Genomic DNA, 40,923 nt, shown 5'->3' with positions numbered 1-40,923 from the left:
CGGCTACGGGCCCGTCGCTCCGGCCACGGCCACCACTCGTGCGACGGCCTCGCAGGCGGCTCAGCCGCACCGCGTCATCCGCTGATCAGACGCTGCCTGCGGGCGCCTACGGGACCGTCAGCAGGCGCGGCACGAACAGCAGTATCTGGGCGGCGGCGATGCCGAGGACGAAGATGCCGAGCAGGCTGAGCGCCTGGACCTCCGCGGAGGCGGTGATGGTGTGCAGCAGGGAGAGGCCGAAGCCGGGGTGGCAAGGCGACACCATCGGCGACGCCCGCGACTCCGCGCACGGTACGCCGAGCACGGCCGGACCCTCGGAGGCCGCCACGGCTGGCTCATGTCACTTCGGTGGGGCTGCTGTGGAAATCGCCGTACGGAGAACGCGATAACCGTCGCGAGGGCCTGGGCACCCGGCCGCCGTGGACACGCACGTGCCGGGGCTGCTGGAGCGTTTGGGCGGATCCGGCGACGTGGCGAACCAGGAACACCCTGTTCGGTCACCTGGGCGACCATTCGATCTGACCGCCAACCCCCGAAGTCCGCAGCCGGCAGGAACAGGACGGGAAGGGGGTACCCGTGTGCCGGGCCGTGGCGACACCGCGGCCCGGTCAGGGTGGCGGCGGACGAGTCGCCGGGCACCGGAGGCCGGTGCCCGTGCGGACGGCGGTCGGAGGCGGCGTCGAACACCGGCCCGAGCAGCATCGCCGTGGGAAGGGTTGCACACGTGGTGCACGATCACGCCCCAGCCGCCGGGTGCTGTGTCGTTGCCGTAGGCGAGTGGCGGCCGCTGGTGCGGATCGGCGAGCCCGCCGCCGACCGGGCCTTCCGGGACCTGCTGCCCGCCGTCGCCGGCCGTCTGGGGCCGGGGCGGCGGGCCGGTCCGCGGGTCAGTCGCGCGAGTTGCCGAACAGGATCCGGTAGGCGATGAGCAGGACCAGCGAGCCGCCGATGGCCGCGCCCCAGGTGTAGAGGTCGAAGAAGTTCTTCTCCACCGGGCGGTCGAGGAAGCGCGCGGAGAGCCAGCCGCCCACGAAGGCACCGGCGACGCCGATGAGGGTGGTGCCGATCAGGCCGCCCGGGTCGCGGCCGGGCAGCAGGATCTTCGCGATCGCTCCGGCGAGCAGGCCGAGGATGATCCAGCTGATGATGCCCACGGTGTTGTCCTCCAGTCGGGTCGGGCCGGGCGGAGTCCGCCGGGTGCCCAATGTTGCGTACTGCCTGGTTGCGCAAGCCTAGGAACAGTCGCGGCGCGTTGACGAGAGCCTGCTGGTCACTGCCGATGAGCCGTTGAGGTTCTGTCACCTGATCAAGACATTTGCGCAAGCCGGCAAGTGGAAGGATTAGAGTCGAGTTGACCAAGAGGACCGCGGAAAGCGGAACGGTAACTGCGGAGGACGTGCATGAGTGTGTCCCTGACCAAGGGCGGCAACGTGTCGCTGAGCAAGCAGGCTCCGGGCCTGACTGCGGTCACGGTCGGGCTGGGCTGGCAGGCGAACACCGGCTACGACCTGGACGCCGGCGCGCTGCTGTGCGACCAGTCCGGGAAGGTGCTCTCCGACCAGCACTTCGTCTTCTACAACAACCCGGCCAGTCCCGACGGTTCGGTCCGCCACTCCGGTGGCGGCAGTCCGGTCGGTGGGGACGACCAGCAGATCCACGTCGACATCGCCCTGGTCCCGGACCACGTCACGAAGATCGTCTTTCTCGTCTCCCTCTACGAGCCCGCCTCCCGAGGCCAGAGCTTCGGGCAGGTGCATCGCGCCCACATCCGCGTCCTCGACCGGGGAGCGGGCACCGAACTGGCCCGCTACGACCTCGCCTCCGGCAGTCTGTCGAAGGAAACCGCCCTGGTTTTCGGCGAGTTGTACAGGCACGGGGCGGAGTGGAAGTTCCGAGCGGTGGGCCAGGGTTACGCCTCCGGGCTGGCCGGCATCGCCACCGACTATGGCGTGAATGTCCTGCGCGACACGCCCCCGAACCCGGCTCCCAGCGCCTCGGCGCCGGTGAGTGCTCCTGCCTACGTGCCGCCTGTGCCCCCCACTCCGACCGTCCCGCCGCCTCCGGCGTTCGCCCCCACCCCGCAACCCACCGGGAGTTCCCCCATGACGTGCTTCTTCGACCCCAACCACGGCCCCGGCACGACGACCGTGACCTGGTCCCCGCAGTGGGGCGTGCCCCGGCCGGTCCAGGCGTGCGGCGGCTGCGCGCAGCGCGTGCAGAGCACGCCGCCGCCGTTCTACACGCCGCCCCAGCAGGGCTATCCGCAGCCCGCGCCGCAGGGCTATCCCCAGCAGGGATACGGGCAGCCGTACGGGGACCAGTACGACCACCACCACCAACAACAGCAGCAGGGCGGCGGTCGCCGCTTCGGCGCGGGAGCGCTCATCGGCGCCGGTGCGGCCGGTCTGGTCGGGGGCGCGCTGCTGAACGAGGCGTTCGACGACGACGAACCGGACGTGATCGTCAACAACTACTACGAGGAATGACCGGCGGACTGCGGCCTGCCAGGCCTCCGACGAGCACGGCCGGGTCCCCGGTACCACCTGCACGGCGAGGCGTACGCCTACACTGGGTGCGCGCGCGTGCGGGCGCTGTGACGAGGTTGGGGCGGGAGACGACTGTGGCACAGAACGTCGGTGGCTATGAGGATCCGTCCGCCGAACTCCTGGCGGAGGCGGCCGCGGCGTTCGGACTGCTCGCCTCGTCGGCCCGGCTGCACATCATGTGGGCGCTGTCCCAGGGCGAGAGCGACGTCACGCATCTTGCCGACCGGGTCGGCGGCGCGCTGCCCGCGGTGAGCCAGCACCTGGCGAAGCTGAAGCTCGCCGGGCTCGTCCGCGCCCGACGCGATGGCCGCCGGCAGGTCTACTACGTCGACGACCCCGACGTCGTGACCGTGGTCCGCGTGATGGTCGGGCAGCTGACCGCCCGGACGCGAAAGTCCGCCGCACCGGTGCGCCGACTGAACGCGGCAGGTGTGTGAGACTGCCGCGGCCGTTACGGCAGGGCTGAGCCGGACCGTGCTGCGGCGCGGACACAGCGGCGCCTCACGCAGGTCTTAGTGCGCCTGTTGTAGAAGGGTGCCGACCAACGGGGCGGGGTGCGAGAGAGGGCGAGGCATGGCGAAGTCACAGGCGCCGAAGCGCTGGCGGTGGCTCCCCGTGGTGGTCTTCGCCCTGGCGCTGTACGTCATTGTGCGTGCGGCCGGTACCCCGCAGGGCGACACGCGGCCCCGGGCACGAGCGTCCGTCTCCACTCCGGCGGCTACGGCGGCTCCTCCGACCTCGGCGACGACGGCCTCGTCGTACGACCCGGCCGACTACGCCTCCCAGGTCCGCACCCGGGCTCGCCAGACGGGCGTCAGCGCCCAGTTGCTGATGGCGATCCTCTACAACGAGTCGTACAAGCCCCACGACCCGTCCCTCGAGCGGGCCTGGCAGAAGTACAAGCCGGACGCCGCCTTCGGTATCGCGAACATGCACCGCGCCACCTTCGACGAGGTCAAGAAGGGGCGGGACTTCGCCGACCGGCGGTGGGAGGAGCTGCCCGACGACCGTGACCTCGCGATCGAGGCCGAAGCCTGGTACCTGCACGACCTGACGGCCCAGCTGCCCGCTGCCTGGCGCGGCGCGTACACCAAGAACGAGCTGCTGGCCCTCGGCTACAACACGGGCGCGGGCAACATGCTCGCCTTCGCGCGCGGCGCGGCCCGGGGCAGCCAGGCGCAGTCCTACCTGGACAAGCTGAACGCCAACTGGGCCAAGGCGGGAAGTGCAGTCGCAGCCGGCTGAAGCCGCGAGTGGCACCGGCGCAGACGGCGGCAGTCGCCCGATCTTCCCGATACCGGCCGGGTTAATTGCAACATTGCGCAATAATCGAAGTGAGCGGGGGGTGAGCCCGGTGTCGGGGGAGGGGGCGTGCATGCCGCGCGGGGAGATTCAGCGAGTGCGGGCTGCGAATCTGCGGCTGGCCGCCGCCCTGGCCGAGGTCGAAGGGCTCTATTCTGCGTTGTTGAGGGCGAGTTCTTCCAGGCGGCGCCGACGGCTGCGGGCAGAACTGGCGCGTGCCGCCGGACGTCTCGCAGCACTGGCCGCCGAGCCGCCGACGCCCCGCTCCTCCGCCGTCGCCGTGCGGCGCTCGCGTCGGGGTCGGCGCCGGGCTCTGGCCGAGCGCGGCGCCGCCTGGATCATCGCCAGGTGTCAGGGGGGCGCGCCTCCCCAGGCATGAGATCCCTCGCCTGTGAATACGGCAGGATCTGGGCTGTACAGGCCATAGATTTGCTAGATTGCGCAACTATGCAATCGAGGTGGGACGTCTCTCACCTGCCCGTACCCCGACGGCTCCGTCTGCCGGGCCCGACCGTTCATGGGAGTTGGAGATGAGTGACCCGTGGGACGGGCCGGGCGGTCGGGCCACGCGTAGCCGCACCGGCCGGGTGCCCGGTCAGCGCGGGTCCGGGCCGGGCGGGATGCGCCCATCGGGCGTACCGGCGGCTGCCGGCTCGCGCGGCCGTACGGACCCGCGGCGCCGGCCCCGGCTGACGGGCCGCGGAAGGCGGGTGCTGAAGATCGCCACGTTCTGTCTGTCCGTCCTGATCCTGGCAACCGCAGGCGCCGGCTGGTGGTTCTACCAGCACCTGAACGGCAACATCAACAGCGTCTCGCTCGACGGCAAGGGTGGCACGGAGAAGGCGGATGCCTTCGGCCGTACCCCGATCGACATCCTGGTGATGGGCTCCGACGGCAGGACCAGCGCGGTGGACTGCAAGCTCGGCGGCGGCTGTTCGAAGACCGGCGTGCAGACCGGCCACGGGAACGCGGACGTGGAGATGGTGGTGCATGTCTCCGCGGACCGTTCCAACGCCACCGTGATGAGCATCCCGCGGGACACCATGACCCATGTCCCGGCCTGCAAGGACAGCGTGACCGGCCAGTCCACGTCCGGCTACTACGGCCAGATCAACAGCGCGCTCCAGTACGGCCCCGCGTGTCAGGTGGCCACCGTGCACCAGCTCACCGGCATTCCCATCGGCCACTTCGTCGAGCTCGACTTCTCCGGCGTGGTCAAGATGTCCGACGCGGTCGGCGGTGTCGACGTCTGCGTCAGCGACAATGTCTACGACACGTACTCGCATCTGAAGCTGTCCAAGGGCACCCACACCCTCAAGGGCGTCGCGGCCCTGGAGTTCGTCCGCTCCCGGCACGGCTTCGGGGACGGCAGCGACCTCGGTCGTACCGTCTCCCAGCACATCTTCCTGAGTGCGCTGATCCGCAACTTCAAGAGCGCGGGCACACTCACCGACCCCACCAAGGTGTACGACCTCGCGGACGCCGCCACCAAGGCGCTGACCGTCGACGACGGCCTCGGTAGCGTCAGGAAACTGATCGCGCTCGCGGCCGACGTGGACAAGGTCCCCACCAAGCGGATGACGTTCACCACCATGCAGACCGCTCCCGACCCGGCCAACCGCGACCATGTGCTGGTGGGCGCGGGCGCCAGGAGCCTGTTCTCTGCCATCGCGGGCGACCAGTCCCTGACCACCGGCTCCGGCGGCAAGTCCGCGGCGGCCTCCGTGACAGCGAAGGCCTCCGCGACCGCCTCGGCCGTGCCCGCCTCGCAGATCGCCGTGACGGTGGAGAACGGGACCACGATCACCGGCCGCGCCTCGACGATCGCGACGGCCCTGACCGACCACGGCTTCAGCTCCGGCACGACCACGGCCAACGCCCCGAGCGCTGCGACCACCACCACCCTGACCTACGGCACGGGCCAGAAGGCCGAGGCCCAGACGGCCGCCAAGGCATTGGGGCTGCCCTCCTCCCAACTGAAGCAGGGCACCGGAACGGGGCTGACGCTGGTCATCGGCAGCGACTGGCCGAGCGGTGACAGCTACCCGGGCGGCACCTCCTCGGCCCCGCCCGCCGACACGCAGGCCGCGGTCTCCAACGCCCACGCCTCCACCGCCGACCAGGCCAGGACCTGCGCCAAGGTCAGCCCCTACAGGACGGTGCAGATCAACGGCGTGCCGATGACCCCGGCGCAGGCGTACGCGGCTGCCGTCGCCGAGCCCGATTCCGACGCGTGAAGCGCGCGGCCGCGGTTGTGTCCGCCGCCGCGCGCGAGCGTCGACATCGGCCGCCGGCTACTGGCGTGTGCCGCAGCCCGGGCAGAAGGCCGCACCGTTCGGAACGACGCCGGAGCAGGAGGCGCACTGGTTGGACTGGGCGAGGTGGTAGCCGCACCCGGAGCAGTAGGCGGCTCCATGGGTCTCGGTACGGCACTGAGGACAGACCAACTGCCGGGGCGTGGACGGGTCGTAGGTCTGCCCCGCCTGCTGCCCCGCGGCGTAGGACCGCTGCGAGGCCATGTCGTTGAGGCCACGCTGCTGGGCCGCCATGGCCTCGGCCGCGGTGTCGGGGGCGCAGTGCAGGCACAGTCCCTGCGCGGCGTTCCAGCAGCGTCCGCAGACGTAATTGGTGCAGCGAGCGCAGCGGTTGAAGTGCCCCTGCGCATTGCTGATCGCCCGCTGGAAGGCGTGGTCGCGGGCCTGTCCCCAGCCGGCCCCCGCAAGCCCGTCGGCCGCCGACGTCACGCCCCTGCCCGTGTTGCCGAGCAGGCTCCAGGCGACGTCGGCTCCTTTCTGGAGCCAGCTGGCGGCCCGCTCGCCGACGTACGCCTCGAAGGGCGACCGCCAGGTGTCGTAGCACCGGGAGCAGGAGAACTCGAATTGGAAACCGGCCCCGGTGCCGTTGCGTTCGCACAGGTCACGATAGTTGTTGCTGAAGTAGATCTCGCTGCTCATGTGGTCCCCCCACAGGTCGAGCCGTCGGCACACTGCCGTACGACGCAGGCGGAAGAGTACTGGTTCTCGACGGCCGAAAAGTCACCTCGTCGGCCCTGCGCCCGGCCTGCCTGCATCGGACGGCGTCCGGTGAGACCGTGACGGCCCGTCCCGCCGCCGAGAGTCACCCGCCGCTGATCTCCGCGAGCCCGTCCTTCAAGGGCTGGCTATGTCGAAGCCGTACCGTAGCGGTTCGCTCGTGACGCCGTAGTCGCGGCGGTAGAGGTACACCCCTTCCGCGCGCAGGCCCTGCGGTCCGGCTTCCACCTGGCACGGATACGTCACTTGGATCACCCGCGGCCGGTCGGAGACCTTCATCCGCAGTCCGTCCGCGGGCCCTCCGGTGAGCACCGCGGTCTCCCATCCCGTCATGCCGATCGTTTCCACGGCCATCAGTTTAGGGCTTGCGCAAGTCGACATGTGTCGCTGCGGCGCTCCCCGGTGTCGCATCGTCCTGCGGCACCTCGTCGGCCGCTTCGCGCACGGCTTCGGCGACCTGCGCCAGTTCCGCCCTCGGGTCGAGGGCGCTGCGGACCTCGTCGAGCCCGAAGCCGTCGCCGAGGCCGTTGCCGCCGCCGTCGAGGACGTGCTTGCGCACGAACGTCTTCGGATGCAGGTCCTCGAACTCGAAGTCCTTGAACCCCGGCCCCAGTTCGGAGCGGATCTCCTCCTTGGCGCTCTCGGAGAGCTCCCGCACCTTGCGCAGGAACCCGGCCACGTTCTGGATGATCTCCGGGAGTCTGTCCGGTCCGAACAGCAGGACGGCGAGGACCGCCAGCGTGACCAGTTCCATGGGGCCCACATCGGAGAACATCTGGCACCCTTCGCCTTCGCCAGGTCGACCCGCCCGGCGCGGGAACCCTGTGGGGTCGATACTTTAGTGGTTGCGCAAGCATGGGAACCGTCGCGGTGGTGTCGGCGTTGAAGCCCAGTGACCGTGAAAACAGTCCGCAGTCGAGAGGAAGAACCGTGGGAGTAAGCCTGGGCAAGGGCGGCAACGTGTCGCTGAGCAAGGAGGCGCCGGGCCTGAGCGCAGTGCTGGTCGGTCTGGGCTGGGACGTACGGACGACGACGGGCGCGGACTACGACCTGGACGCCTCCGCGCTGCTGCTCGACGCGTCGGGCAAGGTCGCCTCCGACCAGCACTTCGTCTTCTACAACAACCTCACCAGCCCCGACCGTTCGGTCGAGCACACCGGCGACAACCTCACCGGTGAGGGCGAGGGCGACGACGAGTCCATCAAGGTCGACCTCGCCGCCGTACCGGCCGAGATCGAGCGGATCGTCTTCCCGGTCTCCATCCACGAAGCGGAGTCGCGCGGCCAGAGTTTCGGGCAGGTGCGCAACGCCTTCATCCGCGTGGTGAACCAGGCCGGCGGCCAGGAGATCGCCCGCTACGACCTCTCCGAGGACGCCTCGTCGGAGACGGCAATGGTCTTCGGGGAGCTGTACCGGTACGGCGGAGAGTGGAAGTTCCGCGCGGTCGGCCAGGGTTACGCGTCCGGCCTGCGAGGCATCGCGGCCGACTTCGGGGTCAACGTCTGACCGCAGCCTCCGGTCCCTTTCGCAGGTCAGGGCGTCCCACGACTCCTGGACGGTTCGGGCTGCCGTTGGCGCCCTTCAGCGAGGGGGTCGATGTCCCTGCCATCACTGTCCGAGACCGCGTAGCTGTCAGTGGATGGAGGGCCGGCGGGCGGATGGTCAGAGCCGGGGCATCCGGTCCCCGCCGACCTCGCGGCCTTCAGGCCGCGTCGTGCTCGGCCTCGGTGACGGTGGCCGCCGGTGACGGGGTGGGTGCCGTCGTGTCGGTGCTCGCCACCGGCGCCGCCATGGTCCAGCCGAAGGCCGGGCGGGCGCTGGACGACGGCCGTCTCACCACGCGGGGCGGCATCACGGTGGGCTCGCTGCTCATCGCGAACGGTCTGGGATGTGCGAACTGCCGGGCCTGACCGGTGTGCTGTCCGCGTGCGGGGAACGCCTCGGCCGGACCATGGGCTCGGCCGTGAACTCGGGGATGCGGGCGGCGCTCGTCGCACCCGCCACCCGCACCTACGGCAAAGAGGCCGCAGAGTTCGAGCCCGCGGGGTTGTCGCCGGGTGAACTCGCGGGTCGCCTGCTTGGTGGTGTCGCGTGCCGACGGATGCTGCCAACCGGTGCCACGTGACAGCCCACCCGGTAGTTTCGGCTTCAGAGGTGATCCGCAATGACCGCACCTCCCTTGCCCGGTGTCCTTGCCGACCTGGCCCCGCTCCTCGACCACTGGGGTTACGGGGCGGTCGGTGGTCTGCTCTTCCTGGAGGACTTCGGTGTGCCCGTCCCCGGGGAGTCGATGCTCTGTACCCGGCCATCCGGCGTTATGAGCTGTACGTGCTCGCCGCAGTCGGCGTGGCTCTCGCCGTGGTGGTCGTTCGCCACCTGCGCCGTCGTCGGGCCACGGACGCGAGCCGGCCGTCTCCGGACCCGGACGATCGGCAGACTCCGGCTCGCTGACCGCCGGGTGCGACTGATCGGTCGCCAGTCGTACGGCGGATGGCCGAGCTTCGGGCGGTGCCGGTCCGGCGTTGACGCCGCGGGGTACAGGCGGGTCCAGCAGCGCACGTACGCACGGTGGCGCCGGGCCGGCGGCGGTGCGCGCGGATCAGCAGGGCAGGACGAGCGTGACGGTGGCGCCCTGCCCGGTGTTCTCGGCGTGTGCGGTACCGCCGTGCGCCGTGGCCACCGCCTGTACGAAGGCGAGTCCCAGGCCGGAGCCCTCGCTGGCGCGGCTCGCGTCGGCACGTGCGAAGCGGTGGAACGCCCGGGGCAGGAAATCGGGTGCGAAGCCGGGGCCGTCGTCCGTGACACGCAGTCGAAGCCTGCCGTCTTCGACGGCAGCTGTGACGTGGACGGCCCCGCGGCCGTGGCGCAGGGCGTTGTCCACGAGGTTGCCGACGGCCGGCCGCAGCCAGCGGGCGTCGACGTCGACGGTCACGCGGGCGGCGTCGACGATCAGGACGCGCCCCGCCCGCTCGGCGGTGCGTCGGTGCGCGGCGACAGCCGTGTCGAGCAGGTCGGCGAGGCGCACGGGCAGCGCGGTGGTGTGTCCGGCGCTGCCGAGTTCTTCCAGGTCGAGGAGGGCGTTGGAGAGGTCGATCAGGCGCTGGACCTCGGTGTCCACGGAGCGCAGGGTGTCGGTGAGTTCCCCGGCCGAGCGGGGGCGGTGCAGGGCGACGTCGAGTTCGGCTCTGATCAGGGTGAGCGGGGTGCGCAGTTCGTGACTGGCGTCCGCGACGAACCGGCGTTGGCGTTCCGCGGAGGCATCGAGGCGGTCGAGCATGTGGTTGAGGGTGTGGCCGAGACGGGTGATCTCGTCGTCGTGGTCCGCGGGCACGTCCAGGCGCGTGTTCTGGGCGCCGTCGGCGAGGGTGGCTGCCGCGGTGCGGTAGCGCTCGACGGGGCGCAGAGCGGCGCGGGCGGTGCGGTAGCCGACGTACGAGGCCGCGATCAGGGTCAGGCCGGATGCGATCGCCAGTTGGGCGAGGAGTTCACGCAGCGCCTCGTCGCGGTGACCGCGCCGCACGGCGGCGACCACGATCCGGGTCTGTCTGGCCGCCGTGACGCGCCTGGCCTGCAGCCGCAGGGTGTCCGAGGTGATCGGGAGCAGGGAGCCGACGTCCCGCCGGACGGTGGCGCCGTGCGCCACGGCATCCAGCTCGGCGGCGGTGAGTAGCAGTTCGTGGCGGAGGGCGTCGCTGGAGCGCAGGACGCTGCCTTGTCCGTCGAGGACCTGTTGGAGGCTGCCGCTGGGGCCGGGCGGGAGCTTGGTTCCGGCGCGCACCGCCTGGTCGAGGCTGCGCTGGTAGGTGGTGAGGTCGTCGTTCAGCTGCTGGTCCAGGGCGGTTTCGACCCGCCAGTAGACCAGTCCGGCAGCCCCGGTGAGCACCAGGGACATGGTGACGGCGACGGCCAGCACCAGACGCGTGACCACGGGCAGCCGCCGGAACCAGGATCCCAGCCGGTGACGCAGCCTCACGGGGCGGTCTCCAGACGGTAGCCACGTCCGCGCAGGGTCGTGATCGTCGTACGCTCGAAGGCGCGGTCGACCTTGGCGCGCACCTTGGAGACATGGACGTCGATGGCGTTGCTGCGCAGGTCGGTCTCGCCGTCCCAGACCTCGTCGAGCAGCTGGAGGCGGGTCACGACCCGGCCGGCGTTCTCCATGAGCACTCTCAGGACATCGAACTCGCGGCGGGAGAGGTCGAGTTCGGTCTCCGCCCGCCAGGCGCGCTGCTGCTCGGGGTCCAGGGCGAGGTCGCCGATCTGGAGGCGGCCCGAGCAGTCGGGGCGGCGCCGGGAGATGGCCCGCAGCCGGGCCAGCAGTTCCTCCATGGCGAACGGCTTGACCAGGTAGTCGTCGGCGCCGGCGTCCAGGCCGGCGACCCGCTCGTTGATCGCGCCGCGGGCGGTGAGCAGGACGACGGGGACGTCGATGCCTTCGCCGCGCAGCGTCCGGCACACCTCGACGCCGTCCATCCCCGGCAACATGACGTCGAGAACCACGGCGTCCACGCGCGGGTCACGGGCGGCGGCCAGGCCGGAGGGGCCGTCGTAGCGGCCCTCGGCGGTGTGACCGGACTCGGTGAGGTAGCGGACGACCAGGTCCGTGAGGCGCATCTCGTCGTCGACGACCAGGCAGTGCATGCCGGTCAGGCTAACCGCCCGGGGCACCGGCTCCGGGCCCCGGGAAGGCTTCATGGTCTGTTCATGTGACCTCCCTACCGTCGTTCAGGTCGCGGTGCACCGCGGACCGCGACCGGTCCGCCGTCCGACGTGCCGGGACGGAAGGGACTGACATGCACGCACTGGTGCTCGCCGCCAAGGGCATCACCAGCCACATCGCACCCATGGACCTGATGACCCGCGGCGGTCTCGACGTCATCGCGCTGTTGATCCTGGTCGGCTGGCTCTACCGGCGCCGCCCCAGCGTACCGGCGATGCCACTGGTGCTGGCCGCGCTGAACATCGGCCTCTTCGCCGCGATGAGCACGATCAGCGCCGGCAAGTTCCCGGCCGGAGTCGGCTTCGGCCTGTTCGGCATCCTCTCCCTGGTCCGGCTGCGCAGCGCGGCCTTCACCCTGCGCGACGTCGCCTACACCTTCGTCACCCTGGTCATCGCCCTGTGCACCGGGCTACCGCACTGGCAGATGTGGCTGGTGGTCGTACTGGACGCCGTGGTGCTGCTGGCCGTGCTGCTGGTGGACGACCCGAAGTCCTACGAGCCGCCGACCCGTACGGTCAAACTCACCCTCGACCGGATCTACCCGGAGCCCGCGCTCATCGCCCACGACGTGGCGCTCCGCTTCGGTCAGGCCCCGCTCTCCGTGGACGTCGACGAGGTCGACTACGTCCGTGAGACCACCCGGGTCTCCGCCCGTTACCCCGTTCAGCCCGGTGAGCCCATGTCCGTCCCGGACGCCGATCCGCGCGAGCAGGTGACGGCATCATGACCGCCGCCTCGTTCGCCGCAGGGCTGGGCCTATGCGCGTTGCGCGGCGCGACGCTGGCCGAGGTCGACGCGGTCGCGGCCCTGCAGCATCGCACCGACCGCAAGTACCTCGTCCCGCTCGACCGCGCTCGCGACCTCGTCACCCGGCTCGCCGAGACGCACCGCGTTCTCGACCTGGCCGGCCGCCGTACGACGAGCTACTTCAGCGCCTATTTCGACACCGAGCAGCTCGGTGCGTGGCGCGCGCACGCCCAGGGCCGGCGCAGACGTTGGAAGGTCCGCACCCGCCTGTACGCGAAGGACGGACTGTGCCGGGTCGAGGTGAAGACCAAGGACGGCCGCGGCGCCACGGTCAAGCACGCCCTCAAGGTCCCGGCCGCCGCTTACGGCCATCTCGGCGTCCAGGCGGCCGAGTTCGTCGACGAGACGCTGAACCGGGCCGGCATCCCGGTCGCGGCCAAGGAGCTGGCCCCCGCCGTCGAGATCCGCTACGTCCGCGCCGCCCTCGCCGACCTGGACCGCGGCACCCGCGTCACCCTCGACGGCGCCCTCACCTGCCATCACGGCGACCGCGCCGTCGCGCTCGACTCCGGCCACGTGCTCGTCGAGACCAAGGGCGGGGTCCGACCGGCCACGGCCGACCGGCTGATGCTGGCCCTGGGCGGCAGGCCCGTCTCCCTCAGCAAGTACGTCATCGGCCAGTCCCTGCTCACCCCCGGCCTCCCCGACAACGACGTACGCCGCCTCGCTCGTACTCACTTCACCAGCGTGACGAGCACGGCACCGCTCCACGAAAGGACCTCCGCCGTATGAACGTCCTGCGCGGCATCAAGTGGCAGTACGCCCTGATCGCTTTGCTCGCCCTCGCGGCCGTCGCCGTCGGCGTGGTGCGACCGCAGCCGGTCTCGGCCGCCACCGGCGACCCCGCGAAGAAGAAGCCCGGCGCCACGGCACTGATCAAGCAGAACCCGCCGCCCACGCTCTTCACCGATGCCGACATCGCCACGATCGGCAAAGAGGCGACGGACCAGCGCAAGAAGGCCGACGCCCTCTTCGCACACTGGAAGGCCGCGCACGGTACCGCCCGCGACGACAAGGCGTTCGCCGCCTGGGCCGCGCAGCAGGTGCCACCCCCGCCGTCGGCGAAGGAGCGCACCGCCGAACTCCGTCAGGACCAGCAGCTCGCGAAGACCCGTACGGCAGCGGGGAAGAAGGCTGCCACCTGGCTGGAGCTGTACGGCAAGAAGGACATCTGGAAGCTCTACCTCCACGACCAGCGCGAACTGATCCCCGCCGCACAGGGCACGGCGGAGAAAGCCGCGCTCAAGGCCGCCCTGAAGCTGGCCAAGACCATCAGCGACCAGCTGGCGGCCAAGGACAAGCAGCCGGCCCCGTTCGTCCTGGACCCGACCCTGCGTCCTGAGAAGCACATCAAACCCGGCGCCAAGGGCCCCGACTCCTACCCCTCCCGCCACGCCACCCGCTCCGCCGCGGCCGTCACCTTCCTCAGCGCCCTCTCTCCGCACCGAGCCGCCGACTACGAGTGGATGCGCGCCGAAGTCCTCTACTCCCGCCTCTACATGGCAGGCCACGTCACCAGCGACCTCACCGCCGGCACGCTGCTCGGCGACCTGATCGGCGACTACGAGCTCACCGTCAGCGGACACTGACATCCCTGACACCTCGGTGCTCTGCCCGCCCTGACTCAGCTCGCACCTATTCGGCGGTGGCCGAGGTCATCTCGACGTCGATCACGCCGTCGTTCTGGAACAGCTCGGCGGTGAGTGGGCCGGCGTCGGCGGTGCCCTCGAGTTCGAGCAGGACGTGTGCGGCGGGATCGGTTCGGCCGGGCAGGCGGTCGACCTTGACCTGGAGGATGTGGAAGCCGCGCCGGGTGCACGTCTCCATGAGCTGGGGCAGCAGGGCCGTGCCCGTGCGGTACGTCATGCTCAGTTCGAACGTCGACGCGGTCGCGCCGGGTATCAGACGGTCGGCCAGCAGGGGATAACCCCGTACGACGAGGAAGTGCAGGGCGGTGACGGCGCAGGCGAGGATGGGCAGGCCGCCTCCGCAGGCCATGCCGACCGCGCAGGTGAGCCAGATCGTCGCGGCGGTGGTCAGACCGCGGACGGCGTCCCGTCGTACGAAGATGAGGCCGCCGCCGATGAAGCCGATGCCGGAGACGATCTGGGCCGCCACCCGCGAGGGATCGAAGGAGACGTTGTCCAGGCCGAGCACGTTGGTGAAGCCGTGCTGGGACACCTCCATCATCAAGGCACTGGCGATCCCGACCAGGGTGTGGGTGCGCAGGCCCGCGCTTTTCTGCTGGGCCGCCCGTTCCCAGCCGACGAGGCTGGACAGCACCAGGGCGAGCCCCAGTTCGGCCAGCTGACGCAGGCCCTGTCCGTTGTCCACGTCCCACAGGGGGACTGCCAGTCCGGTCACACGCACCTCCCGTCCACCCGGGGCGTCTACCCCGGGGGCACAGACCAAGGCTGTGACGAGTCCGACAGGTCGCCCCTGCCGTGGTGCGGGAGCCGATCGACGCACGGACTCATCAGATCGCGGCCGACGGCCGAAGCCGTTCTCGTCGCCGCCCTCGACCTGGAGGTCCTGGCGTTGCGGCGAGCACGCCCGTGTGGGCGATGCGGCTTGGAGTCGCCCTGCCTGCCCTAGAAGGTGCTCTGCGACGGTTCCCAGACCGAGCAGTCGTGAGCGAAGAGAACGCCTCGTGGGTCGAAGTCGGCGAGTCGCGCCATCCAGTGCCGGTAGGCGGGAAGCGGCTGCTCCACGCCGTCACGTGCCGCTCGGTGTGCCAGCTGGTCCGATGCGTAATGCGAAGCGAAGTCGTGCGCCTGGCCGGCGAGGACCACCGTGCCGTCTCCTTGCCGGAGGACCAGCGACTGATGCCCTTGGGTGTGCCCTGGTGTCGGAATGATCCAGACACCCGGCCAGACCTCGGCCTCACCGGAAAGCTCCTCATAGGACGCGGCGGGGAAGTCGATCAGTTCGTCGAAGGTGTGGTCGCCGTTGCGGGCAGTGGCCAGCTCGATGTCCTGGACCAGGATGGGCTTGCCGCCCAGCAGTGGGTTCCCGCCGCAGTGGTCGAAGTGGAGGTGGCAGTTCGCGACGAGTGAGATGTCGTCAAGCACGACTCCGGCCGCGGCCAGGGCATCCTGCAGGTCTCGCCGTCGGGGCCGGTAATGGGCTTCGGTCTCGGGGTCCGCCTTGCCGATGCCGGTGTCGAAGAGGATCAGTCCCCGATCGTGTTGCACCAGGTAGGCGAGCACAGGTTCGACCCGCGGCTGCGGGCCGCCGATCTCCGAGGCGGGCCGGATGAAATACCCCAGATCGAGCCGACGCACTGCCATGTTCTTCCCCATGCGGCCAGTTTCGCGGGTTCGGGTGCTCAGGTCGGCCGGTCTGCCGAGAGCAGAACCACGACCGACGCCGTCGGCCGCACCGAAGCCATGGCTGCCCTCACCGTCCGCAAGCCGACCCGTACTTGCACCGCAAAGCCCGGTCCGAGACCCCTGCCGGCCCGGCCCGCCGGCGATCGAGGCCGCCGAGCTCGGCCGCCTGAGCGAACCTGGTCGGCCGGGCTGCGGTTGTGGAACTCGGATCGACGTGGCCGGATGACCACTCGGGTCGCCCTCGCCGGACGAGCCGGATGTGAGCGGGACCGTCCGCTGCGCGACGGCGGCGCGAGGCGGGTGTTGCGTCACGCAGGCGGGTCTCCGGCCTTGGCCCGTGTGGCCACCCACAGGGCTATCCGTGTGCGGGACCGTAAGCCCAGTTTGTCGCGCACCTTGTCCAGGTGCGTGGCGACCGTATGGATCGAAAGGCCGAGCCGCTCGGCGATCTGACGGTTGGTCAGTCCGTCGGCGACGAGCTCGGCCACCATGAACTCCCTTCCGGTGAGCGTCGATCGGCCGTCCACGACCTCTGCGGCCTGCGTCGCCGTTCGGTGGTCGTCGCCCCTTGTCCGGAGGGCGTACGCGACAAGCCGGTCCGGGGGCAGGCGGCGGCCGCCGCCGGCGGCCGCGTCCCGAGCTGATGCCGGCAGCCGTGTACTGATACGAGTCACCGTTCGTTCCACCTGTCGTCGCCAGGGAGCCTCGGAGACGGTGTCGAGGCGGCGGCGTGCCTGTGCGCTCGCTTCGTACAACAGGAGGGCCCGTCGCGGGTCTCCACTCTCGGCGGCCACGAGCGCCAGACCCTCCACCGGGTAGAGCGCGTGAAAACTTCCTTCGGGCACGATCCGCAGCACCTCGCCGAACAGCGCCTCGGCGCTTTCCAGTTGCCCCAGGGCCAGCCGCACGGCGCCCGCCGTGTGCAGAGCGGCCGCGACCTGGTTCCACGGGGCGTGGTCCTTGAGCACGGGCAGGCAGCGGGACATGAGGGTGTCGGCCTCCAGCGCCCCGCCCGCTTGGAGCAGTGCCCAGGCCAGGTGATGGGTGCACCATGCGGTGTCCCTGGGTCTGCCCAGCGTGCCGACGACCTCCAGGCACTCACGCAGATCCGCTACGGCCGCGTCGAATTCCCCGCGGCACAGCCGCGCCGCGGCCCGCGCGTCCAGGGCGTTGGCAAGTCCGGCGGGGTGAGCGCGCATGCGCTCCACGGCCACCGCCTGCTCGCCGAGGTGCAGCGCCTGCGCCGGATCGGCCCGCTGACAGGCTACGCGCGCTGCGAGCGCCGGTACCGCTCCGCCGAGCCTCCGGGCGCCGGTTTGCGGCAGCAGTCCCGCCAGTAACGCGCGGGCGGCGGACGGCTGTTCCTGCTCGTAGTGCACGCGCGCCAGTTCCAGTTCCAGGCGTGGGCGCGAGACACCGTCGTGACCGGTGGTGTCGGCCAGAGCCGCCGCGAGGTTGTCCCGTTCCGCGGCCAGCGGATTGCCGGCCTGGTCGGGGAACACCTCGTCGCCGGCCCGGTCCGCGAGTCCGTTCAGCCACCCGAGGACCCGGTGCCTGGTGCTGTGCAACTCGCCGGATGCAAGCAGGCGCTCCAGGGCGTAGGCGCGGATGGTGCTCAGCTGTCTGAATCGTGCGGTCTCCGCGTCTCCCGCCGCCTCTCCCGGGAGACGTGCGATCAGGGACTTGGCCTCAAGGGCGCACAGGATGCCGAGTATCCGCGACGGGACGACGCCCTCGTCGGCGCAGACGGCCCGCGCCGCGGCCGTGTCGAAGCCGCCGACGAGGACCGCGAGACGCCGGAAGACGGCCTGTTCGGCCGGAGCGAGCAGGCGGTGGCTCCAGTCGATCGCGGCGGCCAGTTCGCTGTGGCGCCCGGGGCCGGTCCTGTGCCCGTCCGACAGCAGGGACAGCGGGCACATCTGGTCGCCCAGTCCTGCCAGGATGTCGCGCGGCGGAAGCGTTCCGGCCCGTCGGGCCGCCAGCTCGACGGCGAGCGTCAGGCCGTCCAGTCTGCGGCAGATCTCGGCAACCAGCCGGCCGTTTCTGCGATGCAGCGTGAACCCTGGTGAGCAGCTCGAGGCACGCTCGACGAACAGCCGGACGGCGTCCGCCCGCAGAAGGGCGTCCGGGTCGTCTCCGGCGTCGGCCGGCGGCAGCGACAGCTCACCGACGCGCAGCACGGTCTCCCCGGGTACCCGCAGGGCCTCCCGGCTGGTGGCCAGGATCCGTAGCCGAGGGCAGCGACTCAGCAAGCTTGCGATCAGCCGGGCACACGGCTCGGCCAGGTGCTCGCAGTTGTCCAGGATCAGCAGCCGACGGGCGTCGCCGATCGCGTGGACCAGGACGTCGACACCGGATCCTCCGGCCCGTTCACCGACGGCCAGGGCGGCGGCGACGGACTGTGCCAGCGCTGCACCGTCACGCAGCGCGTCGAGTTCGACCAGGTCGACCCGTCCGTGGCGGTTGGGCAGGCCCCTGGCGAACTCCAGCGCCAACCGCGTCTTTCCGACGCCGCCGGCGCCGGTCAGCGTCAGGAGTCGCGACGTCCTCAGCAGCGTACGCAGTCGCGACAGCTCCGCCCGCCGGCCCACGAAGGAGTCGAGGGCATGTGGTAGGCCGCGGCCCTGGGCGGTGGTCGCCGGCGCGGTGGAAGCGCTCTGTGCCGGCGGTGACGCGGCCGTCTGCAGCCCGCTCGAATCCGGGCGCGCCGAGCGTTGCCGGAACGCCCGTTGTCTGCATGCGCCGGAGCAGTAGCGAGCCGGTCGACCACCGCGAGGGCGACCGGTAAGTGGCGCACCGCACGACTCGCATGTCATGCTCCGGTCATCCCCGCATCCCGGCCGCCCATGCCCGGATGCGAGGCTCACGTCCGTCATCGACGCACTGGGATACGCGACTCGCGGCATGCATGGAAGGCCGGATGGAGTGTCAGGGCACGGCGTCGGGATCGATGCCGAGCACAACGGCGCCGCTCACTCCCTTGCCGAGGTCGCTGCCGACCTGCGTGAGCGTCAGCAGGGTGGAGGACCCGCCGTTGCGGTAGATGCCGTCCCTGGCGTTGGGCGTTCGCGTGGCCGTGTTGCTCCGGTAGGGGGCCAAGGCGGCGACCCTGCTGTTGTACGTCTCCGGGAAGTAGAGCTGACCGGTGTGGGAGACATGGCCTCCCTGGTACTTGCCGCTGGCGACGGTGCCGCCGACATGCGTCTTCACGTGGATGTGGAGCGCACGGCCGACGTACCAGCCGGGGTAGATGGTGGTGAATTCGGCGACGCCGCCGGAGTCGGTGAGTTGCACGCCGCGCAGGAAGGTCGTGTCCGGGGTGGAGCCGCCGGCCACGTAGCCGGAGTAGACGCCGAGAGCGTCGCAGTGCCAGATGTCGACCGCCGTGCCCGGCAGCGCGGAGCAGGTCGCGGTGTCGATCACCTTGACGCGGAGGGTGAGGGGCACGCCGGACCTGCCCTCGGTGATGTCCTTGCGGACCGTCTCCAGGTCCAGGTAGTACGGCCCCTCGGTCTGCTCGGGCGTGAGGACGCAGTCGGCGGCCTGCCGGGCCGGGACAGCGTCGTTCCGGCCTGCGGCCACGGCCGCCTGCCCGGACGGAAGCCCCAGAGCGGCCGCTCCGAGGGTCGCACCGCCCAGGGCGGCGATGACGGTTCTGCGGCTCGCACCGCCCGAGCCGCCGGCCGGCTCGGGTGCGCGCTCGCGTTCTGTGGAATGGGGGCGGGGGGTGTCAGTCATGCTGTGAGAATGGCGCGCACGGCGGTGCGCGGGATCGATCGGGTGACCGATGAATCGGGCGCGTTACGAAACGCACGCCGCCGACGTCCGCCCGGAGGTCCGGCGGGAGACAGAACATGGCAGCGCACTCGCAGGCTGGTCGTCAGCGGGAAGGCAGCCGCCTGCCTGACTCGGCTGCGGCACCGAAGTAGTCGCCGCCCTTGCGTTTGACGTCGTCCGTGCCCCACGCCTGCTCACCGTTGGCGCCCGTGTCGCCGTTTCCGTTCGCGTTCTGCCGCAGTGGTGCCTTGACCAGCCGCGGTATGTGCTTCGAGCAGTGGATGTAGGCTTCCTCGACCTCCACCTCCACCCACATCTGGGGGCGGCGGCCCGGCACCGGGTCCACCGGCAGATGCGGATGCCTCCGGCGCATCGCCTCGTCCGTGACCAACTGCGCCCGGCCGTTGACGTGCAGGCCGATACGGTCCTGAGAGAAGTCGATCATCAGGATGCCGACGTGCGGGTTCTCGCGGATGTTGCCGAGCGAGGCCATGACTCCGTTCCCGCGGTACTCCGGGTACGCCAGGGTCGCCTCGTCAAGTACCCCGAGAAAACCGGGCGGTCCGGCCCGGAACGTGTTGTCGCACTCGCCGTGGCGGTCCGCCGTGGCGAGGAAGAACATCTCCTGGCGGCCCACGAACTCCTGCATCCGCGGGTTCAGCCGATCCAGTACCTGCTCGTCGTAGAACCGGTCCGCGCGGCCGAGGGTGTCCAACTCGCGCTGCATCTGGTGTTCGCCGTGGCTTCCGGGCCGGTCGACCCGCTCGTCGTGATCCAACGATCCTCCTGACAGCGATTCCTTCAGGGCACCAGCCGAGGAGCGCCCCGGCCGCGTAGGAGAGCGTAGAGCAGATCGCTCGCACGGCTCTTCGAGGGGCGGCCGCGGGCTCCCTCCCGGTGGCGATGGGCTCAGCGAAGGAGTCGGCCCAGGTCAGCAGTCCTGGGCGGGCTTGCGGACGTCACCGTCGACGTGATCGACGCAGAAGGCGCCGCTCAGACCGTGAGGGTGGGGTGGTCGGTGCAGCCGCGGTGGTCGCCGCCGTAGAAGCCGGACGGATCCGGGGTGTTGAACGGGCCGCCGACGGCCGCCGCCGGGGCAGGTCCGGGTTGGCCGGGAGCAGTGAGCAGTAGGCCGCCAGGCCCGTGCTCCCGGTCTCGATGGGCTCCAGCGCGTCCGGGCCGGTGGCGTCGGCCTGCGTGAACGGGTTGAGGACGAACGTGCCGGGCCAGGCTTGGCGCAGGTGCACGGCAGGTCTGCGTCAGGACCTTCCAGCAGGTGCAGATGGGCCAGGTCCGGACCGGCAAGCCGATCCAGCAGCGCCGCGTAGACCTCGCTCGGTTGTCCTCGACGATGCCGTTGTACGGGTTCCCGGGCGAGATCCGCAGACCGACCCGTCGGCCGCCGATCGCCTCGGCAACGGCCGTCACGACGTCGACGGCGAAGCGGATACGGCCCTCGGTGGTACCGCTCCAGACGTCGGTGCACTGGTTGGCGTTGGGCGCGGGGAACCGGGCGATGAAGCAGCCGTCGGCTCCGTGGAGCTCCACACCGTCGAATCGGCCTCGATGGGGTCTGCGTGCTGCGTCGGCGAAGTCGGCTACGGTCTGCCGGATCTCCGCCTCGCTCAGCTCCTTCGGCGTCACGAGGTCCTTCGTGCCCTCCTTGGTGTACACCTGGCCCTGCGGTGCCACGGCGGACGGCCCGGCCGGCACCAAGGCGCCGGCCGGCAGGCTGGGGTGGCCGATCCGGCCGGTGTGCATCAGCTGCGCGAAGACCAGGCCGCGAGAGCGCACGATCCACTCGGCCCTTCGAGCCGCCGGGCGATCGGAACCCCGGTGAGGGCCGTCCGTGCCAAGGACGGCTGCGCACTCGCCTGGGGCGCGGCGAGCACCAGCGGACAGGCCCGGTGGGGGCCGGTGCCGGCGGTGCCGCAGAGCCCGTGCCCAGACACTGACCGCCGCCTCACTCCCGTCCGACCGGGGCGACCTGCCGGCCCAGATCAACTACTTGACGCATGCCGATATGGGCATACGATGAGTCCATGGCACGAGCAGCGACGACGTCGGACGTCTTCAACGCGATCGCCGAGCCGCAGCGCCGGGAGATCCTGGTGCTGCTGCGGGCGGGTGAGCGGCCGGTGACCGAGCTGGCCCGGGAGCTGGGGATGACCCAGCCGCGTGCGTCCAAACACCTGCGGGTGCTCCGGGAGGTCGGGCTGGTGCGGGACCGCAAGGCGGGCAAGCAGCGCCTGTACGGCCTTGACGCCGGCGGGCTGCGGCCGGTCCACGAGTGGACCGGCGGATTCGAGCGCTTCTGGAACGAGAGCTTCGACCGGCTGGACGCATACGTGCAGGACCTGAAGCAGGCGAGGCAGGAGGAGTAGCTGATGAGCACGACGGGACGAGGAGCGCCGGCGCAGTCCGCGACGGCCGACCGCGAGATCGTCATCTCCCGTGTCATCGACGCCCCGCGGGAGCTGGTGTTCGAGGCGTTCACCGAGGTCCGGCATCTGTCGCGCTGGTGGGGGCCGAACGGGTTCACCACCACTACGCAGTCGTTCGACTTCCGTGTGGGCGGGGAGTGGGACTTCGTGATGCACGGACCGGACGGGACGGACTACGCCGAGTGGATCTCCTGGACCGAGATCACCCCGCCCGAGCGGATCGCGCTGCTCCACGGCGAGTCCCGCGACGACCCGAACGCCTTCGTGTCGGTCCTGACGTTCGAGCCCGAGGGTGCGGCGACCCTGATCGAGATGCGCACGGTGTTCCCCACCAAGGAACTGCGCGACGAGGTGGTCGAGAAGTACCACGCGATCGAGGGCGGCCGGCAGACCCTGAGCAACCTGGCTGCCTACGTCACCGAGATCGTTCGCGAGGGAGAGCGCTGATGGCCGGGAAGGTGTTCTTCAGTGTGTCGATGTCGCTGGACGGGTTCATCGCGCCCGGGTCCCTCGGGGAGTTGATGGGGCAGCAGTGGATGGAACTGCAGCAGTGGATCTTCCCGCTCCGGTTCTTCCGGGAGAACCTGAAGCTGGGCGAGGGTGGCGAGGAGGGGCGCGACAACGACATCGCGCGAGAGACGTTCGAGCGCACCGGCGCGAGCATCATGGGCAAGCGCATGTTCGACGCCGGCGAGCAGATGTGGCCGGAGGAGGCGCCGTTCCACACGCCGGTCTTCGTCGTCACGCACGAGAAGCGTGACCCCTGGGAGCGACCGGGCGGGACCACCTTCCACTTCGTCGACGACGGCAGCCGGCCTGCGCTCGACCGGGCCCGCGACGCCGCCGGCGACCGGGACGTCCGCGTCGCGGGCGGCGGCGCGACGATCCTGGAGTACCTCAACGCCGGCCTGATCGACGAGTTCACGATCGCGCTGTCACCCGTGCTGTTCGGCTCCGGAATCCGCCTGTTCGAGGGCGTGGACGCCGCCCGCGTGGCCCTGGAGCCGGTCCGCGCGGAGCCCTCTTCGAGGGTGACGCACCTGACCTACGCCGTCCGGGAGCGGTAGGCGTACGGCGGACGCGACAGAACCCCCACGCGGTTGGCAGCCACTGGAGGGGGGAGGGTCACCCGGTGACGTGGAACTCGTTCCCACCGGCGTCGAGGAACTCGCCGGACTCCCCATCGGGCTGGGTGACCTCCAGTCGCAGCCTGTTCCGGGCCTCCTTCGGTGCCGCGGGCGGCCCCATCACCAGCGAGACCGTGCTGGTGGGCCGTCGGCGCAACCGGACGCCCCACTCGTGAGACTCGACCTCGTGCCAGTCCGCCTGGGACTGCCAGAAGGCCCGCTGTGCGTTGCGGTCCTCCTCCGCGACGTCGAGGCAGATCGCGATGAGGCCGCAGTCGGCCAGCACGCCGGGGTGCCCGGGGCGCAGCACGCAGAACTCGTTGCCCTCAGGGTCGGCCAGCACGTCCCACGGGACGTCCCCTTGGCCGATGTCGACTCGCGTCGCACCGAGTGCGAGCAGGCGCGCCGCCTCGGCCTCCCAGTCCGGCCCCCCGGCCAGGTCGAGGTGCAGTCGGTTCTTGCGCGCAGTCTTCGGCTTCGCGGTCGGCACGAACCGCAACTGCAGGCCGCCCGTTCGGCCCCGCGTCGCGTCCGACCAGAAGCGGTCCATGCGCGCGACGTCCAGCGAGTCGATCACGATCCCCGTCAGCATCCCAACCCCCGAAAAAAGCTGTCGAACCTGTCGCCGTCTCATTCTCGCCGCCACTGCTCGAACGTGCGGCCATCAAGCCACGCAGCGAGTTCCGCGACCCGTCGCTCCCGCGACCGCCCATGTCCACCGACGTGCCGTCGGAAGTGAAGACCGGTGAGGTAGATACGTGGAGCAACGACAGCGTTACGTCCGGACACGTCATGTGGAACCCGATCCTCCGGGTTGTTCGGGGCGGTGAACGGGGTCTGCCAGACAACGTCCCGGCTGTGAACGTCGGCCGTGACACCGCTGCACGTCGAACAACCGGAGCACACCATGCCGACCAGCGTCCTAGTCGTGGTAGCCCTGTCCGTCCTTCTCGGAATCCTGGTGATCATGCTGGGGTCCAGGGACACCGACACATCCGCCTCGGGGGCGGCGGAGCATGTGACGCGCAACGCCGAGACCGTCGCCGGTGGGAAGCACATCGACTTCCCACAGGTCCGCTGGAACATCAACCGCGGCTCGGGCGCCTATCTGGCCATGCTCGACCGGCTGCGCAACCTCGCCGAGACCCGGCGTTTCGCCGACATCGTGATCAGCAGCGGCAATCGCACCCCCGCGGTGCATGCGATCGTACGACTCTGCGACTTCCACGTCGTGCGGTTCTTCTCCAGCGACACCCCGCACAAATTCGTCCTGAACCTCGTCTCCGACGCGCCCGGCAGGGAGGACACCACCGACGACAACTGGTTCCTCGGCCTGGGGGGCTACGACGCCCTGGTCCGCGTCGCGAACCAGTCGCTGACCGCGGTCGACCTGAGCGAGTTCGGCCTCGAGAACAGCCTCCGGGACCTCGGCGTCCGCGGCGCCGACCGCACCGCCCAGGCGCGCGGCATGCTGCGCTACCTCATCGCCATCACCGAGGCCTCCCGGTCCCGCAACATCGCCCACCGCATCGCGAACGGCATGGACAACGGGTCCGACGTCTTCTTCACCGCCGAGCAGGTCGGCCTGATGAGTCACTAGACCGGCAGCACGCCACCCGTGCCCGCGGCCTCACGCCCGGCACGGGCGCCGGCATCATCCTGCGGCGCGCCTGCGCGGCGGCGGCCCGAGACCTGGGAGCCACACTTCACCCTCCACGGCTTCCGGTACGCCGAAATCACAGGCCGGCGCGGCGGCTTCCCGGGTCTCGACATCGTCGCCCACGCCCACCACACCGGCATGACCAGGACCGGCTGGTTCGACTGCTCCAACGAGCAGGTCAGCCGTCTGCACGAGAACGTGGGCCTTTGGAGAAGCGGTCCGCGTCGTCGCCGTACTTGCCGGGGGTGACGTCGACCGCCTGCGATCGCGGACGTCGGCCCACGGCGCAGGCGGTCGAGGGAGGTGCGGCAGCTCAGTCGACGTATGCCGGCGTGTGCAGCACTCTGGCGTGTCCGACGCGGCGGGTCGAGCCGGTCAGCTGGATGGTGCCGGTGAGCCGGATGTCGGTGCTGGAGGCGCCGAGCCGGACGGTGATCTCGCCGGGTTCGACGATGCGGTGCAGGTCGGGCCCGGTGTAGGCGAGGCGGTCGGCGTGGAGGCGGAAGGTGACCCTGCGCTCCTCGCCGGGTGCCAGACGGACGCGGGCCAATCCCGTCAACTGTGTTACGGGGCGGGGAAGTTGCGCGACGGGGTCCGCGGTGTAGAGCTGGACGACTTCGGAGCCGGGCAGGTCGCCGGTGTTGCGGACCAGGCAGCTGATCTCGACCTCGCCGTCGGTGGCGATCCGCTCGGCGCTCATCTCGAACCCGTCGTAGGCGAAGGTCGTGTACGACCGTCCGTGCCCGAAGGGGTAGGCCGGCGTGGGGTCGAGGTTGCTCACGCCCTGGGTGTTGCCGCCGAGCGGGGCGTGCAGGTAGGTGCCGGGCTGGCCACCCGCCGTCCGCGGGACCTGCACCGGCAGCTTGCCGGAGGGGTTGATCCGTCCGGTGAGTACCCCGGCGAGGGCCGGGCCGCCCTCCTCGCCGGGGAAGAAGGCCTGTACGACGGCGGCCACGCGGTCGGCGTAGGCACCGAGCGCGTACGGGCGGCCGGAGACGACGAGCAGGACCACCGGGGTGCCCGTGGCCAGCAGGGCCTCGACCAGTTCGCCCTGGACGCCCGGCAGCGAGAGGTCCTCCGCGTCGCAGCCCTCGCCGGAGGTGCCGAGGCCGAAGAGGGCGGCGCGGTCGCCGACCACGGCGATGCAGACGTCGGCCTGCCGGGCCGCCTCCACGGCCGCCTCGATTCCGCCGCGGTCGATGTTCTTGACCGGGCAGCCCTGTTCGTGGGTGATACGGGTGCCGGGCAGCTCCGTGGTCAGGCAGTCCAGCAGGGTGCGGGCCTCGATGCCGTTGTCGTGCCCCGGGTGGTGGGGCAGGACGTGGTTGGGGAAGGAGTAGCAGCCGAAGAAGGCGTTGGCGTCGTCGGCGCACGGGCCGACGAGGGCGATGGATCCGGTGTCCGCGGCCAGCGGGAGTCGTCCTGCGCGGTTGTCCAGCAGCACGATGCTCTGCTCGGCCAGTTCGCGGGCGACGGCCCGGTGCGCGGGCGGGTCGAGGTCGATGGGATCGTCGCCGGTCACCTCCGGGGCGAAGTCGGCGTCGAGCAGCCCGAGTTCGGCCTTCTGGCGCAGCACGCGCCGTACCGCCCGGTCGACGAGGTCCTCGGAGACGGTTCCCTCGCGGACGAGTTCGGCGAGGGGTTCGCCGTAGCAGAGGGTGTCGGGCAGTTCCACGTCGATGCCCGCGGTGAGCGCGCGGGCTCCGGCCTCACCCTCGGTGGCGGCGATGCGGTGCATGGTGCGCAGGAAGGCGATGGACCAGTAGTCGGAGACGACCGTGCCCTCGAATCCCCAGTCCTCGCGCAGCAGCCGGGTGAGCAGGTAGGGGTCGGCGCCGGCCGGCATGCCGTCCACGTCGGCGTAGGAGTTCATGACCGAGCGGGCGCCGCCCTCCCGTATCGCCGTCTCGAACGGCGGCAGGATCACGTCGGCGAACTCCCGCGGGCCCATGGAGACGGGCGCGTGGTTGCGCGCGGCCTTCGAGGCCGAGTAACCGGCGAAGTGCTTGAGGGTGGCGATGATGCCGGCGCTCTCCAGGCCGCGTACGTACGCCGAGCCGGTCGTCGCGACCAGGTACGGGTCCTCGCCGAGGGTCTCCTCGACGCGTCCCCAGCGGTAGTCGCGTACGACGTCGAGGACGGGGGACAGGCCCTGGTGGACGCCGACTCGGCGCATGCTCGCGCCGATGGCGTTGGCCATGCGCTCGACGAGGCCCGGGTTGAAGGCGGCCGCCCAGGCCAGGGGGGTGGGGAAGACGCTGGCGTGGTGGGTGGTGAAACCCGTCAGACACTCTTCGTGGGCGATGGCGGGGATGCCGAGCCGGGTGCTGTCGATCAACTCACGTTGCAGGTAGGCGAGTTGCCGGGCTCCTTCGAGCGGCTCGATCGGCTTGGTGCCGAACGGGCGGGTGAGGTGGCCGAGTCCGTCCTTGCTGGCATGACCGAAGTCGGTGTGGCGGGCGAAGACGTCCTGCATGGGGGCGACATTGCCGCTGACCCGCTCGACGCCGGGCCAGGCGCTGCCGAGCTGGGCGAGCTTCTCCTCCAGGGTCATCTCCGCGAGCAGGGCCTCGACCCTGTCGTCACGAGGGCAGGCCGGATCGGCCCAAGGTGTCGTCATGGTGCGTTCCTCGGGGTGGTAAGGCGCGGAAGTGTCAGGTGTGCGCGGGTGGCGGGGCGGTGGAGCCCCGGACCACCAGCTGGGTGGCCAGCTCCACACGGTGGCTGTCCAGGGGTTCGCCGGCGGCGAGGCGGAGCAGCGTGCGCAGGGCGGCCCGGCCGATCTCGGCGAACGGCTGCCGCACGGTGGTCAGGGGAGGGGCCGAGGTGCCGGCGGCGGCGGTGTCGTCGAAGCCGACGACGCTGACGTCGTCCGGGACCCGCAGACCGTTGACCCGGGCGGCCTCGATGACGCCGAAGGCCTCCAGGTCGTTGCCGGCGAAGACCGCGGTGGGCGGCTCGTCGAGGGCGAAGAGCTCCAGGGCGGCCTGGTAGGCGGGTTCGAACCGGAAGGCCCCCCGCTTGATGAGCCGGGGGTCGGGCGTGATGCCGGCACCGCTGAGCGCAGCCTGATAGCCGTGCAGGCGAGCCGTGTTGCAGACGGCGTCGTGCCGGCCCTCGATCATCGCGATCCGGCGGTGGCCGAGCTTCAGCAGGTGCTCGGTGGCCGCCATGCCGCCGCTGAAGTTCGTCGCGCCGATGCTCGGCACACTCTCGTCCGGCACGTTCATCGGGTCGATGAGCACCAGCGGGATGTCGTGCTGGGCGAACTGCGCCCGCTGCTGGGCGGTCAGTTCGGACGTCACCAGGATGACGCCCTCCCGGCCGGCGCCCGCGATCTTCCGGGCCCAGGCTGCCCCGAGCGGGTCCTGGGGTGCCGTACCGATGACGACGTCGACCCCGGCCTCGGCCGCGGCCTCCGTGACACCCTGCGTGATCACCAGGTTGTTGGGGTTGACCAGCTCGTCGAAGGTCAGGTCGACGGTGCGCACCGGTGACTGCGCGCCGCCCGGACCGCGGGCCACGTAGTCGTGCTCCACCAGCAGCCGCTCGATGCGCGCCCGGGTCTCGGGCGAGACGTCACTGCGGCCGTTGACCACCTTGGAGACGGTGGCCACGGAGACCCCGGCCGCCTCGGCGATGCCGGTCAGTGTTGTCCGCTCGACGGCTCTCTTCGCCATGCTGGTCCTTTCGCTGGTTTACGGGGACCGTAGCGCAAGCTTTCGCGAGGTTCCAAGGGGTATCGACGATGTAAGTTCCTCGGTCCGCACCTCTTGACCCGCCTCAACCGCGCACCTAATTTGTCGGCCAGAAAACGCAGAGGTTTCGAAAACTTTCGAATCGCCCGCACTTCATCACATCCGACGCGGCCGACGAGCCGTCCACGCGATCGAACCTCTGAAGAGCCGAAGGAGCTCACGATGACCTCGAGAATGCCCTCCCGCGCCCTCATCACCGCCTCGGCGGCCGCGCTCAGCCTCACCCTCGCCGCCTGCGGCAGCAGCGGGCGCACCGCCGGCGGGGCCGGCGGAGACGGAACGCTGGCCTGGGCGCTCACCCAGGGCTCGGAGGCCACCTTCCGGGCCTCGGCCACTCAGTGGAACAAGGACCGGCCGGGCAGCAGCATCACCTACCAGTTCTTCCAGAACGACCCCTACAAGCAGAAGCTGCGCACCGCCGTGGGCGCCGGCAACGGTCCCGTCCTGTTCGAGAACTGGGGCGGCGGCGGGCTGAAGAGCTATGTCGACGCGGGGAAGGTCGCCGACCTCACCGCCGATCTCGACGCCGCCCCCGTCTGGAAGAACCGCATCTTCCCTTCGGTGCTCCAGTCGGCGACCTTCGGCGGCAAGGTCTACGGCGTTCCCGTCAACGGCGTGCAGCCCGTGGTCCTGTACTACAACAAGGACCTCTTCCAGAAGGCGGGCGCCCAGCCGCCGAAGACCTGGGACGACCTGCTCGCCCTGGTCAAGAAGCTCAAGGCCCAGGGCATCGCCCCGGTTTCCATGGGCGGCGCGTCCAAGTGGCCGGACCTGATGTGGCTGGAGTACCTCGTCGACCGCGTCGGCGGACCCGACACCTTCGCGAACATCGCCGCCGGAAAGAAGGGCGCCTGGTCCGACCCGGCCGTCCTCCAGGCCACCCGGATGATCAAGCAGCTGGTCGACGCGGGTGGCTTCGCCAAGGGCTTCACCTCGGTCTCGGCCGACACCGGCCAGGCCGAGGCCCAGCTGTACACCGGCAAGGCCGCGATGCTCCTCCAGGGCAGTTGGGGCTACGGCTCCATCAACACGGGCTCGCCGAAGTTCGTCTCCGAGGGGCATCTGGGCTGGGCCGGCTTCCCCTCCGTCGCCGGCGGCAAGGGCGACCCGACGAACACAGTCGGCAACCCGGCCAACTTCTTCTCCCTGTCCGCGCAGGCGAGCGCGAAGGAGAGGAAGGCCGCCGTCTCGTACCTCAAGGACGGCGTCTACAACGACACCTACGTCGACAACCTGCTCAAGAACGGTGACGTCCCGCCGGTCAAGGACCTCGACGCCAAGATCAAGGCATCGGCCGACCCGGACTGGTCGTCATACGTCTACAACCTCACCCGCGACGCCAAGAACTTCCAGCTCTCCTGGGACCAGGCGCTCAGCCCGGGACTCGGTGACGCCCTGCTCACCCACCTGGACCAGCTCTTCCTCGGTCAGCTCAGCCCCGAGCAGTTCTGCGCGCAGATGGACAAGGCGGCGGCGAAGTGAGCACCGCCAAGGCCTCCGCGTCCGCCCGGCAAGGCGGTCCGCCCTTCCTGATGGCCCTGCCGGCCCTGCTGCTCTTCGCCCTCTTCGCGCTCGTGCCGATGGCGATCGTCGTCTACCTCAGCTTCACCCGCTGGGACGGACTGGGCAGCCCGGCATGGGCGGGCACCGACAACTGGCACGAGGCACTGACCAGTTCCGTCACCCGGCACGCTCTCTGGCTCACCGCCAAGCTGATGGTGCTGTCCTGGGTGGTGCAGACCCCGCTCAGCCTGCTGCTGGGCGTCTTCGTCGCCGGCAGACAGCGCTACCGCGCCCTGCTCGCCGTCTTCTACTTCGTCCCGCTGCTGATCTCCACGGCCGCCATCGCCGTCATCTTCAAGAACCTGCTCGATCCCAACTTCGGCCTGGGCGCGGCCCTGAAGCTGCCCCTGTTGAACCAGGACTGGCTGGGCGACCCCCAACTCGCCTTCTACGCCGTGGTGTTCGTCATCGCCTGGCAGTTTGTGCCGTTCCACACGCTGCTCTACCAGGCCGGAGCCCGGCAGATCCCGGCCTCCCTGTACGAGGCGGCGTCGATCGACGGCGCGGGCCGGCTCGCCCAGTTCTGGCACGTCACCCTGCCCCAGCTGCGCTACACGGTCGTCACCTCGTCCACGCTGATGGTCGTCGGCTCCCTCACCTACTTCGACCTGGTCTTCGTCCTCACCGGCGGGGGGCCCGGCTACGCCACCCGCATCCTTCCGCTCGACATGTACATCACCGGCTTCCAGAGCAACGAGATGGGCCTCGCCAGCGCCATCTCCGTCGTACTCGTGGTGGCAGGCCTTCTTCTCTCCCTCGCCCTTCTCCGCTTCTCCGGCTTCAACCGGATGCGCAGCCAGCAGGCAGGTATGTGATGTCCGCGCTCTCCCACGCCCCGACCACCGACTCCCAGGCCCGCCCGGCGCCCATGACCGCGGGTACGCCGGACCGCTTCGCCCGTCTGCGCCGCAGCAACCCGCTCGGCGCGCTGGGCGGTGTGCTGTGGCTGGTGATCGTCCTCGTCCCGGTCTACTGGGTCGTCGTCACCAGTCTGCGCACCCGCGAGGGCTTCTTCGACGCCGACCCCCTCGCCCTGCCGACCAGCCCCACCCTGGCCAACTACCGCCTGGTCTGGGACAACGGCTTCACCCACTACCTCCTCAACAGCGCTCTGGTCACTGTCGGCGCGACCCTGCTGACCCTCGCGGTGTCCTTCCTGGCCGCCTACGCCATCGTCCGCGGCACCAGCCGGGCCCTGCGCTGGGCGTTCAACGTCTTCCTGCTGGGCCTCGCCATCCCGCTGCAGGCCACGATCATCCCGGTGTACTACCTGATCGCCAAGGCGCAGATGTACGACACCCTGCTCGCGATCGTGCTGCCCTCGGCGGCCTTCGCCATCCCCCTCACGGTGATCATCCTGGTCAACTTCCTGCGGGACATCCCCGACGAGCTGTACGAGTCCATGCGCGCCGACGGCGCGGGCCACTGGCGCATGCTGCTGAACCTGGCACTCCCGCTGTCCCGTCCCGCGCTGATCACGGTCACGATCTACGACGCCCTGAACGTCTGGAACGGCTTCCTCTTCCCCCTGATCCTCACCCAGAGCCCCGACAAGCGGGTCCTGCCGCTGTTCGTGTGGAGCTTCCAGGGCGAGTTCACGATCAACATCCCCGCCATCCTGGCCGCGGTGGTCCTCTCCACACTGCCGATCCTCGCCCTCTACGTCCTTGGCCGGCGTCAGCTCATCGGCGGGCTCACCGCCGGTTTCGGCAAATGAGAGGTCCTCGGACGGAATGTGTCCCTTCGGGCCCGTGTTGCTCCCGGACATGAGCGAAGCAGTAGTGGCAAGCGCGTACGGCGGTCCCGAGGCCCTGTCCGTGGTCGAAGTGGCCGTCCCGGAGCCCGGGCCGGGCCAGGTGCGCATCGCGGTCCGTGCCGCAGGCGTCAACCCCTTCGACCACAAGGTGTACAGCGGTGCCTTCGGAACCGACCCGGCACGGCTGCCGCTGCGGCTGGGCACCGAGGCCGCCGGTGTCGTGACCGCGGTGGGAACCGACGCGATCGGTCCCGCGGGTCCGGTGGAGACCGGCGACGAGGTGATCGTCCATCGCGCACCGGGCGCCTACGCCGACGAACTCGTCGTACCGGCTTCGTCAGTGGTGCCCAAGCCCGCCCGACTGTCCTGGGAAGAGGCCGGCGCACTGATGGCCGCCGGAGTCACCGCCGTGCACGCTCTCGAAGCGATCGGCCCGGGCAAGGGCGAGACGGTGCTGATCCACGGCGCCGCCGGCGGAGTCGGCCTGATGGCCGTGCAACTGGCGGTGGCGCGCGGCGCCACCGTTCTGGGGACGTCGCGCCCGGCCAAGCACGAGCTGCTGCGGGAGCTGGGAGCGGTCCCGGTCGCGTACGGACCGGGACTGGCGGACCGTGTGCGGGCGGCGGCGCCGGAGGGCATCCAGGCCGCGGCCGACCTGGTGGGCACCGAGGAAGCGGTGGACGTCTCCGTGGAACTGGTGGCGGACCGCTCCCGCATCGCCACCATCGTGGCCTTCGAGCACGGGGCCCGGGCCGGCATCAAACTCCTCGGCGGCGGCCCCGGCGCGGACCCGGGTACGGAGATTCGGGCCGCGGCCCGTCTGCAGCTCACCGCAGAGGCCGAGGCAGGACGACTGCGCGTCCTGATCGCCGGTAGCCACCCGCTGCGCGAAGCCGCCGACGCACATCGCCAGATCATGACCGGCCACGTCACCGGGAAGATCGTTCTGATCCCGTAGCGCCGCCGGGAACGCCTCGAGGTCCCCGTCCCGTCGGTTGCTGTGCGTCACTTCGAGCCTGTGGCCACCAGGGTCGCGGTGATGGGTTCGAGTTCGGTGGTCAGTTCGTCGAGTTCGGCGGGGGAGAGGGCTTCGTAGGGCGGGGCGGCGAGTTCGTCGGTGAGGGCTTCGATGCGGTGTTTGACTTCGCGGCCGGCGTCGGTGAAGTGGCCGCCGGTGTCGATGAGTCCGCGTTCGCGCAGGCCGTCCATGACGGCGGCCAGCCGCTGTTTCGGCAGGTGATGGATGCGTCCGAACGACTCCGCGGGGTGGATGCCCTGGTCCAGCGCGCAAAGGACATGGGCTTCCGTGCCGCCGATGCGTGCGCCGACGAGGGCGGCGATGTGTCCGTCGCCGCGGTGCTCGCGCAGCATGGTCGCGGAATGCCACAGGCGGGCGACGGGGTCGCTCGGGACCGCAAGGGTGCGCATGCCGGCGTACATCACCCGGCCTTCGGTGGGGGCGCTCGTGGCGGCCTTGGTGGTCAGGTCGGCGGCGCGCACCAGGCCCGGGGAGCCGGTCAGCTCCTCGCCGAGGATGCGGCGCAGGGAGGCCGCGCTGCCCCGCTCCCGCGCGGCGACGGAGGCCTCGGGCGGGATCGTCTCCCAGGCGCTGGGGATGTGCCGTGCGGCTTCGCCGTCGGCGAAGTTGTAGAAGGCTGCGTGCACGACTTGGGCCTCCACGCGTCCCAGTGGTGCGGCGCGGCTGGCGAAGTAGCCGTCCCAGTAGGTGCGGTGGCCCAGTGCGGCCAGCTCCTCGTTGCATTCGTCGGCGCAGTAGGTGACCAGGCAGATCGGCTCCAGGAGCTCGAACATGCGACGGGCGATGTGAGTCTTCGGATGCAAGCGCGTCGTGCCCATCGGGCTCTCCATTCGTCTCGGTGTACCGACTTGGACCGTCCGGCACACCGAAACTCATCGGTGACCGAAGGGGCTTCCTGGCTCAGGAAGCCCCCTTGGCCGATGTGACGGTCGCTCGTCAACCGGCGTCAGAGCGCCACGATCTGCCAGTCCTGGTTGGCGCCGCCGGCGGTCGGCCACTGGATGACGTCGGCGCCGTCCGACGTGGACGCGTTGGCGACGTCGGCGCACCAGCCGGTGCGGATGTTCACGAGCCGGTAGTAGCCGCTGGTGGTGGAGGGGACCAGCTTCCACCACTGGTTGTCGGTGCCGGAGTCGGTCCACTGGTCGAGGTTCGCGCCCTGGGCGGAGCCGCCGGGGCTGTCGAGGACCTTGCCGCTCCTGACGTTGGACAGCCGGTAGGAGCCGTCGGTGTCGGGCAGCAGTTTCCACTGCTGGTTGGTGCCGCCGGTCCAGGGCCACTGGATGACCAGGGCGCCGTCGGCGGTCGCGGCGTCCTTGACGTCCATCACCTTGCCGCTGTTGCGGTTGACCAGCTTGAAGGTGCCCAGGTCCGCGGTGAACGGCCGGTCGTAGACCTCCAGGCTGCGGATGGAGGCCCACACGGCGGAGGGCAGGCCCGTGACCGTGACCCGGACGTAGCGCGCCTGGGCGCGGAAGAGGGCGACCTGGACCTGGCTGGTGCTGGTGGTGGCGGTCAGGTCGGCCAGCGTGGTCCAGGTGGCGTTGTCGGTGGAACCCTCGATCCGGTAGCGGTAGTTGGCACCGTCCTTCTCCCAGGCGAGGCGGGTTCCGGTCAGGGAGCGGGTGGAGCCGAGGTCGACCTTGAGCCAGTGGCCGGTGTTGCCGTCGTCGGCACACCAGCGGGTGGAGGTTTCCCCGTCGACAGCCTTGCCCGCGGTGTTGCCCTTGGACGTCTCCTCGCTGTCGGCGGTGGCGGTCTTGCCTGCGGCGATGTCGCCCGGCTGCACGGAGCGGTCCAGCGTGACGCCGACGACGCTGTCCTCAGGGTGGGTGGTCCGGTCGATGCCGGTGATGGTGACCCGGCCGTCACCGCCGACGGTGGAGGACAGGCTGGTGCCGGAGCGTACGTCGAACACGCGGGTGACCTGGGCGTCCCCGATCGACTGGGTGGTGAACGAGGTGCCGCTGTAGCCGGGCAGCAGGTGGACGTAGAAGGTGTTGTCCTTGTACGTGTAGCCGTACTGGCCGTCCACGGGGTCCCACGGGCCGCCGCGGGTGGAGTAGACGGACTGGCCGCAGGCGGTCATGAAGGCCCCGATCCGGCGCAGCAGGCTCGCCTGGCCGGAGGGAACGGTGCCGTGCCGGTCCGGGCCTGTGTTGACCATGACCGTCATGTTGCGGACCCAGGCGTTGACCAGGATGTTCATGGCGGTGGCGTAACTCATCACCTGGCCGTCGGAGTTGTAGCCCCAGGTGCTGCCGACGCTGAAGACCTTCTCGCTGACCTTGCCGGTGCGGATCGCCCCGGACGGTACGGAAGAGCCCTCCTCGCTGGCGTAGTCGCCCATCCAGCCGGAGCGTGAGGTGGCGACGATGTTCGGCTGGTGCTTGCGGACCATGCCCATCAGACCCAGCGGGTTGCCGGCCGAGTCGGTCTCGCCGTAGGTGGAGTCCACCGGCCACTGGTTGGCCGGGTCGCGGAACCGGCCGGGCTCCCAGAAGAAGGCGCCGTCGGCGTCGGTGCCCTGCTCCGCGATCCAGCCGCCGTCCCACCACAGGTCGTCGATCACGCCGTACTGGGTGACCAGCTCCTTGACCGACTCGTACACCTCGGTCTTCATGATCCGAGCGTTCTCCTTGTGCGCCGGATCGGTGGTGTAACCCCACGGGTTGGTCGCGCAGTTGGTGCCGGTGACGTCGTAATAGCCCGGGTAGCGCCAGTCGATGGGGGAGTAGTACAGGCCCACCTTCAGCCCCGCTGCGCGTACCGCCGCCACATAGTCCTTGACGAAGTCACGGCTCAGCGGCGCCTGACCGGAGCTCCAGGCGTTGGGGTGGTTCAGCGGCCACAGCGCGAACCCGTCATGGTGACGGGTCGTCAGGGTCACGTACTTCGCCCCGAAGTCCTTCGCCAACTGTGCCCAGGCCGTGGGGTCGTAGGCGTCCGCGGTGAACTGCTCACTCGTCGCGTCGGTGACGTACTTCTGGTAGTTCGCCGGAGTGATCGGGGCGTTGTGCATCCACCACTCGCCCTTGGCAGGGCCCGAGTAGACACCCCAGTGGATGAACATCCCCAGCTTGGCGTCCTGCAGCCACTGCACCTTGGAGTCCGGCTGCTGTTCGAGGCCCATGTCGGTCTTCGGGATCCGCAGGGGAGGGAGCGGCAGCGGGTTGGCGGTCGCGGCGTATGCGGGGGCAGCCATCACGGTCGGGCCCACGACGGCGGTCACGGTTGCCGCCGCCGTTCCGGCGAGTAACGAACGACGTGAGAGAGCTCTGGGCACAGTTGTTTCCTCCTGCTCGTTGGTGTTCGGATCGCTTCAGCGTCGGGGACCTGGGCAGCCAACGGTGCCTATGGAAGACATGGGATGCATTAAGGGTGATTGGCGAGGCTGTTGTCCAGAGGTGGGAGAAAGTTTCCTTATAGCGCAGGGAGTTATGGAGGGCGATCCGGGAAGCGTGGACGCAGTCATTGGATGACTGGTGACGTTCCGCCCAGGCGCCGTGTTGAGGTTCGATCGCGTTCGAACCGTTGACCGGCAGTGTGCCGTCGTTCACGCCCTGGCGGTCAACGATGGTGGGGCGGAATGCCCGGTGAGGTTCTCGGGCCGCAGGATCACGTCCAGTTGCTCGGCGGTGAGCAGGCCGGCCTCGGCGGCGAGGTCCTTGACCATGCGGCCGGAGGCCAGTGCCTGGCGGGCGAGCGTGGTGCTCGCGGCGTAGCCGATGTGCGGGGCGAGTGCGGTGACCAGCCCGACCGAACGGTGGACCGTGTCGTGGAGGTGGGCGCGGTTGGCGGTGATGCCGGGGATGCAGCGGGTGGCCAGCGTGTCCCCGGCCGCGCGCAGGTGCGCGAGCGAGCGCAGCAGGCTGTAGGCGATGACGGGTTCGAAGGCGTTGAGCTGGAGCTGTCCCGCCTCGGCGGCCATGGTGACGGTCAGGTCGTTGCCGATGACCTCGAAGGCGACCTGGTTGACGACCTCGGGAATCACCGGATTGACCTTGCCGGGCATGATCGACGAACCCGCCTGCACCGGCGGCAGGTTGATCTCGCCGAGTCCGGCGGTGGGCCCGGAGGAGGTCAGGCGCAGGTCGTTGCAGATCTTGGAGATCTTCACGGCCACGCGCTTGAGAACGCCGGACAGCTGGACGAAGGCACCGCAGTCCTGGGTGGCTTCGATGAAGTCGCCTGCGGGCCGGACGGGTTCGCCGCTGAGCTCGGCGAGGTACGCACAGGCGAGTTCGGCATAGCGGGGGTGGCCGTTGATGCCGGTGCCGATGGCGGTGCCACCGAGGTTGGACTCCAGCAGCAGGGCAGCGGACTCGCTCAGGCGCCGGCGATCCTCCTCGATCATGACGACATAGGTGGTGAACTCCTGACCCAGCGTCATGGGCACGGCGTCCTGGAGTTGCGTACGGCCGATCTTCAGCACGTCGCTGAACTCCGCCGCCTTCTCGGCGAACGCCGTGGCCAGTGCTCCCAGCGAATCGCCGAGCCGGCGCAGTGAGGTGACCAGGGCCAGCCGTACGGCGGTGGGGTAGACGTCGTTGGTGCTCTGGCCGAGGTTGACGTGGTCGAGCGGATGGATCATCTCGTAGAACCCGCGGGGATGCCCCAGGTGCTCCAGGGCCCGGTTGGCGATGACCTCGTTGGCGTTCATGTTCGTCGAGGTGCCGGCCCCTCCCTGGATCGGGTCGACGACGAACTGCTCGTGCAGCTGCCCGGCCCGGATCTCCGCGCAGGCGTCGATGATTGCTTCGGCGATGTCCGGCGGCAGCAGCCCCAGGTCGCGGTTGGCCCGGGCGGCCGCCTGCTTGACCGCGGCCAGTGCGGTGATCAGGTCCGGGAACTGGGCGATGGTCGCACCAGTGATCGCGAAGTTCTGCACGGCCCGCGCGGTGTGCACGCCGTAGTAGGCGTCGGCGGGGACCTCCTTGTCTCCGACCAGGTCGTGCTCGATGCGTACGGCCATCTGCTGCTCCTCGTATTGCGGGGCCCCTTGACAGGCCCCCACGTCCGGCCTCAGTGTTGCCGACCAACACGCAGAACGCAATATATTGCATATGGCAGGAGCAGCCCATGGACACCGCACACCGCAGTCCCACCCACGCGGACACCCCACCAACCCGGCCCTCGGGCTTCCTGCGGCGATGTCTGAACGTGCCGATCGGCATCCAGTCGATCATCGCCGTCGGTCTCGGCGCCCTGATCGGATCCCTCGCCCCGGCTGCGGGCGAGCAGATGAAGATCCTCGGGGATGTGTTCCTGAACCTGGTGCAGGTCGTCGTCCTGCCCCTGGTCTTCCCGCTCATCGTGCTGGGCATCGCCCGCATGGAGTCGGTCAAGAAGGTCGGCAGGATCGCCGGAAAGGCCATCCTCTACTTCGAGCTCGTCACCACCGTGATCCTGCTGATCGCAGTGGGTCTGGCCAAGTTCACGGGCATCGGCAAGGGCGCCCCCGTCCACGGCGCCGACGCCAAGGACCTGGGCGGTCTGAGCCAGGGCATCGACTTCCACGATCTGGTCCTGCACGCCGTACCGAAGAACATCTTCGCCGCGTTCGGCGAGGGCAATCTGCTCGGCGCGATCGTCTTCGCTCTCCTCGTGGGCATCGCCATGTCCGCGATCGGCGAGAAGTCCGAGCCCTTCGCCGCCGTCCTGGAGTCGGTCGCCGCGGTGATGTTCAAGGTCGTCGGCCATGTCATCCGCATCGCGCCGCTGGGCGTGCTCGGCTTCATCTCCTACGACGTCGCCCACTACGGCTTCGGCAACCTGCGCAGCCTGCTGGGCTTCATCGCGGTGGTCTACGCGGGCCTGGCCATCGTCATCGGCGCGCTCTTCCCGCTGATTGCGGCGATCTACCGCATCCGCTACGTCGAACTGCTCAAGTCCATCGCGGGATTGGCCGGAATCGCCTTCGTCACGCGCAGTTCGGAGGCCGTACTCGCCCCCCTCATGGGCAAGTTGGAGGAGTTCGGCGTCAGCCGCTCCACGACTTCCTTCGTCGTCCCCCTCGGCTACTCCTTCAACACCGACGGCTCCGTCCTCTACCAGGCCGCCGCCCTGGTGTTCCTCGCCAACGCCTACGGCGCCGACACCTCCCTGCCTGCCCTGCTGCTCATGGTCGGCGTGCTCGTGATCCTCTCCAAGGGCATGGCCGGCGTCGCCTCCGCCTCCATCGTGGTCCTCATCGCCGCCGGCAACTCCCTCGGCCTGCCCGCCGAAGGCATCGCCCTGCTCCTCGGCGTCGACTTCATCGTCGACATGGCCCGCACCGGCGTGAACGTCATCGGCAATTCCCTCGCCGCCGCCGTCGTCGACAGCTCCGAGAAGCGGCGCGCAGCCAAACGAGGCAGTGGCGAAACCATCCACACCCCGGCCGAGCCCGAGACCCCGTCCCTGCACAAGGAACCGGCACAGTGAGCATCCCCACCACGGAGATCATCGGCATCCTCGGCGGCATGGGCCCCGCCGCCACCGCCGACTTCTACGCCAAACTCGTCGCGACGACCCCCGGCGCCGGCGACCAGGACCACCTGCGTACGGTCATCTGGTCCGACCCCACCATCCCCGACCGCACCCAGGCCCTGCTCGGCGACGGTCCCGACCCCACCCCGTGGCTGCTCGACGGCAGTCGCGTGCTGCGCGAGGCCGGTGCCACGGTCATCGCCATCCCGTGCAACACCGCGCACGCGTTCGTCCCCCGCATCGCCGACCATGTCGGCCTGCCCATCGTCCATATGATCGGCGAAGTCGCCCGGCACCTCGGGGCCATGGGCCCGCGCCTGCGCACCGCCGGACTGCTCGCCACCACAGGCACCGTCCGCGCGGGCCTGTATCAGGACTGGCTGGACCGCTTCGGCATCCGTATCGTCCTGCCCGACGACGCCAGCCAGACCCAAGAGGTCATGACCGCCGTACGAGCGGTGAAATCCGGCACCTACGACGACGCGACGACTGCTCTGCTGGCCCGCGCCGCACACCGGCTGATCGAACGGGGCGCGCAGGCGGTGATCGCCGGCTGCACAGAGATTCCGCTGGGGCTTCCCGAGAACGCCGTGGACGTCCCGCTCATCGACCCGGCCGTGATCCTGGCTCGGGCCCTCGTCCACCGCGCCAGGAAGGGGGCCGCCACCGAAGGAGCCGACTAGAGCGATGTACTGTATGCAATATGTCACTCGACAGTCCGGTTTCCCGCCGTCTCCTCAGCGACGAGGTCTTCCATCGCCTGCGCGACTCCATCGTCCGCGGCGAACTCGCCCCCGGAGAAAAAGTCAAGGACGGTGAGCTCGCCGAGCGCCTCGGTCTCAGCCGCACGCCCGTGCGCGAGGCGCTCGCCCGGCTCGCCGACATCGGCCTGGTCGAGGCCAAGCCCGGCGTCTACACGCGCATCACCACGCTCAACCGCCGTGACGTCGAAAAGACCCTCGCGGTCCTGCGCTCCCTCGACCGGCTCGCCGTCGAAACGGCCGTGCCCGTCATGACGAAGCAGGACCTCCAGACCATGCGCGAGGCCAACCGGGACTTCGAGCGGGCCGTCGCCGCCAACGACACCGCCGCCGCGCTCGCGGCCGACGACCGCTTCCATGCCGTACCGATCGGGGCCGCGGACAACCCCGTACTGAGCCGGATCGTCCAGCAGCTGCACCCGCAGATCCACCGCATCCTGTACCGCAAGTTCTCCACGCTGCTGGGCGGCCGCAACACCATCGAGCACCACGACCAGCTCGTGGGGATCTGCGCCACCGGCGATGCCCGTTCCGCCGCCGAACTCTCCGCACAGCACTGGTCCGAACTCGGCGGACACATCAACGAACTCTTCGACACCAACCAGTTCGTCGAGCCGACTGCGGGATGAGGGGCCATCCTCTGCGGATTCGGCGTCCGGCCTGCCTGCCGGGACTGGGAGGATAGCGCGTCGTCGCGGACGACCGGCGCGGGCACGGCGCCGGCGTGACGCCCGGTCTTGCCGCAAGGCCGGGAAGTTAAGGCTGGCTGGGGCGCTGTCCAGGCGCGGGTGGGCGTGCTGGCCCTGCGGTGAATGACGAACGGGACCG

At 70.2% G+C, this 40,923-nt stretch carries 41 protein-coding genes; 21 read left to right on the top strand and 20 right to left on the bottom strand.

Features of this window, described 5'->3' with window-relative positions:
• Nucleotides 1–106: 106 nt before the first annotated feature.
• Together AB0N07_RS35865 and AB0N07_RS35860 are read right to left on the bottom strand one after the other, a co-directional pair.
• A complete protein-coding gene (locus AB0N07_RS35865) occupies nucleotides 107–328 on the bottom strand; it encodes a hypothetical protein (protein ID WP_365842444.1) in 222 nt (73 codons plus the stop codon).
• A 559-nt stretch (nucleotides 329–887) separates the two neighbouring features.
• Entirely contained in the window at nucleotides 888–1,154 is a 267-nt protein-coding gene (locus AB0N07_RS35860) for a GlsB/YeaQ/YmgE family stress response membrane protein (protein WP_115910834.1), read from the bottom strand.
• Between the two features lie 246 nt (nucleotides 1,155–1,400).
• On the opposite strand from AB0N07_RS35860, the gene AB0N07_RS35855 reads away from it, so the two are divergent.
• The 4 genes from AB0N07_RS35855 to AB0N07_RS35840 all read left to right on the top strand — a co-directional run bounded on the left by AB0N07_RS35855 (nucleotide 1,401) and on the right by AB0N07_RS35840 (nucleotide 6,085).
• Complete coding sequence (locus AB0N07_RS35855; RefSeq protein ID WP_365842442.1) at nucleotides 1,401–2,486, top strand: TerD family protein; 1,086 nt, start codon at nucleotides 1,401–1,403, stop codon at nucleotides 2,484–2,486.
• A 134-nt stretch (nucleotides 2,487–2,620) separates the two neighbouring features.
• Nucleotides 2,621–2,983 carry a metalloregulator ArsR/SmtB family transcription factor gene (locus AB0N07_RS35850; protein ID WP_365842440.1) on the top strand — a complete coding sequence of 121 codons (363 nt, stop codon included), beginning with the start codon at nucleotides 2,621–2,623 and terminating at the stop codon, nucleotides 2,981–2,983.
• A gap of 136 nt (nucleotides 2,984–3,119) precedes the next feature.
• Nucleotides 3,120–3,791 (top strand): transglycosylase SLT domain-containing protein, encoded by a 672-nt coding sequence (locus tag AB0N07_RS35845; protein WP_365842438.1) that lies wholly within the window; start codon nucleotides 3,120–3,122, stop codon nucleotides 3,789–3,791.
• Between the two features lie 587 nt (nucleotides 3,792–4,378).
• Nucleotides 4,379–6,085: an LCP family protein gene (locus AB0N07_RS35840; RefSeq protein WP_365842436.1), complete on the top strand. Its 1,707-nt coding sequence runs from the start codon at nucleotides 4,379–4,381 to the stop codon at nucleotides 6,083–6,085.
• A gap of 57 nt (nucleotides 6,086–6,142) precedes the next feature.
• On the opposite strand, the gene AB0N07_RS35835 is transcribed toward AB0N07_RS35840, so the two are convergent.
• The 3 genes from AB0N07_RS35835 to AB0N07_RS35825 form a co-directional block, all read right to left on the bottom strand.
• Nucleotides 6,143–6,802 (bottom strand): zinc ribbon domain-containing protein, encoded by a 660-nt coding sequence (locus AB0N07_RS35835; RefSeq protein WP_365842434.1) that lies wholly within the window; start codon nucleotides 6,800–6,802, stop codon nucleotides 6,143–6,145.
• Between the two features lie 195 nt (nucleotides 6,803–6,997).
• Nucleotides 6,998–7,234, bottom strand: coding sequence for a hypothetical protein (locus tag AB0N07_RS35830; RefSeq protein ID WP_365842432.1), 237 nt, complete (start codon nucleotides 7,232–7,234; stop codon nucleotides 6,998–7,000).
• 4 nt (nucleotides 7,235–7,238) lie between these two features.
• Nucleotides 7,239–7,655 (bottom strand): sec-independent translocase, encoded by a 417-nt coding sequence (locus AB0N07_RS35825; RefSeq protein ID WP_365842430.1) that lies wholly within the window; start codon nucleotides 7,653–7,655, stop codon nucleotides 7,239–7,241.
• 155 nt (nucleotides 7,656–7,810) lie between these two features.
• On the opposite strand from AB0N07_RS35825, the gene AB0N07_RS35820 reads away from it, so the two are divergent.
• Nucleotides 7,811–8,386 carry a TerD family protein gene (locus AB0N07_RS35820; RefSeq protein ID WP_344400856.1) on the top strand — a complete coding sequence of 192 codons (576 nt, stop codon included), beginning with the start codon at nucleotides 7,811–7,813 and terminating at the stop codon, nucleotides 8,384–8,386.
• Nucleotides 8,387–8,582: 196 nt separating this feature from the next.
• On the opposite strand, the gene AB0N07_RS35815 is transcribed toward AB0N07_RS35820, so the two are convergent.
• Entirely contained in the window at nucleotides 8,583–8,753 is a 171-nt protein-coding gene (locus AB0N07_RS35815) for a hypothetical protein (RefSeq protein ID WP_365842428.1), read from the bottom strand.
• A gap of 15 nt (nucleotides 8,754–8,768) precedes the next feature.
• Here AB0N07_RS35815 and AB0N07_RS35810 point away from each other — a divergent pair, with 15 nt between their 5' ends.
• Nucleotides 8,769–9,005 (top strand): hypothetical protein, encoded by a 237-nt coding sequence (locus AB0N07_RS35810; RefSeq protein ID WP_365842426.1) that lies wholly within the window; start codon nucleotides 8,769–8,771, stop codon nucleotides 9,003–9,005.
• A gap of 474 nt (nucleotides 9,006–9,479) precedes the next feature.
• Here the strand turns inward: AB0N07_RS35810 and AB0N07_RS35805 are convergent, their stop codons facing one another.
• Both AB0N07_RS35805 and AB0N07_RS35800 read right to left on the bottom strand, forming a co-directional pair.
• Nucleotides 9,480–10,853 carry a HAMP domain-containing sensor histidine kinase gene (locus AB0N07_RS35805; RefSeq protein WP_365842424.1) on the bottom strand — a complete coding sequence of 458 codons (1,374 nt, stop codon included), beginning with the start codon at nucleotides 10,851–10,853 and terminating at the stop codon, nucleotides 9,480–9,482.
• On the bottom strand, nucleotides 10,850–11,521 hold the full coding sequence (locus AB0N07_RS35800; protein WP_365842422.1) for a response regulator transcription factor: 672 nt from the start codon (nucleotides 11,519–11,521) through the stop codon (nucleotides 10,850–10,852). Before AB0N07_RS35800 ends, AB0N07_RS35805 begins: the two co-directional genes overlap by 4 nt.
• Nucleotides 11,522–11,673: 152 nt before the next feature.
• Here AB0N07_RS35800 and AB0N07_RS35795 point away from each other — a divergent pair, with 152 nt between their 5' ends.
• From AB0N07_RS35795 to AB0N07_RS35785, 3 genes are read left to right on the top strand one after another with little or no spacing between them, the layout of a single operon-like run.
• A complete protein-coding gene (locus AB0N07_RS35795; RefSeq protein ID WP_365842420.1) occupies nucleotides 11,674–12,327 on the top strand; it encodes a DUF4956 domain-containing protein in 654 nt (217 codons plus the stop codon).
• Entirely contained in the window at nucleotides 12,324–13,139 is an 816-nt protein-coding gene (locus AB0N07_RS35790; RefSeq protein ID WP_365842418.1) for a polyphosphate polymerase domain-containing protein, read from the top strand. Before AB0N07_RS35795 ends, AB0N07_RS35790 begins: the two co-directional genes overlap by 4 nt.
• A complete protein-coding gene (locus tag AB0N07_RS35785; RefSeq protein WP_365842416.1) occupies nucleotides 13,136–13,996 on the top strand; it encodes a phosphatase PAP2 family protein in 861 nt (286 codons plus the stop codon). The genes AB0N07_RS35790 and AB0N07_RS35785 overlap by 4 nt, the downstream gene beginning before the upstream one ends.
• A gap of 46 nt (nucleotides 13,997–14,042) precedes the next feature.
• Here the strand turns inward: AB0N07_RS35785 and AB0N07_RS35780 are convergent, their stop codons facing one another.
• From AB0N07_RS35780 to AB0N07_RS35755, 6 genes are all read right to left on the bottom strand, one after another.
• The gene (locus AB0N07_RS35780) at nucleotides 14,043–14,771 is read right to left on the bottom strand and encodes an MgtC/SapB family protein (protein WP_365842414.1); all 729 of its coding nucleotides are present in this window, start codon (nucleotides 14,769–14,771) and stop codon (nucleotides 14,043–14,045) included.
• Nucleotides 14,772–14,998: 227 nt separating this feature from the next.
• Nucleotides 14,999–15,709: an N-acyl homoserine lactonase family protein gene (locus tag AB0N07_RS35775; RefSeq protein ID WP_365842412.1), complete on the bottom strand. Its 711-nt coding sequence runs from the start codon at nucleotides 15,707–15,709 to the stop codon at nucleotides 14,999–15,001.
• Between the two features lie 338 nt (nucleotides 15,710–16,047).
• Nucleotides 16,048–18,330, bottom strand: coding sequence for a LuxR C-terminal-related transcriptional regulator (locus AB0N07_RS35770; RefSeq protein WP_365842410.1), 2,283 nt, complete (start codon nucleotides 18,328–18,330; stop codon nucleotides 16,048–16,050).
• A 337-nt stretch (nucleotides 18,331–18,667) separates the two neighbouring features.
• Nucleotides 18,668–19,477, bottom strand: a complete 810-nt coding sequence (locus AB0N07_RS35765; protein ID WP_365842408.1) for an intradiol ring-cleavage dioxygenase — start codon at nucleotides 19,475–19,477, stop codon at nucleotides 18,668–18,670.
• A gap of 142 nt (nucleotides 19,478–19,619) precedes the next feature.
• Nucleotides 19,620–20,294 (bottom strand): pyridoxamine 5'-phosphate oxidase family protein, encoded by a 675-nt coding sequence (locus AB0N07_RS35760; protein WP_365842406.1) that lies wholly within the window; start codon nucleotides 20,292–20,294, stop codon nucleotides 19,620–19,622.
• Nucleotides 20,295–20,509: 215 nt separating this feature from the next.
• Nucleotides 20,510–21,310, bottom strand: coding sequence for an alkene reductase (locus tag AB0N07_RS35755; protein ID WP_365842404.1), 801 nt, complete (start codon nucleotides 21,308–21,310; stop codon nucleotides 20,510–20,512).
• A 248-nt stretch (nucleotides 21,311–21,558) separates the two neighbouring features.
• Here AB0N07_RS35755 and AB0N07_RS35750 point away from each other — a divergent pair, with 248 nt between their 5' ends.
• Genes AB0N07_RS35750 through AB0N07_RS35740 form a run of 3 tightly spaced genes read left to right on the top strand, consistent with a single transcriptional unit; the run spans nucleotide 21,559 to nucleotide 23,027 of the window.
• Nucleotides 21,559–21,900: a metalloregulator ArsR/SmtB family transcription factor gene (locus AB0N07_RS35750; protein WP_365842402.1), complete on the top strand. Its 342-nt coding sequence runs from the start codon at nucleotides 21,559–21,561 to the stop codon at nucleotides 21,898–21,900.
• A 3-nt stretch (nucleotides 21,901–21,903) separates the two neighbouring features.
• Nucleotides 21,904–22,407 carry an SRPBCC family protein gene (locus AB0N07_RS35745; protein ID WP_365842400.1) on the top strand — a complete coding sequence of 168 codons (504 nt, stop codon included), beginning with the start codon at nucleotides 21,904–21,906 and terminating at the stop codon, nucleotides 22,405–22,407.
• A complete protein-coding gene (locus tag AB0N07_RS35740) occupies nucleotides 22,407–23,027 on the top strand; it encodes a dihydrofolate reductase family protein (protein ID WP_365842398.1) in 621 nt (206 codons plus the stop codon). Before AB0N07_RS35745 ends, AB0N07_RS35740 begins: the two co-directional genes overlap by 1 nt.
• 58 nt (nucleotides 23,028–23,085) lie before the next feature.
• Here AB0N07_RS35740 and AB0N07_RS35735 read toward each other — a convergent pair whose 3' ends face one another.
• A complete protein-coding gene (locus AB0N07_RS35735) occupies nucleotides 23,086–23,679 on the bottom strand; it encodes a VOC family protein (RefSeq protein ID WP_365842396.1) in 594 nt (197 codons plus the stop codon).
• Between the two features lie 315 nt (nucleotides 23,680–23,994).
• Here AB0N07_RS35735 and AB0N07_RS35730 point away from each other — a divergent pair, with 315 nt between their 5' ends.
• Both AB0N07_RS35730 and AB0N07_RS35725 read left to right on the top strand, forming a co-directional pair.
• On the top strand, nucleotides 23,995–24,687 hold the full coding sequence (locus AB0N07_RS35730; protein ID WP_365842394.1) for a ribosome-inactivating family protein: 693 nt from the start codon (nucleotides 23,995–23,997) through the stop codon (nucleotides 24,685–24,687).
• 18 nt (nucleotides 24,688–24,705) lie between these two features.
• Nucleotides 24,706–24,996, top strand: coding sequence for a family 78 glycoside hydrolase catalytic domain (locus AB0N07_RS35725; RefSeq protein ID WP_365842392.1), 291 nt, complete (start codon nucleotides 24,706–24,708; stop codon nucleotides 24,994–24,996).
• A 64-nt stretch (nucleotides 24,997–25,060) separates the two neighbouring features.
• On the opposite strand, the gene AB0N07_RS35720 is transcribed toward AB0N07_RS35725, so the two are convergent.
• The gene (locus AB0N07_RS35720) at nucleotides 25,061–27,367 is read right to left on the bottom strand and encodes a glycoside hydrolase family 3 N-terminal domain-containing protein (RefSeq protein WP_365842390.1); all 2,307 of its coding nucleotides are present in this window, start codon (nucleotides 27,365–27,367) and stop codon (nucleotides 25,061–25,063) included.
• Between the two features lie 34 nt (nucleotides 27,368–27,401).
• The gene (locus AB0N07_RS35715; RefSeq protein WP_365842388.1) at nucleotides 27,402–28,427 is read right to left on the bottom strand and encodes a LacI family DNA-binding transcriptional regulator; all 1,026 of its coding nucleotides are present in this window, start codon (nucleotides 28,425–28,427) and stop codon (nucleotides 27,402–27,404) included.
• Between the two features lie 240 nt (nucleotides 28,428–28,667).
• Here AB0N07_RS35715 and AB0N07_RS35710 point away from each other — a divergent pair, with 240 nt between their 5' ends.
• The 4 genes from AB0N07_RS35710 (at nucleotide 28,668) to AB0N07_RS35695 (ending at nucleotide 32,782) form a co-directional block, all read left to right on the top strand.
• Nucleotides 28,668–29,987 carry an extracellular solute-binding protein gene (locus tag AB0N07_RS35710; RefSeq protein ID WP_365842386.1) on the top strand — a complete coding sequence of 440 codons (1,320 nt, stop codon included), beginning with the start codon at nucleotides 28,668–28,670 and terminating at the stop codon, nucleotides 29,985–29,987.
• A 50-nt stretch (nucleotides 29,988–30,037) separates the two neighbouring features.
• The gene (locus AB0N07_RS35705; RefSeq protein WP_365842448.1) at nucleotides 30,038–30,883 is read left to right on the top strand and encodes a sugar ABC transporter permease; all 846 of its coding nucleotides are present in this window, start codon (nucleotides 30,038–30,040) and stop codon (nucleotides 30,881–30,883) included.
• A complete protein-coding gene (locus tag AB0N07_RS35700; RefSeq protein ID WP_365842384.1) occupies nucleotides 30,883–31,785 on the top strand; it encodes a carbohydrate ABC transporter permease in 903 nt (300 codons plus the stop codon). The genes AB0N07_RS35705 and AB0N07_RS35700 overlap by 1 nt, the downstream gene beginning before the upstream one ends.
• A gap of 64 nt (nucleotides 31,786–31,849) precedes the next feature.
• Nucleotides 31,850–32,782, top strand: coding sequence for an NADP-dependent oxidoreductase (locus AB0N07_RS35695; protein ID WP_365842446.1), 933 nt, complete (start codon nucleotides 31,850–31,852; stop codon nucleotides 32,780–32,782).
• 47 nt (nucleotides 32,783–32,829) lie between these two features.
• Here AB0N07_RS35695 and AB0N07_RS35690 read toward each other — a convergent pair whose 3' ends face one another.
• The 3 genes from AB0N07_RS35690 to AB0N07_RS35680 form a co-directional block, all read right to left on the bottom strand.
• Complete coding sequence (locus tag AB0N07_RS35690; protein WP_365842382.1) at nucleotides 32,830–33,681, bottom strand: MarR family transcriptional regulator; 852 nt, start codon at nucleotides 33,679–33,681, stop codon at nucleotides 32,830–32,832.
• A 128-nt stretch (nucleotides 33,682–33,809) separates the two neighbouring features.
• A complete protein-coding gene (locus AB0N07_RS35685; protein ID WP_365842380.1) occupies nucleotides 33,810–36,149 on the bottom strand; it encodes an alpha-L-fucosidase in 2,340 nt (779 codons plus the stop codon).
• A 270-nt stretch (nucleotides 36,150–36,419) separates the two neighbouring features.
• Nucleotides 36,420–37,838, bottom strand: coding sequence for an aspartate ammonia-lyase (locus tag AB0N07_RS35680; protein WP_365842378.1), 1,419 nt, complete (start codon nucleotides 37,836–37,838; stop codon nucleotides 36,420–36,422).
• A 107-nt stretch (nucleotides 37,839–37,945) separates the two neighbouring features.
• On the opposite strand from AB0N07_RS35680, the gene AB0N07_RS35675 reads away from it, so the two are divergent.
• From AB0N07_RS35675 to AB0N07_RS35665, 3 genes are read left to right on the top strand one after another with little or no spacing between them, the layout of a single operon-like run.
• Entirely contained in the window at nucleotides 37,946–39,289 is a 1,344-nt protein-coding gene (locus tag AB0N07_RS35675; RefSeq protein WP_365842376.1) for a dicarboxylate/amino acid:cation symporter, read from the top strand.
• Nucleotides 39,286–40,017, top strand: coding sequence for an amino acid racemase (locus AB0N07_RS35670; protein WP_365842374.1), 732 nt, complete (start codon nucleotides 39,286–39,288; stop codon nucleotides 40,015–40,017). Before AB0N07_RS35675 ends, AB0N07_RS35670 begins: the two co-directional genes overlap by 4 nt.
• Before the next feature lie 20 nt (nucleotides 40,018–40,037).
• Nucleotides 40,038–40,724: a GntR family transcriptional regulator gene (locus tag AB0N07_RS35665; RefSeq protein WP_365842372.1), complete on the top strand. Its 687-nt coding sequence runs from the start codon at nucleotides 40,038–40,040 to the stop codon at nucleotides 40,722–40,724.
• Nucleotides 40,725–40,923: the final 199 nt, after the last annotated feature.

This window comes from Streptomyces sp. NPDC051172 (assembly GCF_040682555.1).
Classification (GTDB): Bacteria; Actinomycetota; Actinomycetes; order Streptomycetales; family Streptomycetaceae; genus Streptomyces.
This window is presented reverse-complemented; position numbering and strand designations above follow the sequence as displayed.

Coding starts and splice junctions, on each gene's coding strand:
- AB0N07_RS35855 (WP_365842442.1), top strand. CDS start 1,401: ATGAGTGTGTCCCTGACCAAGGGCGGCAACGTGTCGCTGAGCAAGCAG.
- AB0N07_RS35845 (WP_365842438.1), top strand. CDS start 3,120: ATGGCGAAGTCACAGGCGCCGAAGCGCTGGCGGTGGCTCCCCGTGGTG.
- AB0N07_RS35840 (WP_365842436.1), top strand. CDS start 4,379: ATGAGTGACCCGTGGGACGGGCCGGGCGGTCGGGCCACGCGTAGCCGC.
- AB0N07_RS35835 (WP_365842434.1), bottom strand. CDS start 6,802: ATGAGCAGCGAGATCTACTTCAGCAACAACTATCGTGACCTGTGCGAA.
- AB0N07_RS35830 (WP_365842432.1), bottom strand. CDS start 7,234: ATGGCCGTGGAAACGATCGGCATGACGGGATGGGAGACCGCGGTGCTC.
- AB0N07_RS35825 (WP_365842430.1), bottom strand. CDS start 7,655: ATGTTCTCCGATGTGGGCCCCATGGAACTGGTCACGCTGGCGGTCCTC.
- AB0N07_RS35815 (WP_365842428.1), bottom strand. CDS start 8,753: ATGAGCAGCGAGCCCACCGTGATGCCGCCCCGCGTGGTGAGACGGCCG.
- AB0N07_RS35810 (WP_365842426.1), top strand. CDS start 8,769: ATGTGCGAACTGCCGGGCCTGACCGGTGTGCTGTCCGCGTGCGGGGAA.
- AB0N07_RS35800 (WP_365842422.1), bottom strand. CDS start 11,521: ATGCACTGCCTGGTCGTCGACGACGAGATGCGCCTCACGGACCTGGTC.
- AB0N07_RS35795 (WP_365842420.1), top strand. CDS start 11,674: ATGCACGCACTGGTGCTCGCCGCCAAGGGCATCACCAGCCACATCGCA.
- AB0N07_RS35790 (WP_365842418.1), top strand. CDS start 12,324: ATGACCGCCGCCTCGTTCGCCGCAGGGCTGGGCCTATGCGCGTTGCGC.
- AB0N07_RS35785 (WP_365842416.1), top strand. CDS start 13,136: ATGAACGTCCTGCGCGGCATCAAGTGGCAGTACGCCCTGATCGCTTTG.
- AB0N07_RS35775 (WP_365842412.1), bottom strand. CDS start 15,709: ATGGGGAAGAACATGGCAGTGCGTCGGCTCGATCTGGGGTATTTCATC.
- AB0N07_RS35765 (WP_365842408.1), bottom strand. CDS start 19,477: ATGACTGACACCCCCCGCCCCCATTCCACAGAACGCGAGCGCGCACCC.
- AB0N07_RS35750 (WP_365842402.1), top strand. CDS start 21,559: ATGGCACGAGCAGCGACGACGTCGGACGTCTTCAACGCGATCGCCGAG.
- AB0N07_RS35745 (WP_365842400.1), top strand. CDS start 21,904: ATGAGCACGACGGGACGAGGAGCGCCGGCGCAGTCCGCGACGGCCGAC.
- AB0N07_RS35740 (WP_365842398.1), top strand. CDS start 22,407: ATGGCCGGGAAGGTGTTCTTCAGTGTGTCGATGTCGCTGGACGGGTTC.
- AB0N07_RS35735 (WP_365842396.1), bottom strand. CDS start 23,679: ATGCTGACGGGGATCGTGATCGACTCGCTGGACGTCGCGCGCATGGAC.
- AB0N07_RS35730 (WP_365842394.1), top strand. CDS start 23,995: ATGCCGACCAGCGTCCTAGTCGTGGTAGCCCTGTCCGTCCTTCTCGGA.
- AB0N07_RS35720 (WP_365842390.1), bottom strand. CDS start 27,367: ATGACGACACCTTGGGCCGATCCGGCCTGCCCTCGTGACGACAGGGTC.
- AB0N07_RS35715 (WP_365842388.1), bottom strand. CDS start 28,427: ATGGCGAAGAGAGCCGTCGAGCGGACAACACTGACCGGCATCGCCGAG.
- AB0N07_RS35710 (WP_365842386.1), top strand. CDS start 28,668: ATGACCTCGAGAATGCCCTCCCGCGCCCTCATCACCGCCTCGGCGGCC.
- AB0N07_RS35705 (WP_365842448.1), top strand. CDS start 30,038: ATGGCCCTGCCGGCCCTGCTGCTCTTCGCCCTCTTCGCGCTCGTGCCG.
- AB0N07_RS35700 (WP_365842384.1), top strand. CDS start 30,883: ATGTCCGCGCTCTCCCACGCCCCGACCACCGACTCCCAGGCCCGCCCG.
- AB0N07_RS35690 (WP_365842382.1), bottom strand. CDS start 33,681: ATGGGCACGACGCGCTTGCATCCGAAGACTCACATCGCCCGTCGCATG.
- AB0N07_RS35680 (WP_365842378.1), bottom strand. CDS start 37,838: ATGGCCGTACGCATCGAGCACGACCTGGTCGGAGACAAGGAGGTCCCC.
- AB0N07_RS35675 (WP_365842376.1), top strand. CDS start 37,946: ATGGACACCGCACACCGCAGTCCCACCCACGCGGACACCCCACCAACC.
- AB0N07_RS35665 (WP_365842372.1), top strand. CDS start 40,038: ATGTCACTCGACAGTCCGGTTTCCCGCCGTCTCCTCAGCGACGAGGTC.